Source organism: Kosakonia sp. 1610 (assembly GCF_050435845.1).
Taxonomy (GTDB): domain Bacteria; phylum Pseudomonadota; class Gammaproteobacteria; order Enterobacterales; family Enterobacteriaceae; genus Kosakonia; species Kosakonia cowanii.
In genome coordinates, this window is record NZ_JBNDKZ010000002.1 from 458,322 (window position 1) to 515,992 (window position 57,671).

Consider the following 57,671-nt stretch of genomic DNA (forward strand, 5'->3'; position numbering starts at 1 on the left):
AGGATTAAATTGTGCCGCAAACTTTCTCAATCAGCTCCGCCGGGAACTGCATTGACTGCATGATGTGTTCAATCATGCTGCATTTACGGCCCGTATTCGTGTTGGTGATGACCCAGTAAGGGGTGTTCGGCACTTGCTTCGGCTTGGTCTGGTTGCCGTTCTGCAGCAGGGTGCGCTCATCAGCGGCAAAGTATACGCGCGTGCGACCGTGCAGAGATTCAGTGGATTCCGTAAACCCTTTGTCATCGAGTGAATAGAGTGTAGACAGGATTAGCAGAAAGCGATTAACCGCTTTTTTCTGCTCGGCGTATTCGTCGGAGAGCAGAAGCTCGCGAACCGCACGAACTTTATCCCGGGTCGTGTTGGCCGGTTTCACCTCTTCGACAACGCTGGCAGCGCGTGTCTCTTTCACCGGCGCGGCGGGCGCTGCAGAGGGAGACGATGATGCGGCGGAGAACTTGAGCATACGCCGTAAAATCTCGGATGCGCTCTCGCCAATGTGCTTAGTATGGCTGGCAATGTAACTGTAGAGCTCATCATCAACTTCAATCGTTTTCATCTTAATCCAGTGCTATATAAAATCTGAATACAAGTATTGGGATTATAAAGTGAAATCCCAACAGCGGATAGGTACACCCCAGGATGGCGGCAAAACTCAGAGTAATGCTTAGCCTTGCAGCCGGGCGGCAGAATGTTCACCATAATAACCTAACCCGTTGGAGTGAAAAAAAGAACTTTGCCATGAAATTGAACACGCGCGCGCAAACTGCACAACATCCGCACAACAATTCCCCGATTGTGCTGGTTCACGGCCTTTTCGGCAGCCTCGATAACCTCGGCGTGCTCGCCCGCGACCTGGTGCAGGATCACGATGTGCTGCAGGTGGATATGCGTAATCACGGCGTGTCGCCCCGCTCACCGGAGATGAACTACCCGGCGATGGCGCAGGACCTGCTTGATACGCTGGATGCACATCAGATTGAAAAAGCGACCTTTATCGGCCACTCCATGGGCGGCAAAGCGGTGATGGCGCTAACTTCACTGGCACCCGATCGCATCGACCGTCTGGTGGCGATTGATATGGCGCCGGTGGATTATAAGGTGCGCCGTCACGATGAGATCTTTGCCGCCATCAACGCCGTAAGCGAGGCGAAGGTTTCGTCGCGCCAGCAGGCGGCGGCGCTGATGCGCGAGCAGCTTGATGAAGAGGGCGTGGTTCAGTTTTTACTCAAATCCTTCGTTGACGGTGAGTGGCGCTTTAACGTGCCGGTGCTGTGGGATCAATATGCCAATATTGTTGGCTGGGAGAAAATTCCGGCGTGGGATAAGCCTGCCATCTTTGTCTGCGGCGGTAACTCCTCTTATGTCACCGATGCCTACCGCGATGCGCTGCTGGCGCAGTTCCCCCAGGCGCGGGCGTATGTCATTGCCGGTGCCGGGCACTGGGTGCATGCAGAAAAACCTGACGCGGTGCTGCGTGCCATCCGCCGTTACCTGGCAGAATAAGGCCAACTGATTAAAAAGGCGGCGACCGGTCGTTTCAACGCGCCCGGTCGTTGGCGTGCCGATGTTGGTGATGTATGATGGCGCGCTATTCAGCCCGGGCAGCGGCCCGATTGCGTGTTTTCCCGTAGTATTCATATCATGGCTAAAGAACAAACGGACCGTACGACACTAGATCTCTTCGCGAATGAGCGTCGCCCGGGACGGCCGAAGACCAACCCGCTCTCGCGCGATGAACAGTTGCGCATTAATAAACGCAACCAGCTCAAACGCGATAAGGTTCGCGGGCTTAAGCGCGTCGAACTGAAACTGAATGCGGAAGCGGTGGAAGCCCTAAATGAGCTGGCCGAAGCGCGCGAGATAAGCCGCAGCGAACTTATCGAAGAGATGCTGCTGGCGCAGCTTAAAGCCCTGCGCGGATAGCGATTCTTCTGAATCATCATCAAATTCCCCTTTTCATGTGGCATACAGTGCAGTCCGCGGCAATAGCAGTTTCCGCGTTCTTCTCTGTTCTGCTATGATTGCCCTTATCTGTGGGCTTAGCGCTCCCCCTATACTCATTAAGATTCAAGAGGTTATTTTACTCATGGCAATTACAGGCATTTTCTTCGGCAGCGACACCGGCAACACCGAAAACATCGCCAAAATGATCCAGAGCCAGCTTGGTAAAGACGTCGCCGATGTTCATGACATTGCCAAGAGCAGTAAGGAAGATATCGAAGGGTATGACATCCTGTTGCTCGGCATTCCGACCTGGTATTACGGTGAAGCGCAGTGCGACTGGGATGACTTTTTCCCGACGCTGGAAGAGATTGATTTTAATGGTAAGTTAGTGGCGCTGTTCGGCTGCGGCGACCAGGAAGATTACGCTGAGTACTTCTGTGATGCGCTGGGCACTATTCGCGATATTATCGAACCGCGCGGCGCGACGATTGTGGGTCACTGGCCGACTGCCGGTTACCATTTCGAAGCTTCAAAAGGCCTGGCGGATGACGACCACTTTGTGGGTCTGGCGATTGATGAAGACCGCCAGCCAGAACTGACCGCCGAGCGCGTACAGAAGTGGGTGAAGCAGGTTTCTGAAGAGCTGCATCTGGATGAAATCCTGAATGCCTGATTTTTATGGCGCAATCTGCTGGTTGCGCCGTATCAATAGGTAAAAGCAATCGAAATAATTGCTACATTTTTTTAACTTTCCTATTCATCCCTGTACAATAAGCCCTGCTTAACGCGTTACGCTCGACCGGGAGTTGTCGGCGATACCACGTTTTAAAAGCTTACTTTACTTGAGGGCTTGCAGTTTTCATTTATACATGGCAGTTCTATAATGATACGCATTCGCCCGGGTGCATTCCTTATAACTTCCGAGAAGGAAGTGAATCGTATAGCAACAGGACAGATTCCGCATGACTGACAACAATACCGCATTAAAGAAGGCCGGCCTGAAAGTCACGCTTCCACGTTTAAAAATTCTGGAAGTGCTTCAGGAGCCGGATAACCATCATGTCAGTGCGGAAGATCTTTATAAGCGTCTGATCGACATGGGTGAAGAGATTGGTCTGGCAACGGTGTACCGCGTGCTGAACCAGTTTGATGACGCCGGGATTGTCACCCGTCACAACTTCGAAGGCGGCAAATCCGTTTTTGAACTGACGCAGCAGCATCACCACGATCACCTTATCTGCCTCGACTGCGGTAAAGTCATCGAATTTAGTGATGATTCCATCGAATTGCGCCAGCGCGAAATTGCCGCTAAACACGGTATCCGCCTGACGAACCACAGTCTCTACCTTTACGGCCACTGCGCCGAAGGCGACTGCCGCGAAGATGAACACGCGCACGACGCAAAATAAGTTCTTCTGAACGTTAAAAGCCAACCGTCAGGTTGGCTTTTTTTATGCCTGTCGGCTGAGCGGCGCGTTAAAAGGTTACGCCGCTCAGGGTGGAAAGCGATCAGGCTTTCAGCGTGTCGACACGGCTGACGCGCCTGCCGTCCGGGCTTACGGTGCGCACCTGAATTTCTCCTTTAATCTGTGGACGGGATTCCGCTTCGTAGCGCTGCCACGTTTTGCCGCGATCGAGGGAGTACTCTACCACCAGCCCCGGGAAGCGGATGTTGACCTCCAGCACACCGTCAACAATTCGCGCCCCTGGCACCGGCAGACGATAATGGATGCCGGCTTTATCCAGCTTCGCCAGCTCGCGATGCCCTAACAGATTGGCAAAACGCTGCCAGTCAGCCGTAAGCGCTTTCTGATCGACCCACTGCGTCTCGCCGCCTTTGTATTCGCGGCCTGCCTGATAATCCAGCTCCCAGCTTGCGCGATGCCATGCCCGCTCTGCCACGGCGACCAGACGCGGATAGATCATATACTCCATCTGCTCATCCGTGCGCACCACTTCGCTCCACAGCTCGGCGGAAAGTCCATAAGCGCCCGGCCACGGCTTGTCTGATTTAGCGCTGAACGCATTGCCATCCCGATCGACCGAGGTTTCCGCATTCTGCGGCATGTTGTCCGGCGCGAAGCTGAAGATTTTGCGCTCATCGCTGAAACGCGTCCCCCAGTAGTAGCCGCTCTCATCCGGGTGAACTTCACTCGGGAAGTCGAGATAGACGTAGTCCGGGTTGGAGACCACCACGCGGAAGCCCTTATTCGCCCAGTCGTTGACGGAATCGAAACCGCCCCAGTAGAGCGCATCCCAGAAGTTGACATTCACATGTTGGGTGGCAAACACAGAAGCGTCTTTGGCATCTTTTAGCCCATCCTGCCACGCCTGCATCACATCGATGCCGTGCGCCTTAACCAGCTTGCTTACCTCTGCACCAAAGTAGCTGGAGAGGTGTTCAACATCGCTCACTTTCCCGGCTTTGATCATCGCCTGGCAGGCCGCGGATTTCGCCCACGGCTTATCCTGCTTGCTCTGATCAATGATGCCTTTACCCGGCTGCGGATCTTTAACATCCGTATATCCGGCACCGAGGTAGATATTTTTTGCTTCATCGCCGCCAAAGTGCCAGGTGCGCAGCGGCAGACCTGCTTCTCTGTGCATCTGCAGGATTTCGCCCATCACCTTATCGACGAAGTTGCGCGAGGAGTCCAGGCACGGATTGAGATAGCCGGTGCGATCGTAGAACTGTACGCCAGCGGTAACAGAGGTATCCGTCGGATCGAGCAGGCGGTAACGGCTCGCCTCGCTCTCTTTGCCCTCTTTTATCAGGCGATCGTAACGCGCCTCCATTGAGATGACCGCCGCGCGTGCATGGGCAGGCATATCGATCTCCGGGATCACCTCAATGTGTCGCGCTTTGGCGTATTTGAGGATCTCGATGTAGTCGGCGCGGGTAAAGTATCCGCTGCCGTTGTTATCACGATCCGGTCCAGAGCCCAGCTGCGGCAGCAGGCACTGCTTCTCGCTCAGATCGTGGCAGCGCTGGCTGCCAATCGCAGTCAGCTCCGGCAGCCCCGGAATTTCAATGCGCCACCCTTCATCGTCCGTCAGATGGAAGTGGAATTTATTCAGCTTGTAAGCCGCCATTTGATCCAGCAGGCGCAGCACCGCCGCTTTGCTGTGGAAATTACGCCCGACATCCAGATGAATACCGCGATAGTCGAAGCGCGGCGCATCTTTCGCCATCAGCGTGGGGAGCGTCATCGTCCCCTGCGCGGGGAGAAGCGAAAGCAGGGATTGCAGGCCATAAAACACGCCGCTCTGATCAAAACCGGTCACTACCGCCTCTTTCTCGCTGATACGCAACTGATAGGCACCGTTGATCGCCTCGTCACCCCTGAACGCTTTACGGGCAATCTCGGTGCGTAGCGGATAACTCCCCTCTTCCACACCGAGCATGGCGAAGCGCCCTTTGATGGCGTTTTGCGCATCGGGCATCAGCGCCGAAAGGTCAAGCTTCACTCCCTGGCTGAGATCGATATCCCGACCGTAGATTTTTACCTCGCGCGGCGTCGGCACAATCTGCCCGCGCAGCGAGGCGAGGTTTATTGTTTTGATATCGCTGTTTTGCGCAAAGCGCGCTTCAGCGGTCATCAGGATATTTTTATCCTCCGGCGTTCGTTTCCAGTGCTCGCCAAGCGGCGTGACGAACTGGGCAAGATCTTCCGTATTGGTATTGGCGATGGTTTTTGGCGTCGCTTCCTCTCCTGTGACATACCAGCGCGGCAGCACGTCGGTAATAAAGAGTTGCCAGTACTCATTAATAATCGGGATCTCAACGGAGTGCTTCGCCGGAAAACCAGTAAATTGCCCGGTAGGCTCAAGCTTATGCAGGTCGCCCATAATATGGGTCACTTTGAACTGCGGGTTCGCGACTTGCAGGATGGGACGAATGCTGTGGAAGTAGATCGCCCATGCGTTATCGGTCACCGCCTCGCCTTTGTTGGTCAGCGTGATCACCGCTTTGTTGCAGGAAGCCCAGTCAGCGCCGAGCTTCGCGCAATCAACACCATGCTGGGCGGCAAAGTTATCTTTTACGGCGTAGTTCAGATTGAACTGGCTGATAGCGTCAACCGTGCTCTGGCTTGCCAGTGCCGTGCCGCTGCTGAGCAGCGCTGTGATGGCGCCCGCCAGCAGGCTTAAACGTGCTGTATGCATGCTCTGTTCCTTAAGGTTGCCAATGTCCGGCAACAAATGTCTTAGAAAAGGGTAAACGGCGCGATGACCATCAATTTCACGTCTCGCTCATCCTGGAAAATGTTGCCGTAACCACCGGCATAGCTCGGGATAGCAGAGTGGTTGTCATACTGGGTAAAGTGCAGCTTAAACATCGTCCCTTTGGCGCGCCCCTCCTGCAGGGTATAGATGGCATCGAGGCTGTAAGCGGACTCTTTCAGACGATAATCGGCGCTGTACCATGCATCCGGCACGGCCATTTCGGCAGGTTTTGCGCCCCACGCGTAGGCGTAAGAGGCGCCGATTTGCCAGCCGGGCAAGTTGCAGCTCTCCAGATCGTACATCGCCCCCAGGAAGAGCGCTTTTTCGCCGTTGGCATTGAAGTCGGAGCGGTTATCCCACCAGATATCGAGACGACCATTGGAAGAAGCGTAGGTTGGCGTCATGCGTTGCAAAAAGTAGCCCTGCTGGCCTTCTGCTTTTACCCATGTTCCTTCGAGGCGCAGCACGAGTGGCCCGACCGTGTAACCGAAGGTTAGTGCCTGTAGCCAGGCGGTGCCGTCGTAAAGATCGTTGATGCCGCGATCGCGGACTTTGTCGCGGGCACCATAAAACTGATAGCTGGTGCTGAGCGGTTGATTTGCTACATCCAGCTGGTAGCTGGCTTTTGCAAAGTACTGATCGACATAGCCCTGCGCCTGGCCAAATGCAGCTTCCAGCACCAGATTGTTTTTGAAGTCATATTTTGCGCCGAGGGAATGGAGATAATCGACCCGGTGCTCTCTGTCGTTTTGCCAAAACTTATCCATCTCGATATGCCACGGCGCTTTATATCCATTGGCCCACATATAGGAGACGCTCAGCGCACCGGCATCGCCATAATCATTATTAATGCCCGCTTCCGCGCCCTGGTAGGTGCCCGGCATAAAACTCCAGTGCGGCGCGAATAGCGTCTGCCCGGTGGGCTGAATATAACCTGCTCGCGCCCAGATAGCGCCATATTTGAATTTTGCTGCGGCTTTATAGAGGCTGACTCCGCTCTTATCACCGGACCAGCGCTCTTTATAAGCTTTATTGCTGGCGGAGAAAGCAATTTCATTTGGGTGAGCGCTATCGCCATTTTCCGCCATTTCGATTGCCGTGAAAGCAGCGATATCCAGGCCAAACATATCTGCCACAAAGCCTGACTGGAAATCCAGATTCGCATTCCACGTGGCATGAGAGAGGTTCGTTTTATATTTATTATCGAGAATATCCTTACGGTCGCGCTCACGCTGCCAGTAATAGACCCCACCGGCCAGCGTGGAGTCATCAATAAAACCGCTTGCCTGCGCCTGCGCGGGAAGCGCCAGGCCTGACATGGCGGTTACTACGGCAATAGCCAGCGAAAGCGTACTCCGTTTACCTGCAAACGCACGCATACATTGATTCCTTTTAAATGTAAAAAACCCGCCACGGCGGCGATAAAAATTAACATCAGGAAGCCGTTACGGATATTCCCTAAATAAACAACAGCACAAAGCCTATTTTTCGCCTTGGGAATTATCAATGTGTTTTTAAGCAAAAATAACGGAGTATGACGAAGTGCACAGAATTAAATGAGGATGAAAGTTCGTTTCATAAATCACGCAAATAAATAACAAAACCATATTCACTCGATATTTAATTCTTTATCGGAAAGAGCGATTTACTACTATTCTGATTCCTGCATTTGCAAAGTTTCAGGAATAAAAAAACAGCACACCAACAGGGGGCGGAATTAATTTTCAGCACGAATATGTATTAATTGTAATTCGGTGGTTAATAAATAAAAAACGCCGCGGGAAGCGGCGTTTTTAAATAGCGATCGCTGATTGAGGTAATCAGTCGCCGATTTTTGCCCAGGTATCACGCAGGCCTACCGTGCGGTTAAACACGAGTTTGTCCGCGGTGGCATAGCGGCTATCGAGGCAGAAGTAGCCTTCGCGCTCGAACTGATACGCTTTGCCCGCCTGCGCCTCTTTCAGCGATGGCTCAGCAAAACCCTGCTTAATGACCAGCGATTCCGGGTTGATAGTGGCGAGGAAATCCTCGGCGGCGCCCGGGTTTGGCACGCTGAACAGACGATCGTAAAGACGAATTTCAACCGGCTGCGCATGCTGCGCGCTAACCCAGTGGATCACGCCTTTAACCTTGCGGCCATCGGCAGGATCCTTACTCAGCGTCTCGGCGTCGTAAGAGCAGAAAATGGTGGTGATGTTGCCTTCGGCGTCTTTCTCAACGCGTTCCGCTTTGATCACATACGCATTGCGCAGACGTACCTCTTTGCCCAGCACCAGACGTTTGTACTGCTTGTTGGCTTCTTCGCGGAAATCAGCACGATCGATCCAGATCTCACCGCTAAACGGCACTTCACGAGTGCCCATTTCCGGCTTGTTCGGATGGTTCGGCATGGTGACGATTTCGCTGCTGCCCTGCGGGTAGTTTTCGATAACCAGTTTCACCGGGTCGATAACCGCCATCGCGCGCGGCGCGTTTTCGTTGAGATCTTCACGAATGCAGGATTCCAGCGACGCCATTTCAATGGTGTTGTCCTGCTTGGTCACGCCAATGCGCTTGCAGAACTCACGGATAGAAGCCGCGGTGTAGCCACGACGGCGCAGGCCAGAGATGGTCGGCATACGTGGATCGTCCCAGCCCTCGACGTGCTTGTCGGTCACCAGCAGGTTGAGCTTACGCTTGGACATCACGGTGTATTCGAGATTCAGGCGCGAGAATTCGTACTGGCGCGGATGAACCGGAATGGTGATGTTATCCAGCACCCAGTCATACAGACGGCGGTTGTCCTGGAACTCCAGCGTGCAGAGCGAGTGGGTGATCCCTTCCAGCGCATCGCTGATGCAGTGGGTGAAGTCGTACATCGGGTAGATGCACCACTTATTGCCGGTCTGATGGTGTTCAGCAAATTTAATACGGTAGATAACCGGGTCGCGCATCACGATAAACGGCGAAGCCATATCGATTTTCGCACGCAGACAGGCCTTACCCTCTTCAAAACCACCCGCACGCATCTTTTCAAACAGCGCCAGGTTCTCTTCTACGCTGCGATCGCGGTACGGGCTGTTTTTACCCGGCTGCGTCAGCGTGCCGCGATATTCGCGAATTTCGTCGCCGGTCAGCTCGTCAACGTAGGCCAGGCCTTTGTTGATCAGCTCAACTGCGTAGCTATACAGCTTATCGAAGTAGTCTGAGGAGTAGCAGATGTCGCCAGACCAGTGAAAGCCCAACCACTGCACGTCGTTTTTAATTGATTCAACGTACTCGATATCTTCTTTTGCCGGGTTGGTATCATCGAAACGCAGGTTGCACTGACCGTTATAGTCCTGTGCGATACCGAAGTTCAGGCAGATGGATTTCGCGTGGCCGATATGCAGGTAGCCGTTCGGCTCCGGCGGAAAACGGGTATGGACGGTGGTGTGTTTACCACTGGCCAGATCTTCATCAATGATCTGGCGGATAAAGTTAGTCGGGCGGGCTTCAGCCTCACTCATCACAGGTTCCTCAAGGCGTAAACAACGTATAACGGCATATGATCTAATAAGAGGACGCAGGAAACAACCTTTACTTATACAAATCACTGATGCTCAGGAGAAAGGTATTCGTCCGCATAGTGTGCCTGCCGACAGCGGAGATCCTGCGTGGTCGGCGTGAGGATCACAGGGCTGACGATCTCATCACCTCTTCCACTGCGAGGGAGATAACCGGGCGCTTCAATACACCAGCCCCACGAGTAGAAATTGGTGCCGTGAAGAAAGAAGATCATATTTTCCCACTGGGATTTTTTCTCAACATCAATATGGCCCTGCCTGTCGGCGCGGAACTCCTCCGGTGCGGGATAGTATCCCGGTGGGGAACGTCCGGTACTGACCCACATCATCGCTGTTGGCAGCGGCTCTCCGGCCGGATTGCGCACATCCACTTCATAATGCGGACGTATGGTTGCGTAACGCGGAATACAGCCGCTAAGCGCCGTCGTTATCATCAGCGCGTATAAAATCCTTTTCATTATTCACCTCTGTAAAATAGCGGCCACCAGTATGGCATTCATTAAACGGCGGGTAAAAAAAAGCGGCGGAGGAGATCCCCCGCCGCTTAAGGCTAATGTGCCGACTCAGGAGCAATCAGCCTTTAATTTCGTATAACGGCGTCTGACCCGCAACGACATGGCCTTGCGCCTTAATGACAAGACCACTGAAATCATCAATATTGCTGACGACAACCGGGCTAATCATTGAGCGGGCATTGGCATTGAGGTATGCCAGATCCATTTCGAGGATCGGTTGACCAGCAACCACTTCTGCGCCCTCTTCCACCAGACGGGTAAAGCCCTGGCCGCCCAGCGCAACCGTATCAATGCCCATATGGACAACGATCTCGGCGCCTTTTTCGGTCTCCAGGCAGAACGCATGGTTGGTGTTGAAGATTTTCACAATTGTGCCAGCTGCCGGAGATACCACGGTTTTGTCGGTCGGTTTTACCGCCACGCCATCGCCTACCGCTTTGCTGGCAAAGGCTTCGTCCGGCACCTGCTCCAGCGCCACCACTTCACCAGTAACCGGCGATAAGAGCTCAGCAATCACGACTGAATTCGGCACCGCCTGCGGTTTTGCGGCGGCTACTGGCGCGGCCTGAGCCGGCGCTGCGCTACTGCTTGCCGCTGCCGGGACATCCCCTGCCGTTTTCATCGCGTTGGCAATTTTCTCAGCCACAAAGCCGACGATAATTTGCACGCTGGTTTTATTAAGACGAATCACGCCAGTTGCGCCAAGGCGTTTCGCCATCGTTTCGTTGACCAGAGAAGAGTCATTCACGTTAAGACGCAGACGGGTAATACAGGCATCAATACCGGTCAGGTTCGCCGAGCCGCCGACGGCAGCAATATACTGACGCGCCAGGCCGCTGACATCCTGCTCACTGTTAGCGCTGATATTGACATCCTGACCATCGGTTTCATCCCCGGCGACAGCCAGTTCACGGCCCGGGGTCAACATGTTGAATCGCTTAATGGTGAAGCGGAATACCACGTAGTAGATAACAAAGAACACCAGACCCTGCGGGATCAGCATCCACCACTGGGTCGCCAGCGGGTTACGCGAGGAGAGCACCATATCCACCAGCCCGGCGCTGAAGCCGAAACCGGCAATCCAGTGCATGCTGGCTGCGATATAGACGGAGATACCGGTCAGAATGGCGTGAATGACATACAGCACCGGCGCCACGAACATAAAGGAGAATTCCAGCGGCTCGGTGATGCCGGTAAAGAAGGCGGCAAAGGCGCCAGCCATCATGATCCCCAGCACTTTGGCTTTGTTCTCAGGACGCGCGCACTGATAGATCGCCAGCGCCGCACCCGGCAAGCCGAACATCATGATCGGGAAGAAGCCCGCCTGATAACGCCCGGTGATCCCCACCGTCGCTTTACCGGCTTCGATAGACTGCGCGCCGCCGAGGAAGTTAGGGATATCGTTAATACCCGCAACGTCGAACCAGAAGACCGAGTTCAGGGCGTGATGCAGACCGACCGGGATCAGCAGACGGTTGAAGAAGGCGTAAACACCCGCGCCGATGGAGCCGAGTTTCTGAATATGTTCACCGAAGCTAACCAGGCCACTAAAGACCACCGGCCAGATAAACATCATGATAAAGGCCACAGCAATCATCACAAACGAGGTGATGATCGGCACCAGACGGCGGCCGCTAAAGAAGGAGAGCGCTTTCGGCAGTTCGACGGTGCTGAAGCGGTTGTAAAGCTCAGCGGCGATGATCCCGACCAGAATACCGACAAACTGGTTTTCAATTTTGCCAAAGGCCGCAGGTACCTGATCCAGCGGAATTTTTTGAATCATCGACACCGCGGCAGGCGAGCAGAGGGTCGTTAACACCAGGAAGCCGACGAAACCGGCCAGCGCCGCAGCGCCATCTTTATCTTTGGACATCCCATAAGCGACGCCGACCGCGAACAACACGCCCATATGGTCGATGATCGCCGAACCGGATTTGATAAACAGCGCGGCCAGGGCGTTTTGGCTCCCCCAACCAACAGGGTCGATCCAGTAGCCGACCCCCATCAAAATCGCTGCCGCAGGCAGCGTGGCGACCGGCACCATCAGCGCGCGGCCAACCTTCTGTAAATAGCCTAAAATACTCACTTTATTCCCCCTATGAGCTCAACGTGAGCCCACTGAAACAGTTGTTTTTTATTGTGTAACGAACCCTGAACTGATGCCTGTTTTTCCACTACCTGACGAAGTGTCTGCAAAATTAATTCGCCTCGCAAATTAAACACGCATTTTCTGTGATTAAAATCACTAACTATCGTTATCACCACTCCTCAATACTGGCAAACAACAAAAACTTATTTTAAGATCAAAAATATCAAAGCGGATCGCTCCCTTCTTATGACGAAACCAGGTTACGCTTAACGCTGAGCCAGAAGGCGCACCGCCAATGCTTTTCATTAAACTTTGAGGTGAACAATGAGACTGATTCCCCTGGCGACAGCTGAACAGGTCGGTAAATGGGCCGCCCGCCATATCGTCAACCGCATTAACGCATTCAACCCCACCGCCGATCGTCCTTTTGTACTTGGCCTGCCAACGGGCGGAACGCCGCTTACGGCCTACAAAGCATTAGTTGAAATGCACAAAGCGGGCCAGGTCAGCTTTAAGCATGTCGTCACCTTTAACATGGACGAATATGTTGGCCTGCCGAAGGATCACCCGGAGAGTTACCACAGCTTTATGCACCGTAATTTCTTCGATCACGTTGATATTCCTGCTGAAAACATTAACCTGCTCGATGGAAACGCGCCCGATATTGACGCAGAATGCCGTCGTTACGAAGAAAAAATTCGCGCTTACGGCAAAATTCACCTGTTTATGGGCGGTGTGGGCAACGATGGTCATATCGCTTTTAACGAACCGGCATCGTCGCTGGCATCGCGTACCCGTATTAAAACGTTGACCCACGATACCCGTATAGCGAACTCGCGCTTCTTCGACGGCGATGTTAATCAGGTGCCAAAATATGCCCTGACCGTAGGCGTCGGCACGCTGCTCGATGCCGAAGAGGTGATGATTCTGGTGCTGGGCAACGTTAAGGCGCAGGCACTGCAGGCGGCCGTTGAGGGTAACGTCAACCATATGTGGACCATCAGTTGCCTGCAGCTGCATCCGAAAGCGGTCATCGTCTGCGACGAGCCGTCCACGATGGAGCTAAAAGTCAAAACGCTGAAATACTTCAACGAGTTAGAAGCGGAAAATATTAAAGGTCTGTAAGTCTGTTTCCGCTTCGCAGGCCACTGCGGAGCGGCACTCATCGTTAACCGGGGGTTGTTATGTATGCTTTAACTCATTGCCGAATCTTCACCGGCCATGAAATTTTGGATGACCATGCGCTCGTTGTAGCCGATGGCCTGATTGAACGCCTTTGCCCACAGGCTGAGCTACCAGCGGATATTGAACAACGATCGCTGAATGGTGCCCTCCTCGCCCCTGGTTTTATTGATGTGCAGCTCAACGGCTGCGGCGGCGTGCAGTTTAACGATACCGCCGAGGCCGTCAGTGTTGAGACGCTGGAGATCATGCAGCGCGCTAACGAGAAATCCGGCTGCACCAGCTACCTGCCGACGCTGATTACCACCAGCGATGACCTGATGAAGCAGGGCGTGCAGGTGATGCGCGACTACCTCGCAAAATACCCGAACCAGGCGCTGGGCCTGCATCTGGAAGGGCCGTGGCTCAATATCATCAAGAAAGGCACCCACAATCCGGACTTCGTGCGTAAACCGGATGCGGCGCTGGTCGATTTCTTATGTCAAAACGCGGATGTGATCACAAAAATCACCTTAGCCCCGGAAGTAGCGGGATGCGAGGTGATCCGCAAGCTTGCCGACGCGGGGATTGTCGTTTCCGCCGGTCACTCCAACGCCACGCTGAACGAGGCGAAAGCCGGTTTCCGCGCCGGTATCACCTTCGCCACTCATCTCTATAATGCCATGCCATACATCACCGGGCGCGAGCCGGGGCTGGCGGGCGCCGTGCTTGATGACACAGATGTTTACTGTGGCGTGATTGCCGATGGATTGCATGTCGACTACGTTAATATTCGCAATGCGAAGCGGCTGAAGGGAGACAAGCTCTGTCTGGTTACCGATGCAACCGCGCCCGCAGGTGCACATATTGATCAGTTCATTTTTGCTGGCAAAACAATATACTACCGGAATGGATTGTGCGTAGATGAAAACGGAACGCTGAGCGGCTCGGCCCTGACGATGATCGAAGGGGTGCGTAACCTGGTCGAGCATGTCGGTATTGCGCTCGATGAAGCGCTGCGTATGGCCACGCTCTACCCGGCTCGCGCCATTGGCGTTGACAAAAAGCTGGGCACTCTCGCCGCAGGCAAGGTGGCGAACCTGACCGCATTTACGCGTGATTATGAAATTATCAAGACCATCGTTAATGGTAACGAGGTCGCCACTGCATAAAGAGACGGTATGACATCAGGCGGACAAGCTCAAATTGGTAACGTTGACCTCGTAAAACAGCTTAACAGTGCGGCGGTTTACCGCCTGATTGACCAACACGGCCCCATCTCACGCATACAGATTGCCGAGCAGAGCCAGCTTGCACCCGCCAGCGTGACAAAAATCACGCGTCAGCTGATTGAACGCGGGCTGATCAAAGAAGTCGATCAGCAGGCCTCCACCGGGGGCCGCCGCGCCATCTCCATCATTACCGAAACCCGCAATTTTCAGGCCATCGGCGTGCGCCTCGGGCGCAACGACACCACCCTCACGCTCTACGATCTGAGCAGCAAGGTGCTGGCCGAAGAGCACTATCCGCTGCCGGAGCGCACCCAGGAGACGCTGGAGCACGCGCTGCTCAACACCATCAGCCAGTTTATCGACGCCAGCCAGCGTAAAATCCGCGAGCTGATTGCCATTTCGGTGATCCTGCCGGGGCTGGTCGATCCGGAGAGCGGCGTAATCCGCTATATGCCGCATATTCAGGTGGAGAACTGGGCGCTGGTTGAGGCGCTGGAAAAGCGCTTCAAATTGACCTGTTTCGTTGGGCACGATATTCGCAGCCTGGCGCTGGCCGAGCACTATTTTGGCGCAAGCCAGGATTGCGAAGACTCCATTCTGGTGCGCGTGCACCGCGGCACCGGTGCCGGGATCATCTCCAGCGGCCGCATCTTTATCGGTCGCAACGGTAACGTCGGCGAAATTGGTCACGTGCAGGTAGAACCCCTCGGCGAACGATGCCACTGCGGTAACTTCGGTTGCCTGGAGACGATTGCCGCCAATGCCGCCATTGAGCAGCGAGTCCGCCATCTGTTACAGCAGGGTTATCAGAGCCGCCTGAAAGAGGAGGATTGCTCAATCAAGGCTATCTGCAAAGCCGCTAACAAAGGCGATGCGCTGGCCTGCGAAGTGATTGAGTACGTCGGGCGTCATCTCGGCAAAACTATCGCTATCGCCATTAACCTCTTCAACCCGCAAAAAGTGGTGATTGCCGGTGAGATTGTTGAAGCGGAAAAGATCCTGCTGCCCGCCATTGAAGCCTGTATCAACACGCAGTCACTGAAGGCGTTTCGCAAAAATCTGCCGGTTGTGCCCTCCACCCTCGATCACCGCTCTGCGATTGGCGCCTTCGCGCTGGTGAAACGGGCGATGCTGAACGGTCTGCTGCTCCAGCGGTTGCTGGAAAACTGACAGGGTTTATAGTTAACACTTATTTTTTTATCCGGACACTCCATGACCATTCAGAATGTAATCTGCGATATTGATGGCGTGCTGATGCACGATAACGTTGCCGTTCCCGGCGCTGCCGAGTTTGTTACCCGCATCCTTGAAAAAGAGATGCCGCTGGTATTGCTGACTAACTACCCTTCTCAGACCGGTCAGGATCTGGCTAACCGTTTTGCCTCGGCGGGAATTGATGTGCCCGCCAGCGTCTTTTACACCTCGGCGATGGCAACGGCAGACTTCCTCAAGCGACAGGAGGGGAAAAAAGCCTATGTCGTCGGCGAAGGCGCACTGATTCATGAGCTTTATAAAGCTGGCTTTACCATTACCGACATCAACCCGGATTTTGTCATCGTCGGCGAAACCCGCTCCTATAACTGGGAGATGATGCACCGTGCGGCCTTCTTCGTCGCCAACGGCGCGCGCTTTATCGCGACCAACCCGGACACGCACGGCCGCGGCTTCTATCCTGCCTGCGGCGCGCTCTGCGCGGGTATTGAGAAGATCTCCGGCCGCAAGCCCTTCTACGTTGGCAAACCGAGCCCGTGGATCATTCGCGCCGCGCTGAACACCATGCAGGCACACTCGGAGCAGACGGTCATTGTCGGCGATAACCTGCGCACCGACATTCTGGCTGGCTTCCAGGCCGGTCTGGAGACCATCCTGGTGCTCTCCGGCGTCTCGCGGCTCGACGATATCGACAGCATGCCGTTCAGGCCATCGTGGATTTACCCCTCGGTCGCCGAAATTGATGTTATCTGAACGTAACCACGCCGTTGGGCGTGGTTTTTTATTTTTGCCGCCACAAAAAACCGCTTCGTTTAATAAACACCGCTTAATTTTGAAGAATCATCAATAAACCAGCGCAATACATACGCAATTTTCAGCATTCATTAATCACCGTTGCACTTTTTCATTTCCTGCCGCTAAAAGGCTTGCGCCCTGCCCGCCTTTTGCGGCATTTTGGCTACAAGCACACAACATTACAGCAATGCCCTCAAGGTTAACGGAGAAGTCTATGTGTTCAATTTTTGGCGTACTGGATATCAAAACCGACGCAGGCGAATTACGTAAAAAAGCGCTCGAATTATCCCGTCTGATGCGCCACCGCGGCCCGGACTGGTCCGGCGTTTATGCCAGTGACAAAGCGATTCTCTCCCACGAGCGTCTGTCGATTGTCGACGTCAACGCCGGTGCACAGCCACTCTATAACCAACAAAAAACACATGCGCTGGCCGTTAACGGTGAAATTTATAACCACCAGGCGCTGCGCGCAGAGTACGGCGACCGCTACGCCTTCCAGACCGGCTCCGACTGCGAAGTGATCCTCGCGCTCTATCAGGAAAAAGGACCGGCCTTCCTCGACGAATTGCAGGGCATGTTTGCCTTCGTGCTTTACGACAGTGAACAGGATGCTTACCTGATTGGCCGCGACCATATCGGCATCATCCCGCTCTATATGGGCCATGACGAACACGGCAACCTCTATGTTGCTTCTGAAATGAAGGCGCTGGTGCCGGTTTGCCGCACCATTAAAGAGTTCCCGGCAGGCAGCTATCTGTGGAGCAAAGAGGGCGAAATCCGCTCCTACTATCAGCGCGACTGGTTCTCTTATGACGCCGTAAAAGATAACGTTACTGACAAAGAGGCACTGCGCCAGGCGCTGGAAGATGCGGTGAAGAGCCACCTGATGTCCGACGTGCCCTACGGCGTGCTGCTCTCCGGCGGGCTGGACTCCTCGGTTATCTCTGCGATCACCAAAAAATTCGCCGCCCGCCGCGTGGAAGACCAGGAGAAATCAGAAGCCTGGTGGCCGCAACTGCACTCTTTCGCCGTCGGCCTGAAGGGCGCGCCGGATCTGAAAGCGGCGCAGGAAGTGGCGAACCATCTCGGCACCGTACACCATGAAATTCACTTCACCGTGCAGGAAGGTCTGGATGCGATCCGCGATGTGATCTATCACATTGAAACCTATGACGTAACCACCATTCGCGCCTCGACGCCGATGTATCTGATGTCGCGCAAAATCAAAGCGATGGGCATCAAAATGGTGCTCTCCGGCGAAGGTTCTGACGAAGTGTTTGGCGGCTACCTCTATTTCCATAAAGCGCCGGATGCCAAAGAGCTGCACGAAGAGACGGTGCGTAAACTGCAGGCGCTGCATATGTTTGACTGCGCCCGCGCCAACAAAGCGATGTCTGCCTGGGGCGTGGAAGCGCGCGTGCCGTTCCTCGATAAAAACTTCCTCGACGTGGCGATGCGTATTAACCCGCAGGATAAGATGTGCGGCAGCAACGGTAAGATGGAAAAACATATCCTTCGCGAATGTTTTGAATCCTACCTTCCGGCGAGCGTGGCGTGGCGTCAGAAAGAGCAGTTCTCCGATGGCGTGGGCTACAGCTGGATCGACACCCTGAAAGAGGTGGCGGCGCAGCAGGTGACGGATCAGCAACTGGCGACCGCCAGCTACCGCTTCCCGTATAACACCCCTTCGTCGAAAGAGGCTTATCTGTACCGTGAAATCTTTGAAGAGCTGTTCCCGGTCGCCAGTGCCGCCGAGTGTGTGCCGGGCGGTCCGTCCGTAGCCTGTTCATCGGCTAAAGCATTCGAATGGGACGAAGCGTTCAAAACCATGAACGATCCATCGGGCCGCGCTATTGGTGTTCACCAGTCAGCCTACTGATGAGCGATGGTTATGCATACAGGCCCTGCGGGGCCTGTTGTTTTTGTGTCGCTGATTTCACGCAGAAAATCGTTTTTTGCTGAATAAAGCGACATGCTGTTCGCAACCTAACCAAACAGTCACATTCCGGCAATTTTCGATGAAAAAGGTGTTGACGCTCTCAGGCTCAATACGCATAATGCGCCCCGCAACGCCGATAAGGTAACGCGAAAAAAAGATGGCTACGTAGCTCAGCTGGTTAGAGCACAGCACTCATAATGCTGGGGTCACAGGTTCGATTCCCGTCGTAGCCACCATCTTTTTTTGCGGGAGTGGCGAAATTGGTAGACGCACCAGATTTAGGTTCTGGCGCCGCAAGGTGTGCGAGTTCAAGTCTCGCCTCCCGCACCATTCCCAAAGAAGCGTTGCACGGATGGGGTATCGCCAAGCGGTAAGGCACCGGTTTTTGATACCGGCATTCCCTGGTTCGAATCCAGGTACCCCAGCCATCTCTTCTTCGACTCCTGCGTGATAACGCGTTAGTCGTTGGGGTATCGCCAAGCGGTAAGGCACCGGTTTTTGATACCGGCATTCCCTGGTTCGAATCCAGGTACCCCAGCCAGTCGATGACTGGGTAAGCAGTAAAATTTGGCTACGTAGCTCAGCTGGTTAGAGCACAGCACTCATAATGCTGGGGTCACAGGTTCGATTCCCGTCGTAGCCACCATATTCAAGGCGTAATGCTCAGGCATTAAACCGAAAAAGATTTGTTGGGGTATCGCCAAGCGGTAAGGCAGTGGATTCTGATTCCACCATTCCGAGGTTCGAATCCTCGTACCCCAGCCAACTTCAAAGACGTTTGTTCCGGCAAGCGCACTTTTGGGGTATCGCCAAGCGGTAAGGCAGTGGATTCTGATTCCACCATTCCGAGGTTCGAATCCTCGTACCCCAGCCAATCAAAACAAAAAAGCTCGCTTCGGCGGGCTTTTTTGTTTTCTGCCTCCTGACAATCAGTAGCTGTTAAGCGCCTGAACGGCATGCTAATTTGAGCCATCTTTCCCCCGTCGGGTGCGCACCATGAATTACCAAACTACGGCTCTGTGGTTTTACTCTCCCTATCACCTGCTGCTGGTGTTCGCGGTTATTGCTGCAACATTTCTCGGCCTGACCGCGCCAATCCTCTATTTTCTGGTTATCGGGCTGCTGTTTCCGGTGCTGGTCTCCATGCGCCTGCATATCCTGAGCGAGAACGGCAAAGCAACGTTGATAAAAGAGCGCGAGGAGTGGATGGTCTACGTGCAGGGGATCCCGGTGCATGAGAAGCGCGCCTCGCTGAAAAACCCCTGTTTCGCCACGCCTGAGCGGCTGCGCCAGTTTTTTATGCGAGGTTTTATGGCAAGAGCGCTGATGCAACTCGCAGCCATCGCGATGTTGATCGACCAGGCGCGCGCCAATCCGCTGATGAGTTATGAAGGGCTGGCGGCAGGCACCATGCTGGTTCTGCTGCTGATACCGCTCTACCGCACAGCGCGTGCCATCAGCGACGTGCACGCAGGGAAATGGGCGTTGCAGGAGATTGATGCGACAACAGGCTATCAGGCCTATTTCGTTGACAACAAACAGGTGAAGACGGCACTCGACAGGGTGCTTGCGGTGCCGTAACGGTATGCGCGAGCGCCCTGTCGCTCGCACTTTCTTACAGGCCTAAGGCGTATTTCAGCGCCTGGCGTTTCAACCCTCCGGCGCGCTCTGCCGCCATCAGGCCAATATTGCGTAACACGCGCAGCGGGCCAAGATCGTTACTGAACCCGGCATAAAAGAGATCCATCCCGCTCTGCATAATGAAATTATCCGCCCTGCGCCGCGTCTGATAGCGTTGCAGCACCTCGCGGCTGGCCCAGGCTTCGCCGTGGCTGCGGGCGCGCGACAGCACATCCAGCAGCGCATCAACATCACGATAACCAAGATTGACACCCTGCCCTGCCAGCGGATGAATGGTGTGCGCCGCATCGCCCACCAGCGCCAGCCCCGGCTGCACATATTTCAGCGCATGACGACGCACCAGCGGGAACGACGCCGCAGAGACCGCTTTAACGCGCCCCAGCCGCGGCGGAAAGTTGCGGGCGATCTCCTGCTCCAGCTGCGTCATGGAGAGGGTCTGTAACTGGCGAATGCGCGCAGGCGTGTCGTACCAAACCAGCGACGCCCAGCGATCATAAAGCGGTAAAAAGGCGTGCGGCCCGTTCGGCGTAAAGTGCTGCCAGGTTGACTCGCCCGCCTCCTGCTCACACTCGACGCTTATCAGCATGCAGGCTTGATCGTACTGCCAGGCGTGAATACCTATGCCCGCAGACTGACGCACCCAGGAGTTGGCGCCATCCGCGCCAATCAGCAGTTGTGCCGTTAACGTATCGCCATTTTCAAAACTTAGGGTTTGGCTGCCCTCACTGGCTTCACGCCCGCTCAGCGTCCCGGTACTCAGCGTCACCTGCGGATGCGCCTGCAACGCTTGCCATAGGGCGTACTGCAGAACGCTGTTTTCCACCATATAGCCGAGCAGCGGCAGCTTCAGCTCGCTGGCGTCAAACAGCACATGCGCGTTTTCCCACTCCCACGTCTCCAGCTGTCGGTAGGGGTGGCAACGCATCGCCTCGATGCTCTCCCAGACGCCCAATCCGCGCAGCAGCTCGACCGAAGCGGCGCTGATCGCCGAGATGCGCACATCCGGCGGCGCGCTGGCATCAAAGGGGGCGGGGATCTGTTTATCAATTACCGTGACGGCAAAACCCTGTTGCGCCAGCCCTAACGCCAGCGCCCCGCCGACCATACCGCCGCCAACAATAGCGACCTCTGTGGAGTGATTTGTCATGGCGAAGTGTCCTTTTAGATGAATGGCCTAAGTCTACCGGATTTTTGCGCTCTTGCCGCCCCGCCAACCGTCATACTGGTCAGGGCGCAACCAAAGCATTACAATACGCGGCCTGCAATCCTGGCTTATACCCGTCATACTCCGGGTATACGAACTTACGCAAGAGCAAGTCGATGACAAAAAAACTCCATATTAAAACCTGGGGCTGTCAGATGAACGAATATGATTCATCAAAGATGGCCGATCTGCTGGATGCCACCCACGGCTATCAACTGACCGAGGTTGCGGAAGAAGCGGATGTGCTGCTGCTCAATACCTGCTCAATCCGCGAAAAAGCCCAGGAGAAGGTTTTCCATCAGCTGGGTCGCTGGAAGCTGCTGAAAGAGAAAAACCCGGAGCTGATTATTGGCGTCGGCGGTTGCGTGGCCTCGCAGGAGGGCGATCACATTCGCCAGCGCGCCCACTATGTCGACATCATTTTCGGGCCGCAAACCCTGCACCGTCTGCCGGAGATGATCAACTCCGTGCGCGGCAACCGCAGCCCGGTCGTCGATATCAGCTTCCCGGAAATTGAAAAATTCGACCGCCTGCCGGAGCCGCGCGCCGAAGGCCCGACCGCCTTTGTCTCGATCATGGAAGGGTGCAACAAATATTGCACCTACTGCGTGGTGCCTTACACCCGCGGTGAAGAGGTGAGCCGTCCTTCCGACGACATCCTGTTTGAGATCGCCCAACTGGCGGCGCAGGGCGTGCGTGAAGTGAACCTGCTTGGCCAGAACGTTAACGCCTGGCGCGGGGAAAACTATGATGGCACAACCGGCACTTTTGCCGATCTGCTGCGCCTGGTCGCCGCGATTGACGGCATCGACCGTATTCGCTTTACCACCAGCCACCCGATTGAGTTCACCGACGATATCGTTGATGTCTATCGCGATACGCCGGAGCTGGTGAGCTTCCTGCACCTGCCGGTGCAGAGCGGTTCCGACCGCGTACTGAACCTGATGGGACGTACCCACACCGCGCTGGAGTATAAAGCGATCATTCGTAAGCTGCGCGAGGCGCGCCCCGATATTCAGATCAGCTCTGACTTTATCGTCGGCTTCCCGGGCGAAACCACCGACGACTTTGAGAAGACCATGAAGCTGATTGCCGACGTCAATTTTGACATGAGCTACAGCTTTATCTTCTCTGCGCGTCCGGGCACCCCGGCTGCCGATATGGTTGACGACGTGCCGGATGAAGAGAAGAAGCAGCGTCTCTATATCCTGCAAGACCGTATTAACCAGCAGGCGATGGCCTGGAGCCGCCGCATGCTGGGCACCACGCAGCGTATTCTGGTGGAGGGTACTTCGCGTAAGAGCATCATGGAGTTGTCCGGGCGTACCGAGAACAACCGCGTGGTGAACTTCGAAGGCACGCCGGAGATGATCGGCAAGTTTGTCGACGTCGAGATCGTGGATGTTTATACCAACTCCCTGCGCGGCATGCTGGTGCGTACCGAAGAGGAGATGGGGCTGCGCGTTGCAGAATCTCCGGCTTCGGTGATCGCCCGTACCCGTAAAGAGAACGAGCTTGGCGTAGGTACTTATCAGCCGTAAAACCTCAGGCCTGCCATTTCTGGCAGGCCTTGCTTTTCCCCGCGATCACCCCAACATGCTGTCTGATGCTTGCGACTTCTGGCTATGCCGTAAATACTTGCCAGAGAGACGCTATGGCGACACATATCAAAGAGGAACAGTTTGAACATAGATACGCGTGAAATCACCCTTGAGCCAGCGGACAACGCACGTCTGCTAAGTCTGTGCGGCCCGTTTGACGACAACATCAAACAACTGGAGCGGCGACTGGGCATCGAAATCAACCGCCGCGATAATCACTTCAAACTCACCGGACGCGAAATTTGCGTCAATGCGGCTGCCGATATTCTGCACACGCTTTATGTCGACACTGCGCCGATGCGCGGTCAGACCCAGGATATCGAGCCGAACCAGATCCATCTCGCGATCAAAGAAGCGCGCGTGCTGGAGCAGAGCGCCGAGAGCGTGCCGGAGTACGGTAAAGCGGTCAACATCAAGACCAAGCGCGGCGTTATCAAGCCACGCACGCCGAACCAGGCGCAGTACATCGCTAACGTGCTCGATCATGACATCACCTTCGGCGTTGGCCCGGCGGGTACGGGTAAAACCTACCTCGCGGTCGCAGCCGCAGTGGATGCGCTTGAGCGCCAGGAAGTGCGTCGCATTCTGCTGACCCGCCCGGCGGTGGAAGCGGGTGAAAAGCTCGGCTTCCTGCCCGGCGATCTCAGCCAGAAGGTTGATCCTTACCTGCGCCCGCTCTATGACGCGCTGTTCGAGATGCTCGGCTTTGAGCGCGTTGAGAAGCTGATGGAGCGCAACGTCATTGAGGTTGCCCCCCTCGCCTATATGCGCGGTCGCACCCTGAATGATGCCTTTATCATTCTCGATGAGAGCCAGAACACCACCATCGAACAGATGAAGATGTTCCTGACGCGTATCGGCTTCAACTCGAAAGCGGTGATCACCGGCGACGTCACACAGATTGACCTGCCGCGCAGCACCAAATCGGGCCTGCGCCACGCTATCGAAGTGTTGGCGAATGTCGATGAGATCAGCTTTAACTTCTTCCACAGCGAAGACGTGGTGCGCCACCCGGTGGTAGCACGCATTGTTATCGCTTATGAAGCCTGGGAAGAAGCGGAGCAGAAACGGAAAGCAGAACTGGCCGCCGAGCGTAAGCGCGAAGCCCAGGATCAGGAGCAGAAATGAGTCAGGTGATCCTCGATTTACAGCTGGCCTGCGAAGATAACAACGGTCTGCCGGATGAAGCACAGTTTCAGGCGTGGCTGGATGCGGTGATCCCGCAGTTTCAGCCGGAAGCGGAAGTGACCATCCGTCTGGTCGACAGCGCAGAGAGTCACGAGCTGAACCTGACCTATCGCGGGAAAGATAAGCCGACCAACGTGCTCTCTTTCCCGTTCGAAGCGCCGCCCGGCATCGAAATGCCGCTGCTGGGCGACCTGATCATCTGCCGCCAGGTGGTTGAGCAGGAGGCGCGCGAACAGGTTAAACCCCTCGAAGCCCACTGGGCGCATATGGTGATCCACGGCAGCTTACACCTGCTGGGGTATGACCATATCGAGGATGAGGAAGCGGAAGAGATGGAAGGGATCGAGACAGAGATAATGCTTGCTCTGGGCTATGAGGATCCGTACATTTCCGAGAAGGAGTAGTCTGTGCGCCAGTTCGCTGGCGCATTGGCACAAAATGCCGTCCGGCGCTGAGTTTACGCGTGACGAGCGACAATTCAACCAACATGAGAACCCACACGACGCCATGAGCGACGATAACTCACACAGTAGCGACAACACCACCAGCAAAAAGGGATTCTTCTCCCTTTTACTCAGCCAGCTCTTTCACGGCGAACCGAAAAACCGTGATGAATTACTGGCTCTGATCCGAGACTCCGGGCAGAACGAGCTTATCGATGAAGATACGCGCGACATGCTCGAAGGGGTGATGGATATTGCGGACCAGCGCGTACGCGACATCATGATCCCCCGTTCACAAATGATCACCCTGAAACGCAACCAGACGCTGGACGAGTGTCTCGATGTCATTATCGAGTCTGCCCACTCGCGTTTCCCGGTCATTAGCGAAGACAAAGATCATATCGAAGGGATTCTGATGGCCAAGGATCTGCTGCCGTTTATGCGCAGCGATGCCGAAGCATTCAGCATGGAAAAAGTGTTACGCCCGGCAGTGGTGGTACCGGAGAGCAAACGCGTTGACCGCATGCTCAAAGAGTTCCGTTCCCAGCGCTACCACATGGCTATCGTTATTGATGAGTTTGGTGGTGTCTCCGGTCTGGTCACTATCGAAGATATTCTTGAGCTGATCGTCGGCGAAATCGAAGATGAGTATGACGAAGAAGAGGATATCGATTTCCGCCAGCTGAGCCGTCACACCTGGACGGTGCGCGCGCTGGCGCCGATTGAAGACTTTAACGACACCTTCGGTACCCACTTCAGCGATGAAGAGGTCGATACCATTGGCGGTCTGGTGATGCAGGCGTTTGGTCACCTCCCCGCGCGCGGCGAATCTATCGACATTGATGGTTACCAATTCAAAGTCGCTATGGCAGACAGTCGACGTATTATTCAGGTCCATGTCAGAATGCCGGATGATTCTCCGCAACCGAAACTGGATGAGTAATGTAAATGGTATTTGCCGCCTTGTTTGAGCGCCAGCGCGTCCGTCTGCTGCTGGCGTTACTGTTCGGAGCCAGCGGAACGCTGGCTTTTTCACCTTATGACCTCTGGCCCGCCGCGCTTCTCTCCCTGATGGGCCTGCAGGGCTTAACCCTTAACCGCCGTCCGTTACAGGCCGCCTGGATTGGCTACGCCTGGGGGCTGGGCCTGTTTGGCAGCGGCGTGCACTGGGTCTATGTCAGCATCGCGCAATTTGGCGGCATGCCTGGCCCCATCAATGTCTTTATCGTCGCGCTGCTGGCGGCTTATCTCTCGCTCTATACCGGCCTGTTTGCCGGCCTGCTCGCGCGCCTGTGGCCAAAAACCAGCTGGCTGCGCGTGGCGGTTGCCGCGCCGGTGGTGTGGCAGATCACCGAGTTCCTGCGCGGCTGGGTACTGACCGGCTTCCCGTGGCTGCAGTTTGGCTACAGCCAGATTGATGGCCCGCTGAAAGGCATGGCACCGGTGCTCGGCGTCGAGTCGATTAACATCCTGCTGATGGTGGTGAGCGGCCTGCTGGTGCTGGCGCTGGCAACCCGTAACTGGCGTCCGCTGGCGACGGCGGTTGTGCTCTTCGCCCTCCCCTTCCCGCTGCGTTTTATTCAGTGGTATCAGCTGCTGCCGGATCGCACCACCCAGGTGACGATGGTGCAGGGCAATATTCCGCAGTCGATGAAGTGGGATGCGGGTGAGTTGCTCAATACGCTGAAGATTTATGCCGGAGCGACTGAACAGGTGCTGGGCAAATCGCAGCTGATTATCTGGCCGGAGTCGGCAATCCCGGATCTGGAGATTAACCAGCAGGGTTTTCTCAACCAGATGGATAAAACCCTGCGGGCGAACAATGCCACGCTGATTACCGGTATTGTTGATGCGCGTCTCAATCAACAGAATCGCTACGACACCTACAACGCGGCGATTACGCTGGGGACCGGCAGCCCGTACAGCTATCGCTCAACGGATCGCTACAACAAAAACCACCTGGTGCCGTTTGGCGAGTTTGTGCCGCTGGAGTCGATTCTGCGACCACTCGCGCCCTTCTTCGATCTGCCGATGTCCTCCTTTAGCCGCGGGCCTTATGTGCAGGCACCGCTTTCGGCTCATGGGTTAAAGCTGACAGCGGCGATCTGCTACGAGATTATCCTCGGCGAGCAGGTGCAGGATAATTTCCGTCCGGACACCGACTTCCTGCTGACCATCTCCAACGATGCCTGGTTTGGTAAGTCAATTGGGCCATGGCAGCACTTCCAGATGGCGCGTATGCGTTCTCTGGAGCTGGCGCGACCGCTGCTGCGCAGCACCAATAACGGCATTACCGCCGTGATTGGGCCGCAGGGGGAGATCCAGGCGATGCTGCCGCAGTTCACCCGCGAGGTGCTGACGGCGAAAGTCACCCCCACCAGCGGGTTAACGCCGTATGCGCGAATGGGTAACTGGCCGGTGTGGATTATCACGGTTCTGCTGGGCTTTGCCGCGCTGGTGTTGGGCCTGCGTCAACGTCGTCGTTAATTTCTGCCTTAGATTGCCGGATGGCGCTGCGCTTATCCGGCCTACAAATTTCGCACTTCCCCGTAGGCCGAATAAGGCGTACGCCGCCATCCGGCAGTGGTCTCATATCTTTGCCGGATGGCGCTGCGCTTATCCGGCCTACAAAATTTTGTACTTCCCCGTAGGCCGGATAAGGCGTACGCCGCCATCCGGCAATTTCTTCTGCATCCACCAAACTGGCATGCCGCTTGCTTATATCTACCCTGTAACGACCAAATCTGCCCGTGCGTAAACGGGTCGCACCGGCAGGGAACGGTCGCAGCACTATTCTGGTGCAATGTGAGATTTTTGCCTCTAAACGGTGCGGCGCGCCTCGCAAAAATAAACAATACCGCAGCAAATTCTTTACATTAAGCCAGACTAAATGTAACAAACACACACGACACTGCACGAATATGTAGCAGCACATAACAACAACACAACGGGTATCACTGTGCTTTACGCACTGACGATAAAGGAGTCTGGATATGCAATTACGTAAACTGGCCGCCGCCATGCTGGTGATGGGACTGTCCGCCGGTCTGGCACACGCCGAAGAGGCGAAGCCTGCCGACGCAGCGGCTCAGCAATCGACGCTGGATAAAATTGCCAAAAACGGCGTTATCGTCGTCGGTCACCGTGAATCTTCCGTACCGTTCTCCTATTACGACAACGCACAGAAAGTTGTCGGTTATTCACAAGACTACTCCAACGCTATCGTTGAAGCGGTGAAGAAGAAGCTCAACAAGCCGGATCTGGCCGTTAAGCTGATCCCTGTCACCTCGCAGAACCGCATTCCGCTGCTGCAAAACGGCACCTTCGATTTTGAGTGCGGCTCCACCACTAACAACGTCGAGCGCCAGAAACAGGCAGCCTTCTCTGACACCATTTTCGTGGTTGGCACCCGTCTGCTGACCAAAAAAGGCGGCCCGATCAAAGATTTCGCCGACCTGAAAGGCAAAGCCGTGGTTGTGACCTCCGGCACCACCTCCGAGATCCTGCTTAACAAGCTGAACGACGAGAAGAAGATGGATATGCGCATCATCAGCGCGAAAGATCACGGCGACTCCTTCCGTACGCTGGAGAGCGGTCGCGCGGTGGCCTTTATGATGGATGATGCCCTGCTGGCCGGCGAGCGCGCGAAGGCGAAGAAACCGGATAACTGGGAGATCGTCGGCACGCCGCAGTCGAAAGAGGCTTACGGCTGTATGCTGCGTAAAAACGACCCGGAATTTAAAAAGTTGATGGATGAAACCATCGCGCAGTACCAGACCTCAGGCGCGGCGGAAAAATCGTTCACTAAGTGGTTTAAAAACCCGATTCCACCGAAAAACATGAACCTGAACTTCGATCTTTCTGACGATATGAAAGCGCTGTTCAAAGAACCGAATGACAAAGCTCTGAACTAATTACAACCATTAGGGGCGGGTTTACCTGCCCTCTCGATTGTCGAAGCTGCACGGACAGACTATGCGTTGAGTGGCCGTTCCCCACTCAGCGTGAACATTCGCACTTCACACAATCTTCGAGGGTAGCGCTGCTACCCTTTTTTTTCTGGAGTAGATTTATGTCCATAGACTGGAACTGGGGAATATTCCTGCAACAGGCCCCGTTCGGCAACACCACCTATCTTGGCTGGTTATGGAGCGGTTTTCAGGTCACCATCGCCCTGTCGGTGACGGCCTGGATTATCGCCTTCCTGGTCGGCTCTCTGTTTGGCATCCTGCGCACCGTTCCCAACCGCTTCCTCTCCGGGATCGGCACCTTATATGTGGAACTGTTCCGTAACGTGCCGCTGATTGTGCAGTTCTTTACCTGGTATCTCGTGGTACCGGAGCTGCTGCCGGAAGATATCGGCATGTGGTTTAAGGCGGAGCTGGATCCCAACATCCAGTTCTTCCTCTCGTCAATGGTCTGCCTTGGGCTGTTTACTGCCGCTCGCGTCTGCGAGCAGGTGCGCGCCGCAATCCAGTCGCTGCCGCGCGGGCAGAAAAATGCCGGGCTGGCGATGGGCCTGACGCTGCCGCAAACCTACCGTTACGTGCTGCTGCCGAATGCCTACCGCGTGATCGTTCCGCCGATGACCTCCGAGATGATGAACCTGGTGAAAAACTCGGCCATCGCCTCGACCATTGGTCTGGTGGATATGGCGGCGCAGGCGGGCAAGCTGCTCGATTATTCCGCCCACGCATGGGAATCTTTTACCGCCATTACCCTCGCTTACGTGGTGATTAACGCCGTGATTATGCTGGTGATGAACCTGGTTGAACGCAAAATCCGCCTGCCGGGCAATATGGGAGGCAAATAACGATGTATGAGTTTGACTGGAGTTCAATCGTCCCTTCCCTCCCCTATCTGTGGGCGGGATTGCTGGTGACGCTGAAAATCACCGCCATCGCCATTGTGTTCGGTATCGTCTGGGGCACGCTGCTGGCAGTGATGCGTCTGTCGACCTTCGCGCCGCTGCGCTGGTTCGCCAAAAGCTACGTTAACGTCTTCCGCTCGATTCCACTGGTGATGGTGCTGCTGTGGTTTTATCTGATCGTGCCGGGTTTCCTGCAAAACGTGCTGGGCCTGTCGCCGAAAACCGATATCCGGCTTATCTCCGCGATGGTCGCCTTCTCGATGTTTGAGGCGGCGTACTACTCGGAGATTATCCGCGCCGGGATCCAGAGTATCTCCCGCGGGCAGTCGAGCGCGGCGCTGGCGCTCGGCATGACGCACTGGCAGTCGATGAAGCTGATTATTCTGCCGCAGGCGTTTCGCGCCATGGTGCCGCTGCTGCTTACCCAGGGCATCGTCTTATTCCAGGACACCTCGTTAGTGTATGTCCTGAGCCTGGCGGATTTCTTCCGCACGGCCTCCACGATTGGCGAGCGTGACGGTACGCAGGTCGAGATGATCCTGTTTGCCGGCGCTGTCTATTTTGTTATCAGTTTGAGTGCTTCGCTGTTGGTCAGCTGGCTGAAGAAAAGGACCGTCTAATGATTTCCCTGAAAAATGTTTCGAAATGGTATGGCCACTTTCAGGTGTTGACCGACTGCTCCACCGAAGTGAAAAAGGGCGAGGTGGTAGTAGTTTGCGGCCCGTCGGGTTCCGGTAAATCGACGCTGATCAAAACCGTCAATGGCCTTGAGCCGGTGCAGAAAGGCGAGATCCTGGTCAACGGCACCAAAGTGAATGATAAGAAGACCAACCTAGCAGAGCTGCGCTCCCACGTCGGGATGGTGTTCCAGCACTTTGAGCTCTTCCCGCACCTGTCGATTATCGAAAACCTGACGCTGGCGCAGGTGAAAGTACTGAAACGCGATAAAGCGGCGGCGCGTGACAAAGGGCTGAAGCTGCTGGAGCGCGTTGGTCTGACGGCGCACGCCAATAAGTTCCCGGCGCAGCTTTCAGGTGGTCAGCAGCAGCGCGTGGCGATTGCCCGTGCGCTCTGCATGGATCCGGTAGCGATGCTGTTTGATGAACCGACATCGGCACTCGATCCGGAGATGATCAACGAAGTGCTCGACGTGATGGTCGAACTGGCAAACGAAGGGATGACGATGATGGTGGTAACCCACGAAATGGGCTTCGCCCGTAAAGTGGCGAACCGCGTGATCTTTATGGATGAAGGGAAAATCGTCGAAGACTCAGAGAAGGACGCCTTCTTTAACGATCCGAAATCGGATCGTGCAAAAGACTTCCTCGCCAAGATCCTGCATTAATCTCCTTACGCCTGCCCGCGCGATGTGGGCAGGCGCTGGCTGTTAAGGTTCGAACGGACGGCGCTGGAACTGATCGTGGCCGCATTTCGGGCATAACGGCAGCACATCCGGCGTGTAGACCGCCAGATGGAAATGGCACTTCTCGCAAACCAGGTTCCCCAGCCCGACCACCTCCCCGCTGTGATAGACGCCGTGGTGATTGAGATCCTGAAATACCTCGCGCCACTCCAGCTGGGTTTTATCGGTAATATCCGCCAGCTCCTGCCAGATGCTCTCTTTAATCACCCGCATAAAAACGCCGTCGGTGACCTCACTCTGGCTTTCGTTGTAGCTGCGGGCGAACTCTTCCAAATCGCGACGAATGGCGCGCATTAACTCATCCGTCTCGGTTCGCGTTAACTCACCGGTCTGTGTGACCCTCAGGCGAGCCTGTTCAACCAATGCGTCAATATCGCGATCGCCATTACGCAGGCGCTCGGTCAGTGAAGCGACCAGTTCACGGTAAAATTGCGCAACCTTGTTCATCGTTTCGCCTCCGGTTAAGTGATTCATTTTAATGATAGACGTTAATTTCCCCCGCCTCTGCCGAGCCGTCTGTTGCGTGATGAAAAAGTGATGTGGCGCAGAGAAGGGCTATTTCACCAGCGCTTTTCGGAAAGGCTGTTTTGAGGCTGGCGTTTGGGCTATGCTATGCCGACTAAAAACCACCTATTAACGCTACATTTGTAGCTGTAGCAAAAACAGGACTACTGGCTGCCATGCAAGAGCAATACCGCCCGGAAGAGATAGAATCCACCGTACAGCGTCACTGGGAAGAAAAGCGCACATTCGAGGTCACCGAAGACGAGAGCAAAGAGAAATACTATTGCCTGTCGATGCTTCCCTATCCTTCTGGCCGACTACACATGGGCCACGTCCGTAACTACACCATTGGCGATGTGATCGCCCGCTACCAGCGCATGCTGGGTAAAAACGTGCTGCAGCCGATTGGCTGGGATGCGTTTGGCCTGCCGGCTGAAGGCGCCGCGGTGAAAAACAAAACCGCCCCTGCGCCGTGGACCTACGACAATATCGCCTACATGAAAAACCAGCTCAAAATGCTGGGCTTCGGCTACGACTGGAGCCGTGAAGTGGCGACCTGCACCCCGGAATATTACCGCTGGGAGCAAAAATTCTTCACCGAGCTCTATAAAAAAGGGCTGGTCTACAAAAAAACCTCTGCGGTGAACTGGTGCCCGAATGACCAGACCGTACTCGCTAACGAACAGGTTATCGACGGCTGCTGCTGGCGCTGTGATACCAAAGTTGAGCGTAAAGAGATCCCGCAGTGGTTTATCAAAATCACCGCCTATGCCGACGAGCTGCTGAACGATCTGGATAAACTGGATCACTGGCCGGATACCGTGAAAACGATGCAGCGTAACTGGATCGGCCGTTCTGAAGGGGTGGAGATCACCTTTGATGTGCAGAACAGCGACGAGAAGCTGACCGTTTACACCACCCGCCCGGACACCTTTATGGGCGTGACCTATCTGGCCGTTGCCGCTGGTCACCCGCTGGCGCAGCAGGCTGCCCAGAGCAACCCGGAGCTGGCGAGCTTTATCGATGAATGCCGCAACACCAAAGTCGCGGAAGCCGAAATGGCGACGATGGAGAAAAAAGGCGTCGATACCGGCCTGAAAGCGATTCATCCGCTGACCGGCGAAGCGATTCCGGTCTGGACGGCAAACTTTGTGCTGATGGAGTACGGCACCGGCGCGGTGATGGCCGTACCGGGTCACGACCAGCGCGACTACGAGTTTGCCAGCAAATATCAGCTGAATATCAAACCGGTCATCCTGAATGCCGACGGCAGCGAGCCGGATCTCAGCGCCCAGGCGCTGACCGAAAAAGGCGTGCTGTTTAACTCCGGCGAGTTCGACGGTCTCGATTTCAACGCCGCCTTCAACGCCATTGCTGACAAGCTGGCAGAGAAAGGCGTCGGTGAGCGTAAGGTGAACTTCCGTCTGCGCGACTGGGGCGTTTCCCGTCAGCGTTACTGGGGCGCGCCAATCCCGATGGTGACCCTTGAAGATGGCACCGTGATGCCGACGCCGGAAGACCAGCTGCCGGTGATCCTGCCGGAAGATGTGGTAATGGACGGCATTACCAGCCCGATCAAAGCCGATCCGGAGTGGGCGAAAACCACCGTTAACGGCCAGCCTGCGCTGCGCGAAACGGATACTTTCGACACCTTTATGGAGTCCTCCTGGTACTATGCGCGCTACACTTGCCCGCAGTACAACGAAGGGATGCTGGACCCGAACGCGGCGAACTACTGGCTGCCGGTTGATATCTATATCGGCGGTATCGAACACGCCATCATGCACCTGCTCTACTTCCGCTTCTTCCACAAGCTGATGCGCGATGCGGGCATGGTCAACTCTGATGAACCGGCCAAACAACTGCTGTGTCAGGGCATGGTGCTGGCAGATGCCTTCTACTACCTCGGCGAAAGCGGCGAGCGTAACTGGGTGTCACCGAAAGAAGCTACCGTCGAGCGTGACGAGAAAGGCCGTATCGTGAAAGCCACCGATGCCGCAGGCCATGAGCTGGTCTACACCGGTATGAGCAAGATGTCGAAGTCGAAAAACAACGGCATCGACCCGCAGGAGATGGTAGAGCGTTACGGCGCGGATACCGTGCGCCTGTTTATGATGTTCGCCTCCCCGGCAGATATGACGCTGGAGTGGCAGGAGTCCGGCGTTGAGGGGGCAAACCGCTTCCTGAAACGCGTCTGGAAACTGGTCTACGAACACACCGCCCAGGGTGCCGTTGCGCCGCTGGATCTGGCTGCGCTGAATGACGATCAGCAGGCGCTGCGCCGCGATGTGCATAAAACCATCGCCAAAGTCTCCGATGATATCGGCCGTCGTCAGACCTTCAACACCGCCATCGCGGCGATCATGGAGCTGATGAACAAGCTGGCGAAAGCGCCGCAGGAGAGCGAGCAGGATCGCGCTCTGATGCAGGAAGCGCTGCTGGCCGTGGTGCGTATGCTCAACCCGTTCACCCCGCACGCCAGCTTCACGCTGTGGCAGGAGCTGGGTGGCGAAGGCGACATCGATAACGCGCCGTGGCCGGTTGCCGACGAGAAAGCGATGGTTGAAAACACCACGCTGGTGGTGGTTCAGGTCAACGGCAAAGTGCGCGGTAAAATTACCGTCGCCGTCGATGCGACAGAAGAACAGGTTCGTGAACGCGCAGGCCAGGAGCACCTGGTGGCGAAATATCTTGAGGGCGTTACCGTACGTAAAGTGATTTATGTACCGGGCAAACTGCTCAATCTGGTCGTTGGTTAAGCGCGGGAGGAAGCGTGCGATATCTGGCAACACTGTTCGTAACCCTGGCGGTGCTAGTCACCGCTGGATGTGGCTGGCATCTGCGCAACACAACTCAGGTGCCGCCGGAAATGAAAACGATGATCTTTAACTCCGGCGATCCAAATGGACCGCTGAGCCGCGCTATCCGTAGCCAGCTGCGCCTCAATGGCGTCACGCTGCTGGATGAGAGCACAACGCGACAGGATGTGCCGTCGCTGCGTCTGGGCTCGGTGTTTATGGGGAATGATACTGCATCCGTGTTCCAGAATGGTCAGGCTGCAGAGTATCAGATGGTGCTGACTGTTACCGCATCGGTGCTGATCCCGGGTCACGATATCTATCCGATCAGCACCAAAGTGTACCGGTCATTCTTCGATAACCCGCAGAAGGCGTTGGCAAAAGCGGCCGAGCAGGAAATTATCGTTCAGGAGATGTACAACAAAGCCGCAGAGCAGCTTATTCGCCAGTTGCCGAGCGTGCGCACGGCGGACGAAAAAAACACGCAAAATGAGATATCTTCATCCTCACGCGTAAAGCCCGCCCCGGCAACGCCAGGTAGCTAATGCTCAGGCTTTATCCGGAACAACTCCGCGCACAGCTCAATGAAGGGCTGCGCGCGGCCTATCTGCTGCTCGGTAACGACCCGTTACTGCTGCAAGAGAGCCAGGATGCAGTGCGGCAGGTTGCCGCTACGCAAGGCTTCACGGAACACCACACCTTTTCGCTTGATGCCAGCACCGACTGGGATGCCATCTTCTCTATTTGCCAGGCGCTGAGCCTGTTCGCCAGCCGACAAACCCTGCTGTTACAGCTGCCGGATAACGGCCCGAACGCCGCGATGAACGAACAGCTGGCAAAGCTGGTTGGCCTGCTGCATGAGGATCTGATCCTGATTGTGCGCGGCAATAAGCTTACCAAAGCGCAGGAGAACGCCGCCTGGCTTAGCCAGCTTAATACGCAGGTGGTGCAGGTCAGTTGCCAGACGCCCGAACAGGCGAACCTGCCACGCTGGGTGGCAGCACGGGCAAAACAGAACAAACTGGAACTGGACGACGCCGCCAATCAACTCCTCTGCTACTGCTACGAGGGGAATTTGCTGGCGCTGGCGCAGGCGCTCGAACGCCTGGCGCTGCTGTGGCCCGACGGTAAGCTCACCCTGCCCCGCGTCGAGCAGGCGGTTAACGATGCCGCGCACTTCACACCGTTTCACTGGGTCGATGCCCTGCTGGCCGGTAAGAGCAAGCGCGCGTTACATATTCTGACCCAGCTGCGGCTGGAGGCGTGCGAGCCGGTGATCCTGCTGCGTACCGTGCAGCGCGAGCTGCTGCTGCTGGTCACGCTGAAACGCCAGATGACGCAGATGCCGCTGCGCGCGCTGTTTGATAAGCACCGGGTGTGGCAAAACCGCCGCGGCGCGACCACTGAGGCGCTGAACCGGCTGAGTGCCGATCAGCTTCGCCAGGCAGTGCATCTGCTGAGCCGTATTGAGCTGATCGTCAAGCAGGATTACGGTCAGTCGGTTTGGGCGGAGCTGGAGGGGCTCTCTCTGCTACTCTGTCACAAAGCCCTCGCTGACATCTTTATTGATGGTTGATATGAAACAGTTACAAGCGCTGTTTGGCGGCACCTTCGATCCTGTCCATTACGGTCACCTGAAACCGGTGGAAGCGCTGGCAAATCTTATTGGCCTGTCAAAAGTGACGATCATGCCCAATAATGTGCCGCCCCATCGCCCGCAGCCGGAGGCGAACAGCCAGCAGCGCAAAACCATGGTCGAGCTGGCAATCGCTGATAAACCGCTCTTCACCCTTGATGAGCGTGAACTGATGCGCAATGAGCCATCCTACAGCGCGGATACGCTGCAGGCGTGGCGGCAGGAGTCTGGCGAGCAGGCACCGCTGGCATTTATCATTGGCCAGGACTCGCTGCTCACCTTTCACAGCTGGCATCACTACGACACCATTCTTGATAACTGCCACCTGATTGTCTGCCGCCGCCCGGGTTATGCCCTGACGATGCGCGAAGAGGCGCATCAGCGCTGGCTGGACGCACACCTTACAACCCGCGTAGAGGATCTGCACACTCTGCCCGCCGGTAAAATCTATCTTGCCGAAACGCCGTGGTTTGATATCTCCGCCACGCGTATTCGCCAGCGGCTGGCGCACGATGAGCCGTGCGACGATCTGCTGCCTGCTGCCGTGCTCGAGTACATCCATCAGCAGGGCCTCTACCGCTAAACCGCGCGATAAACAGGAGAAGTGCATGCGACTCTGGTTAATACGCCACGGCGAGACCGAAGCGAACGTGGCCGGGCTCTACAGCGGACATGCCCCGACGCCCTTAACGCCAAAAGGATTAGCCCAGGCGCAAACCCTTCATGACCTGCTCTACGCCGTGCCGTTCGATTATGTGCTCTGCAGCGAACTGGATCGCGCCCAACAGACGGCTGCGCGCGTGCTGGCATCGCGCAATATCGAAACTCACACCACGCCCCTGCTCAATGAGATGTTTTTTGGCGACTGGGAGATGCGCCACCACCGCGATTTAACGCACGACGATCCCGAGCGCTACGCCGCCTGGTGTACCGACTGGCAGCATGCGGTTCCGACTAATGGTGAAGGTTTTCAGGATTTCTCGGCCAGGGTCGAGCGCGTGGTGACGCTGTTGCAGGAGCTAAAACAGACGCAGAAAAATGTGCTCATTGCCAGCCACCAGGGGGTTATCAGCCTACTGATTGCCCGTTTATTGAGTATGCCCGCCTCGTCGCTGTGGCATTTCCATATCGACCAGGGCTGCTGGAGCCGGGTGGATCTGCGCGACGATTTTGCCACGCTGCGGGTGCTAAACAGCCGCGCGGTCTGGCATCCTGACGATAAGTAGCCGCTTTTTCATCCATCTTTTAAGCTGTAGTGATTCGGTGATTGACAGGACCCCGCAGGCTGCTATTCTCCGCGCGCAGAAATTGTTTTACAAAATTGGCGATGCAATCGCGCGGCCAGGATGGGATGATAGCCCACTTTTCATGTCGCGAAGCCTGGACTTTTGTCCCGACATTCGCCGTCTTTCAGGTATAATGTCAGGCTGTTTATGACCAGTACATTTTTTACTCACCCAGGGGGAACACTTGCAGGGTAAAGCACTCCAGGATTTTGTTATCGACAAAATTGACGACCTGAAAGGTCAGGACATCGTCGCCATTGACGTTCAGGGCAAATCGAGCATCACCGATTGCATGATCGTCTGTACCGGCACTTCAAGCCGCCATGTTGCTTCTATCGCGGATCACGTGGTTCAGGAGTCCCGCGCAGCGGGCATGCTGCCACTGGGCGTAGAGGGTGAAAGCGCCGCCGATTGGGTGGTCGTTGATCTGGGCGACGTCATGGTCCATGTCATGCAGGAAGAGAGCCGTCGTCTGTACGAGCTGGAAAAACTCTGGGGTTAATGCGTGAAGCTGCAACTCGTCGCCGTCGGCACAAAAATGCCGGACTGGGTACAGACAGGTTTTACCGAGTATCTGCGCCGTTTTCCGAAAGATATGCCGTTTGAGCTGGTGGAAATTCCCGCCGGCAAACGCGGCAAGAACGCGGATATTAAGCGCATCCTCGATAAAGAGGGTGAACTGATGCTGGCCGCCGCCGGCAAAAACCGCATCGTCACCCTTGATATCCCCGGCAAACCGTGGGATACGCCGCAGCTGGCACATGAGCTGGAGCGCTGGAAGCAGGACGGACGCGATGTCAGCCTGCTGATCGGCGGCCCGGAAGGGTTGTCTCCCGCCTGCAAAGCGGCAGCTGAACAAAGTTGGTCGCTCTCTGCGTTGACACTTCCTCACCCGCTGGTGCGTGTGCTGGTTGCCGAAAGCCTGTATCGCGCATGGAGTATCACGACCAACCATCCTTATCACCGTGAGTAACGAGTCTTAGGCGGATTTAGCAGCGGATGAAATTACAGAACTCTTTTCGCGACTATACGGCTGAGTCCGCGCTGTTTGTGCGCCGGGCAGTAGTCGCTTTTACGGGGATATTGCTGCTTTCCGGCGTGCTGATCGCCAACCTTTATAACCTGCAAATCGTCCGCTTTGCGGACTATCAAACCCGCTCCAACGAAAACCGCATCAAACTGGTGCCCATCGCGCCCAGTCGCGGCATTATTTACGATCGCAACGGCACGCCGCTGGCGCTGAACCGCACCATCTACCAGGTGGAGATGATGCCGGAGAAGGTCGATAACGTGCAGCAAACCCTCGACGCGCTGCGCGATGTGGTCGATCTGAACGATGACGATATCGCCAACTTCAAAAAGGAGCGCGCGCGCTCGCACCGCTTTACCTCGATTCCGGTGAAAACCAACCTCACGGAAGTGCAGGTGGCGCGCTTCGCCGTCAACCAGTACCGCTTTCCCGGCGTGGAAGTAAAAGGCTATAAACGCCGCTACTACCCCTTCGGCTCTGCGTTGACCCACGTGATCGGCTACGTGTCGAAAATCAACGATAAAGACGTCGAGCGGCTGGATAAAGATGGCAAGCTTGCCAACTATGCCGCAACCCACGATATCGGCAAGCTCGGCATCGAGCGCTACTACGAAGATGTGCTGCACGGCCAGACCGGTTATGAAGAAGTGGAAGTGAACAACCGGGGCCGCGTGATCCGCCAGTTGAAAGAGGTGCCGCCGCAGGCGGGACACGATATCTACCTGACGCTCGATCTTAAGCTACAGCAGTATATTGAAACCCTGCTCGCCGGCAGCCGCGCGGCGGTCGTGGTGACCGATCCGCGCACCGGCAGTATCCTGGCGCTGGTCTCAACGCCGAGTTACGACCCGAACCTGTTTGTGGATGGTATCTCCAGCAAGGATTACTCCGGGCTGCTCAATGACCCGAACACGCCGCTGATTAACCGCGCCACCCAGGGCGTCTACCCGCCAGCGTCAACGGTTAAGCCTTATGTCGCGGTCTCCGCGCTCAGCGCCGGGGTGATCACCCGCAATACCAGCCTGTTCGATCCCGGCTGGTGGCAGCTTCCGGGTTCCGAAAAACGGTATCGCGACTGGAAAAAATGGGGACACGGGCATCTGAATGTCACCAAATCCCTGGAAGAGTCCGCCGATACCTTCTTCTACCAGGTCGCTTACGACATGGGCATCGATCGGCTCTCCGAGTGGATGAGCAAGTTCGGTTACGGTCATTACACCGGCATCGACCTTTCGGAAGAGCGCTCCGGCAACATGCCAACCCGCGAATGGAAACTGAAGCGCTTTAAGAAACCCTGGTATCAGGGCGATACCATCCCGGTCGGCATCGGCCAGGGGTACTGGACCGCGACGCCGATCCAGATGAACAAAGCGATGATGACGCTGATTAATGACGGCATCGTAAAAGTGCCGCACCTGTTAATGAGCACCGTCGAGGATGGCAAAAAAGTGCCGTGGAAGCAGCCCACGCAGCCGCCGGTGGGTGATATTCACTCCGGCTACTGGGAGATTGCCAAAGATGGCATGTATGGCGTCGCGAACCGCCCTAACGGTACCGGTCACAAATACTTTGCCAACGCGCCTTACAAAGCGGCGGCGAAATCGGGTACCGCGCAGGTCTTCGGCCTGAAGGCGAACGAAACCTATAACGCCCACCGTATTGCCGAGCGTCTGCGTGACCATAAATTGATGACCGCTTTCGCCCCGTACGATAACCCGCAGGTCGCCGTCGCCATGATTCTGGAAAACGGCGGCGCAGGTCCGGCCGTGGGAACCATCATGCGGCAGATCCTCGACCACATTATGCTTGGCGACAACAACACCGAATTGCCGGCGGAAAACCCCTCCACGGCCGCGGCAGAGGACCAATAATCATGACGGATAATCCGAACAAAAAATCGTTCTGGGATAAGATCCATCTCGACCCAGCGCTGCTGCTGATCATTCTCGCGCTGCTGTTTTACAGCGCGATCGTTATCTGGAGCGCCAGCGGCCAGGATATCGGCATGACCGAACGTAAAATCGGCCAAATAGCTATGGGGCTGGTGGTCATGGTCGTGCTGGCGCAGGTGCCGCCGCGCGTCTATGAAGGCTGGGCACCCTATCTCTATGTCTTCTGCGTTATCCTGCTGATTGCGGTTGACGCCTTCGGCGCTATCTCCAAAGGCGCGCAGCGCTGGCTCGATCTCGGCGTGGTGCGTTTTCAGCCCTCGGAGATTGCCAAAATCGCCGTACCGCTGATGGTGGCGCGCTTTATCAACCGCGATGTCTGCCCGCCATCGCTGAAAAATACCGGCATTGCGCTGGTGCTGATCTTCGTCCCTACCCTGCTGGTGGCGGCGCAGCCGGATCTCGGCACCTCGATTCTGGTGGTGCTCTCCGGGCTGTTTGTGCTGTTCCTCTCCGGCCTGAGCTGGCGGCTAATCGGCATTGCCGCGCTGCTTGTCGCCGCCTTTATTCCGATAATGTGGTTCTTCCTGATGCATGATTATCAGCGCCAGCGCGTGATGATGCTGCTCGATCCGGAAACCGATCCGCTCGGCGCGGGCTACCATATTATTCAGTCGAAAATCGCCATTGGTTCCGGCGGCCTCAGCGGCAAAGGCTGGCTGCACGGTACCCAGTCACAGCTGGAGTTTCTGCCGGAGCGCCACACGGACTTTATCTTCGCCGTACTGGCGGAGGAGCTGGGTCTGGTAGGAATATTGATCCTGCTGGCGCTCTACCTGCTGTTGATTATGCGCGGGCTGTGGATCGCCGCGCGGGCGCAAACCACCTTTGGCCGGGTGATGGCTGGCGGTTTGATGCTGATTCTGTTCGTATATGTGTTCGTAAATATTGGTATGGTAAGCGGTATCTTGCCGGTGGTAGGCGTTCCGCTGCCGCTGATCAGTTACGGGGGTTCCGCCCTCATCGTACTCATGGCCGGGTTTGGTATCGTGATGTCGATCCATACCCACAGAAAAATGTTGTCCAAGAACGTTTAAGAGGTGCGCAATGCATAAGCTTTGGCCTGGGATCTGTATAGCAGCAGGGTTACTGGCGGCCTGTACGAGTAATGATAATCAGCAGCAGACGATGGTTGCGCCACAGCCTGCGGTCTGCAACGGCCCGGTGGTGGAGATCAGCGGCGCTGAGCCGCGCTATGAAACACCTAACGCCACGGCGAATCAGGATTATGAGCGCGACGGTAAACGCTACACCATCGTGCAGGATCCCTCCCGCTTCAGCCAGGCGGGCTTTGCCGCCATCTATGACACCGAGCCGGGCAGCAACCTGACCGCCTCCGGTGAAGCGTTCGATCCGATGCAGCTTACTGCCGCGCACCCGACGCTGCCAATTCCGAGCTATGCGCGTATCACCAACCTGGCGAACGGCCGCATGATTGTGGTGCGCATTAATGACCGTGGTCCTTACGGCAGCGATCGCGTTATCTCGCTGTCGCGCGCCTCTGCCGATCGCCTGAATACCTCGAATAACACCAAAGTGCGCATCGATCCAATTATCGTCGCGCAGGATGGCTCGCTCTCTGGCCCGGGGATGGCCTGTACCAAAGTGGCGCAGCAGACCTACGCCCTGCCCGCGCGCCCGGATTTGAGCGGGGGCGGCATGAGCGCTGCGCCGCAGCCGAACGAAGCCCAGCCGATGCAGCCGATTGCCGCACAGCCAGCGGAAACGCAGGCTAACGTGCAGCCGATCAGTAACGATACGCTGAAAAGCGATGATGCGACCGGTGCCCCGGTGCGCAGCGGCGGTTTCCTCGGCGCGCAAACGCCGCTCGCCTCTGGCGTGCTGGAGAGCAGCGAGGCCGCGCAGCCCGCAATGAACACCACCACCCAGCCTGCTACCGCTACGCCGGTGAACCAGACAGAGCCGGTTACACAGACGGCTGCGCCTGCCACGCGTAACTCCCCGGTGACGGCACCTGGTTCGGTGCAGGGCACCGTTCACAGCGCGGCACCGGCTGCCAGTGCGCCTGCTGCCGCCGCAGCGGCCAGCGGAAGCTATGTGGTGCAGGTTGGCGCAGTAAGCGATCAGACTCGCGCGCAGCAGTATCAGCAGCGCCTGGCGCAGCAGTTCTCCGTGCCGGGTCGCGTGACGCAGAATGGCGCGGTGTGGCGTATTCAGTTAGGGCCGTTCAGCAATAAGTCTGAGGCCAGCGCTCTGCAGCAGCGTCTGCAGAGCGAAGCGCAGTTACAATCTTTTGTAACCCGCGCCCAGTAGTCAGGAAAGGTGTCTGAGTTTGTCAATTTGTGTAAGTATGATTCACACTCTCACGCGCAAAGTCAGATGCCTGCCGGTATAGCTTTTGCTATAGTAAGGCACTTTTTTTAACTCCATCACGGATGTCGTTGTTCGACCATGAAGACCACTTTTTCCGCTCGTTTCGTGCAGCGCCTGGCGCTCACCACGGCGCTGACCGCAGCTGCCCTCTCCGCTGCGCATGCCGATGACCTGAACATTAAAACCATGATCCCAGGCGTTCCGCAGATCGATGCGGAGTCCTATATCCTGATCGATTACAACTCCGGCAAAGTGCTGGCGGAACAGAACGCCGATGCGCGTCGCGATCCGGCAAGCCTGACCAAAATGATGACCAGCTACGTTATCGGCCAGGCAATGAAAGCGGGTAAGTTCAAAGAGAGCGATGTGGTGACCATCGGTAATGACGCCTGGGCAACCGGCAACCCGGTGTTCCGCGGCTCCTCGCTGATGTTCCTGAAGCCTGGCATGCAGGTGCCGGTTTCCCAGCTTATCCGTGGTATCAACCTGCAATCGGGCAATGACGCCTGCGTGGCAATGGCCGACTACGTCGCCGGCAGCCAGGACGCGTTTGTTGGCCTGATGAACAGCTACGTCAACGCGCTGGGCCTGAAAAACAGCCACTTCCAGACCGTGCACGGCCTGGACGCTGAAGGTCAGTACAGCTCCGCCCGTGATATGGCGCTGATTGGCCAGGCGCTGATCCGCGATGTGCCGAATGAATACTCCATCTACAAAGAGAAAGAGTTCACCTTCAACGGCATCCGCCAGACCAACCGTAATGGTCTGCTGTGGGATAACAGCCTGAACGTTGACGGCATTAAAACCGGTCACACCGATCGCGCCGGGTACAACCTGGTGGCCTCAGCAACCGAAGGCCAGATGCGTTTGATCTCCGCCGTGATGGGTGGACGTACCTTTAAAGGGCGTGAAACCGAGAGCAAGAAACTGCTCACCTGGGGCTTCCGCTTCTTCGAAACCGTCAGCCCGCTGAAAGCCGGGAAAGAGTTCGCCTCTGAGCCAGCCTGGTTTGGTGACAGCGATCGCGCCTCGCTGGGCGTGGATAAAGATGTCTACCTGACCATTCCGCGCGGTCGTATGAAAGACCTGAAAGCGAGCTATGTGCTGAACAGCAGCGAGCTACACGCGCCGCTGCAGAAAAACCAGGTGGTCGGCAGCATCAACTTCCAGCTGGATGGCAAAACTATCGAACAGCGTCCGCTGGTGGTGCTGCAGGAGATCCCGGAAGGTAACTTCTTCGGCAAAATCATTGATTACATTAAATTGATGTTCCACCACTGGTTTGGCTAAAGATTGCGCACTTGAAAGTGTGATCTCTGCCCCCATATACTGAACATCTCAAAAAACTCCTGCCCCTTCGGCAGGAGTTGTTATTTTTTACGCCGGAGCTGACATGAAAACCAATCTTAAAGAACTGCTTGAATTCCCGACACCTTTTACTTACAAAGTGATGGGTCTGGCGAAGCCTGAGCTGGTTGATCTGGTGGTTGAAGTGGTACAGCGCCATGCGCCAGGTGATTACTCTCCGCAGGTAAAACCGAGTAGCAAAGGCAACTACCACTCGGTCTCAATTACCATCAACGCGACGCATATTGAACAAGTTGAAACGCTGTACGAAGAGCTTGGCAATATCGAAATTGTTCGTATGGTGCTGTAAAAGTTAGTGACGTTACCCGGAGCCATTCGGGTAACGTTTTCGCTGTGATATACTCCCCGCACTCTTTTCTCCGCCGGAGATGCCGTTTTGTCTCAGGACACCATTCTTATCCGCAATCTTGGTTTACAGCCTTACGCGCCTGTTTCTCAGGAGATGCACGACTTCACCGATCGCCGCGATGACGACACCCCCGATGAGATCTGGCTGGTGGAACACCCGCCTGTTTTTACCCAGGGCCAGGCCGGTAAAGCCGAACACGTGCTCGCCGCGGGCGATATTCCGGTCATTCAGAGCGATCGCGGCGGCCAGGTGACCTACCACGGGCCGGGTCAGCAGGTTATGTATGTGTTGATTAACCTCAAGCGCCGGAAAATTGGCGTGCGTGAGCTGGTCACGCTGCTGGAAAACACGGTGATCAATACCCTGGCGCAGCTCGATATTGTGGCGAATGCACGGCCGGATGCGCCGGGCGTCTATGTCGATGGCAAGAAGATCTGCTCGCTCGGTTTACGCATCCGCAAAGGCTGCTCATTCCATGGCCTGGCGCTGAATATTGATATGGACCTCGCACCGTTTATGCGCATCAACCCGTGCGGTTATGCCGGGATGGAAATGACCCAGGTCAGCAAACTTGTTGAAAACGCGAGCATGGATAAAATAAGGACGATTCTTATCCAGCACTTTATAGCGTTACTAAACAATCCGCCTCATCAATATATGAGCGCTTAATGTATGATGTATGATGGCCCGCAATTTGTGCGGGTCGTTATTTATTTGCCCTGTTAACGCTTTACAATAGAAGCCATATTCTCTATTTTCAACCTGCCTGCCCTCTCTGGCTAATATGCGTTACCATGCTTCGCCAGACTTCTTACATATGCTTCAGGCCAATTGTTTTCCGACTGCATTGCCCGGCATCGTGATGAAAAAATCTACGTAATGATGAGACGAGACAGGACGTTAACTCAGTTTGCTGATGAACAAAAAAAACAAATTCAACTATCATTAATATTGCGAATGAAAACGGAGCACAAGCGTGGATAATAAGAGCCTGCCGGAAAAGCGAATAACAGTGCGTCCCCAGGATGATAAGCCGCAAGTCTTCCGAACCCTGCGCAATATTGATCTCAATTTATTGACCATTTTTGAGGCGGTATATGTGCATAAAGGGATCGTTAACGCCGCGAAAGTGCTAAACCTGACGCCATCCGCTATTAGCCAGTCAATCCAAAAATTGCGTTCAATATTTCCCGATCCGCTTTTCATTCGCAAAGGTCAGGGCGTGACCCCAACCGCTTATGCAGCCCATCTGCATGAATATATCAGCCAGGGGCTGGAGTCAATTCTCGGCGCGCTCGATTTAACCGGCAGCTACGATAAGCAGCGCACGATAACGGTGGGTACCACGCCCTCTATCGGCGCGCTGGTGATCCCGGTGGTCTTTCAGGCGATCAAAGAGAGCGCCCCGCATCTGATGATGCGCAACATCCCGATAAGCGATGCTGAAAGTCAGCTCAGCCAGTTCCAGACCGATCTGATTATCGATACCCATATCGCCAGTTCGCGCACCATCAATAACCACGTACTCTTTTCTGACCGCCTGATGCTGGTGTGCCGCAAAGATCACCCTTGCCTGAACGAACCGATTAATGAGCTGGCGTTGCAGAAGTATGAGCACACGCTGTTGATGCTTGAGGGGCAAAACCTGAGCGCGCTGCGCCAGCGGATGCAGGATCTCTTCCCTGAACGCCAGGTCTCGTTTAGCAGTTACAATATGTTCACAATCGCTGCACTGATTGGTAACAGCGATCTACTCGGTCTGATGCCGTACCGTTTATATGAACTTTTCCGCCACTGCTGGCCGCTGGTCGAGATCCCCTTCCCGCCAGTCAACAATGAGCGCCTGGATATTTCGCTTTACTACAATAAGTTAAGCCTGCGCGACCCGGTGCTGGAGAGCGTGGTAGATGTGATCAGACGGGCGTTTTAACGCCAGCTGGTACCAGGAAAAGTGATAAATGGCCTGCGGGCCTTTAGCACAAAACAACAACTATTTCACAATTTGGCAGTCCGTCAGGCTGCTTTATCCCCGCTATAGATGGTATACTGCGCCTACGTTAATTCAAAAATAGTTGATAAATACAACTTCTCCTTGAATTGAAATGCCTTCTTCGTCACCCGCAACTGGAACACGCACGCTATGAGTAAACCCATTGTGATGGAACGCGGTGTAAAGTATCGCGACGCCGATAAAATGGCGCTTATCCCGGTAAAAAACGTGGCAACAGAGCGTGAAGCCCTGTTAAGAAAACCGGAATGGATGAAAATCAAACTCCCGGCCGACTCCTCCCGTATCCAGGGTATCAAAGCTGCCATGCGCAAAAACGGGCTGCACTCTGTTTGCGAAGAGGCTTCCTGCCCGAACCTCGCTGAGTGTTTCAACCACGGTACCGCCACGTTTATGATCCTTGGCGCCATCTGTACGCGTCGCTGCCCGTTCTGCGATGTGGCGCATGGCCGTCCTGTTGCGCCGGATGCCAACGAACCGCTGAAACTGGCGCAGACTATCGCCGATATGGCGCTGCGTTATGTGGTGATTACCTCCGTTGACCGCGACGATCTGCGCGACGGTGGCGCCCAGCACTTTGCTGACTGCATTACTGCGATCCGTGAGAAGAGCCCGACGATCAAAATCGAAACCCTGGTGCCGGATTTCCGCGGCCGTATGGATCGCGCGCTTGATATCCTCACCGCCACGCCGCCGGACGTTTTCAACCACAACCTGGAAAACGTGCCGCGTATCTACCGCCAGGTGCGTCCTGGGGCGGATTACAACTGGTCGCTGAAACTGCTGGAGCGTTTTAAAGAAGCGCACCCGGAGATCCCGACGAAATCGGGCCTGATGGTCGGTTTAGGTGAAACCAATGCGGAAATCATTGAAGTGATGCGCGATCTGCGTCGTCATGGCGTAACCATGCTGACGCTGGGCCAGTATCTGCAACCGAGCCGTCACCACCTGCCGGTGCAGCGCTACGTCAGCCCGGATGAGTTTGAAGAGATGAAAGAGGAAGCGCTGGCGATGGGCTTTACCCATGCCGCTTGCGGTCCGTTCGTCCGCTCCTCCTACCATGCAGATTTGCAGGCCAAAGGGATGGAAGTGAAGTAACACTTACTTACACTCAAAACAGAAAAACCGGCTAATAGCCGGTTTTTTTTCGCCTGTCGTGGCACGATTACTCTTTGTGAGAGAGTTTCTCTGCTGTGACAACGTCTGCGTCTTTCTTCGCGGCGTCATCATCGTTCATGGCTTTTTTGAAGCCCTTGATCGCTGCACCAAGATCGCCGCCCAGTGTACGCAGTTTCTTGGTCCCAAACAGCAGAACCACTAACGCGGCCACGACCAGCAGTTTAGTAATACTAATCTCACCCATAGATACCTTCTTTCATAAAACAGGCTGTAAAAAGCACCGTTGATAACCTGACACCATTAACGGTCATTCAGTGCGCGCACACAATAGCAATCTGTAACGAGATGAATCAAGCACTGATTAAAAAAACATCACAACAATTGAGGATGCGCAAAACGGCGGTTGCGCAAAACGGGAAGTTTTTCCCGCGTTTGCGCCACGCGCTCAGCCGTCACATCGGCAAAAATCAACTGCGCCTCCTCGGCTGCTGCCGCAACCGTAACACCTTGCGGATCGACGATCCGGCTTTGGCCAATATTCTTGTTGCCGCACTCGCCGGCAGCCACCACATAACAGGTGGTATCCAGCGCCCGCGCGGCAAGCAGCGTCGCCCAGTGCATCTCTTTTAGCGGCCCGCGCACCCACGCACCGGGCAGCACCAGCAGTTCAGCACCCTGTAACGCCAGCGATAATGCCAGCTCCGGGAAACGCAGATCGTAACAGGTCATCAAACCCACCTGCATGCCCTCCACCTCAATCAGCGGTGGCAATGTGTTTCCGGCGTCGACCCGCGCGGACTCCTGCATGCTGAACGCATCATAAAGATGCAGCTTGGCATACTGCGCGATGATCTCCCCGCCGCGCAATACCACCAGCGTATTAACCGCCCTGTCCGCTGTCGACGGAACGTGGATGGTCAGCACAGTGGTCATGGTATTACGTCGGCTCTCTTCGCAAAGCAGGCTCAGAAAGCCCTCATCAAGCCGCTGTGCGGATTTCACCGACATATGCGGGTCATTATCATCCCGCGCCAGTAATGCCTCTGGCAGCACCAGCAGCGAGACCTGTTGACGCGCGGCCTGTGCCATTAAGGATACACACGTACGGGCGTTAGTTTGCCACACGGGTGTGACAGCAAATTGTCCGGCAGCAACAATCATCACGTTTCTCCTTACAGTATTGCCATAGCCAGTTTCCGGCCACGACGGTAAACTCGGCACATTCACTTATCAGATAGCAGGATAGCTCAGTGTTACAACTCCTTTTAGCGGTATTTATTGGCGGCGGCACGGGCAGCGTGGCGCGCTGGATGTTAAGTATGAAGCTTAACCCGGTACATCAAATCATTCCGCTTGGTACGCTGACGGCGAACTTAATTGGCGCATTTATTATTGGCGCCGGGCTGGCGTGGTTTAACCGTATGACGCATATCGATCCGGTATGGAAAGTGCTGATAACCACCGGGTTTTGCGGCGGGTTGACGACCTTCTCCACCTTTTCGGCGGAAGTGGTGTTTTTACTGCAGGAGGGGCGTGCAGGCTGGGCACTGCTGAATGTCGCCGTTAACCTGTTGGGATCGTTTGCCATGACCGCACTGGCGTTCTGGCTCCTCTCAACCGCTAACGCAAACTGAAGGCAATAAAAAACCCGCCTTTCGGCGGGTTTTGGAATTCTTGCTGTACGCGCTGATTAAACAGGCATTACGTTAGCAGCAGATGGGCCTTTGGCACCGTTAGTGATTTCAAACTCAACGCGCTGACCTTCGGCCAGGGTTTTGAAACCATTGCTCTGGATTGCAGAGAAGTGTACGAACACATCTTTGCTGCCATCTTCCGGAGTAATGAAACCGAATCCTTTGGATTCATTAAACCACTTAACGTTACCTTTAATCTTAGACATCAAAATTACCTTTACATGAAAAAACGACACAAATGCTGTGTCGGGTATCAGTACAACAATTGTCGCGAGTTTTGTCCAGTCGTTATTCGCGAAAAAGTGATAAATGTCGCGAACTTTTTTTCCAGCGCCGCATTATTCCGCGTTTTTCGCGCTGTTTACTCTTTGTCCACTATAACCACTGATACGGCGATCAAAACTGAAAGCGCATCCACGCGAAGTAAACGTTACCGTTGTTATAGGTGCCGGGAATGTAGGTCATCTGGAAGGTCGCTGGTCCATAGCCAATGGAGGCCAGCGGCAGCAGCACCGGAATCGGGATGTATTTCCAGTTATCGCGCGCGGTGACACCCGCGGTGTAACCAAGCCCCAGATGGAAATTCTCATCCGCCAGTGGGCGCCAGGTCTTTTCCCAGCCGTAGCCGCCAATTGGCTCCCACTTGTTAAAGGAGTCTTTGAACGCCATCAGGTAAAGCCCGTGCCAGTTCCCTTTCTCATCCCAGCGATCCTGACCAAAGCCTGCGCCCCACGGACGCTCGTTATAGCGATCGGTTTTGTCCTTGTCATAGGCGAAACGCGCATGCCAGGTGATGGCAGGCACATAGAGATCGTAGTTATCCGGCTGCTGCCACGTTTGCTTAACGTTGTCAGCGAAAACGGTGTACCAGGGTTTGTCTGCTGCGTGAAGTGTTGGAATCAGTAAAATCTGTAAACACAAAAAGACAGCGAAATATTTAAATTTTTTATAAACAGCCACAACAAATTTTCCATATAACAAATCAACTTCTATTTTCCGACACCTTACCTTAATAGTTCCTTAACGAAATTAGTGTTGTTCTTAAAGCTGCCAGGAAGAGTCCCATTTCCTCGCTGGTTACAAAACTTAATAAAGTATCAAGCGCCACGTTGCCGGGGCGCATATTAAGGTCAACGCTTTCGATGCAGCAGATAATAGAGCGCCGGAATCACCAGCATTGAGAGCAGCGGAGCGGTGACCATCCCGCCGATCATCGGTGCCGCGATACGGCTCATCACCTCTGCGCCGCTGCCGCCGCCCCACATGATAGGCAGCAGCCCGGCCATAATGGTCGCTACCGTCATCACTTTCGGGCGCACGCGTAAAACCGCCCCCTCATGTATCGCGAGAAGCAGTCGTTTATTAGGTTCATCGGATTCAGAGATGCGATATTTCTCAAAGGCATGATTGAGATAGAGCACCATAATAACCCCGAACTCTGCGGCCACACCGGCCAGCGCAATAAAGCCGACAGCGCCCGCCACCGATAAGTTATATCCCAGCAGCCAGAGCAACCAGACGCCGCCTATTAATGCGAAGGGCAATGTCCCCATAATTAATAAGACATCACTCACCCGTTTGAAGGTAATAAACAGCAGGACAAAGATAATCATCAGCGTCACCGGCAGGACAATTTTCAACTTCGCCGTCGCGCGTTCGAGATACTCAAACTGCCCGGACCAGCTGAGCGTAACGCCCTGCGGTAGTGCCACCTGCTGCGCCACCCGCTGCTGCATCTCCTCCACCGCCGACTTCAAATCACGCCCACGCAGATCGACGTAGATCCAGTTCGACAAGCGCGCATTTTCGCTCTTCAGCATCGGCGGCCCTTCGGTAATGACCACTTCTGCCAGATCGCCGAGCGCAATCTGGCTGCCGCTGGCGGTGATCACCGGTAGTGCGCGCAGATCGTCGACGTTTGCCCGAAGATCCCGCGGGTAACGCACGTTGATGGGGAAACGCTCGCGCCCCTGTAACACCTCGCCAATCTTCTCGCCGCCCACTAAGGTTGCAACCAGCGACTGTAACTCCTGCACCGAGACGCCATAACGCGCGGCCTGCTGGCGATTAATGTTGATATCAACATAGCGCCCGCCCGCCAGCCGCTCCGCCAGCGCGGAGGTGACGCCCGGCACGCTTTTCACTACCTGCTCAATCTGCTGCGCCACGCGCTCAATATCGGCAATGTTATTGCCGTTCACCTTAATCCCAACCGGGCTCTTAATGCCGGTCGCCAGCATGTCGAGGCGGTTACGGATTGGCGGCACCCAGACATTGGCGATGCCCGGCACGCTGACGGTTTTATCCAGCTCATCGATCAGTTTTTCCAGCGTCATGCCTTGCCGCCACTGCGCGCGCGGTTTAAAGCGAATGGTGGTCTCCAGCATGGTCAACGGTGCAGGATCGGTCGCACTCTCCGCCCTGCCCGCCTTACCAAACACGCTCTCCACCTCCGGCACGCTTTTGATCAAACGGTCCGTTTGTTGCAGCAAACGCCCCGCTTCCCGGGCGGAAATGCCCGGCAGCGTCGAGGGCATATAGAGCAGATCGCCCTCATCCAGCGGCGGCATAAATTCACTGCCAAGGCGGCTGAGCGGCCAGGCGGTCGCCACTAACAGCAACAGGGCGATGGCGAGCGTCGCTTTCGGCCACGCCAGCACCTTATCGAGCAGCGGTTCATACAGGCGGATCAGTACGCGGTTAATCGGGTTGGCCTTCTCATCAGGGATCTTGCCGCGAATAAACAGCGCCATCAGCACCGGCACCAGCGTAATGCCAAGCCCGGCGGCGACAGCCATCGCCCAGCTTTTGGTAAACGCCAGCGGCGAGAACATCCGCCCCTCCTGCGCCTCCAGCGAGAAGACAGGAATAAACGACAGGGTGATGATAAGCAGGCTGCAAAAGAGCGCCGGGCCGACCTCCACCGCCGCCTGCTCGGAGAAGCGCCAGTAATCGCCCCGCTCCGGCAGGCGACCAGGGTTATCGTGCCGCCACTGCTCCATCACTTTGTGCATGTTCTCAATCATCACAATCGCCGCATCGACCATCGCGCCGATGGCAATCGCGATGCCGCCCAGCGACATGATATTGGCGTTAATCCCCTGATAGTGCATGACGATAAACGCGCCGAGAATGCCTAGCGGCAGTGATACAATCGCCACCAGCGCCGAGCGAAAGTGAAACAGGAACAGCGTGCAGACCAGCGCGACAACAATAAACTCTTCAATCAATTTATGGGTCAGCGTGCCGACGGCGCTCTCAATCAGCGTTGAGCGGTCGTAAACCGGCACAATCTCCACTCCGACGGGCAGCGTTTTTTGTATCTCAGCAAGCTTCACTTTGACCGCATGAATGGTTTCCAGCGCATTCTTGCCATAGCGCATCACAATCACGCCGCCCGCTACTTCGCCTTCGCCGTTATACTCCGCTACGCCCCGGCGCAGCTCCGGCCCGAGGCGCACGGTCGCGATATCGGAAAGCATCACCGGCACGCCGTCGCGGCTGGCGATCACCGTCTGGCGAAAATCCTCCGGCTGGCGTAAGTACCCGCTGGTGCGCAGCATAAACTCCGCTTCGCCCATCTCCAGCAGCGCGCCGCCGCTCTCCTGATTTGCTGCCTGCACCGCGCTTACTAACTGCTGATGGGTGATGTTGAGCGCGCGCATCTTTTGCGGATCCGGCATAATCTGGTACTGGCGCACCATGCCACCGACGCTGGCGACCTCGGCAACGTTGTGCACAGTTTTCAGCTCAAATTTCAGCGTCCAGTCCTGCAAGGCGCGCAGATCGGCGAGGTTATGCTGCCCGCTGCGATCCACCAGCGCATACTCATAGATCCAGCCGACGCCGGTGGCATCCGGCCCAAGACCCACCTCCACCCCAGCGGGCAGCGATGCCTGAATCTGGCTCAGGCTCTCCAGCACTCGCGAGCGCGCCCAGTAGAGATCGGTGTCGTCGTCAAACAGCACATAGATATAAGCATCGCCAAACATCGAGTAGCCGCGCACAGTTTTCGCCCCCGGCACCGAGAGCATGGCGGTGGTCAGCGGATAGGTCACCTGATCCTCAATCAGCTGCGGCGCTTTTCCCGCATAGCTGGCGCGAATAATCACCTGCACATCCGAGAGATCGGGCAGCGCATCAAGCGGTGCCCGTTGCAACGACCAGGTGCCCCAGCCGGTGAGGACAAGCGCCGCCAGCAAAACCAGCAGGCGGTTGCGTAATGAGGCGCGAATCACGGCAGCAATCATTTCGTCGCCTCCGGCATCAGATGGGTAATAACCGCGCCCGCTTCGTCATCCAGCGTGAAGCTGAACATCACCTTATCGCCCACTTTCACCTGCGGATCGGGTTCTTTGAGCACAAAGTCCATCGTCATCGCTCCCCAGTTCAGTTCGGGGATCGGTTGATGGCTGAGGGTGATGGTACCGTTATCTACCGCCTGCACCACGCCGCTGGCGCGATATTCCGCTGTTTTTTTGACGACAGGCGATGGCTCTGGCAAAGCACTGCGCAGGCTCGCTTCGGAGTCGATCAGGAACTGGCCGGAAGTGACCACCTCATCGCCCTCCTGCAACCCGGAGAGGATCTCCCGCCAGCCCTGCGCCTGCCGTCCGGGCGTCACATTCACCGCACGGAAATGGCCCTCGCCGGTTGCCAGCAGCACGCGGCTGGTGCGCCCGCTTTCGATTAACGCCTCTTCCGGGATGGCCAGCACCGCGGGCTGCTGTTCTCCTTCCGGCTGGGTGACGGTAAGAAACATGCCGGGTTTCAGCTTTTGCTGCGGATTATTCAGCACAATGCGCGCTTGCAGCGTGCGCGTGGCGCTGGCGAGCTGCGGTAACAGTTCGCTGACGCGACCGTGGAATCGCTCGCCCGGCCAGCTTTCGCTGGTCGCTTCCACCTCGCTGCCAACCGTCAGCGCCTGCGCCTGGCTTTGCGGATAATCGACCAGCAGCCAGACCGGATCGAGGCTCGCCAGTTCAAACAGCGTTTGCGTGGCGGCGACCTGCGCCCCTTCGCGGGTATCAAGTTTGGTGACATAGCCGTCGCGCGCGGCGCGAATAATCAGCCGGGTCTGCGCTTTGGCACTGCGCTCCACCGCGCGAATCACCTCTTGCGGCATAAACTGCAACGCCAACCGTTCGCGAGCGGCGCGCGTCAGTTCGCTGTCGCCGAGTTGGCGCACCGCCAGATACTCCTGCTGCGCGCTGGTCCACTGCGGGATCCAGAGCTGCGCCAGCGCCTCGCCCTTTTTCACCCACTGCTGCGGCGCGCGGACAAAGAGTTTCTCCACCACGCCCGCCGCCGGTGAGGGTACGATCTGCATCGCACGCTCATCGGTAGTCACCGTGGCAAACGCAGAAAAAGCACTGCCGAGCGGCCGTCTCTCCACCTTCGCGGTGGTCATGCCAAGGTTTTGCTGCTGTTGGGCGCTGATGCGCACGCCGCCGTCAACAGGTGCGTCATCGGCATATTTCGCCACCAGCGGCATATCCATAAAAGGCGATTTGCCCGGTTTATCGAAGCGCTGATCCGGCACCATCGGGTCGTACCAGTAGAGCACTTTACGCGCCTGCGGCGGCTGGCTGCTTTCAGCGGGTACGCTCTGGTGGCGACCCGCAAGGTAACCGGCGCTGGCAGCTACGCAAGCGGCAACCGCCACGGCTAACAGAGTTCGTTTCATCACATCACCTCCTGCGGGATAAGCCAGCGGATCGCTGCCCACTGCTGCGCCATCGTTTTTTCGGCCTGATTGAGCGCCAGTTCACCGTCGAGCACGCTGCGGCGCGCCTCAAGCAGCACCGGGAGATCGGACTGCCCGGCGCGATACTGGGCCGCTAACAGCGCGGCACGGCTGCGCAAAAGCGGCAGCACGTCATCCCGCTGGCGCTGCCAGAGGGCTTGCGCGGCGTTGTACTGGGCAATCAGGGTGTGAAGTTCGGCGAGATGCTCACGCTCGGCGAGTGCCAGTTGGTCATTGGCCTGCATGGTACGGGAGATGTCGGCGGCGTGATCTTTATCCTGGCGGCGGGACTGAAACAGCGGCAGGTCGACGGTAAACATCACCCCGGCCATATCTTCATACCCCTCGGCACGCCGCCCATACCACACCTCCACCTCGACATCGGGCAGTGCGGCAATCGCCGACTCCGCCGAGCGGGCTTTGGCGCTGTTGGCAACACTTGCGGCAGCCAGGATGTCGGGATGCTGGCGAATCGCCTCTTCCAGCGTTTTCTCATGGGCGGGCAGGCGCTGATAGCGGGGAAGTTCGCCGCTGGCGGCGGTGACTGGCTGCCCGGTAAGCTGTATCAGCCGGGTTTGCGCCAGCTGCACATCCCGCTCGGCAAGAGTGACTTTATCGCGCATCGCGCTCAGGCCGATTTGAAAGGCGAGCATGCTGTCCGGCAGGGCATTACCCGTGCCAACGCTGGCGCGTTGCGCGCCCTGCTGACGCGCGGTTTCCGCCACTAATTGCCGGGCGGTGTGCAGCGCCCGCTGCGAGAGCGCCAGCTCAAGCCACGCCTGGGCGGTATCGCGCTGGAGCGCCGCGCGCACCACGTGGGATTTGGCCTCGACGCTGCGCGCTTCGGCCAGCAAGGTGTCAGCCTTACGATCGCGTTTTTCCGCGCTGACATACTGCTGCATCACGCCAATGCGCTGCATAGTCATGCCTTCGCGGGTCAAACGGCGGTCGTTATTGCCCTGTACCGGCACATTCTCAATACCGAATTTGAGTTTGGGGTCGGGCAACTGGCGGGCGGAATCGGCCATCGCATCCAGCGCCCGGGCTTCGTTACGGTTAGCAGAAAGTTCAGCAGAGTAGCGCTCTGCGGCGGCCAAGGTTTGCGTCAGGGTCAGCGGCTCTGCCTGCGCGGCGGAGCAGATAAGCGCAAGGCAAACCCCGCCGAGCCGCAGGCTCAGCGAGTATCGTTTCATGGTTACTCCCGCTTACGGTAACGGCGTTACAGAGATAAGGGTGTAACCCCGATCGCTCTGGCTGAAGCTGAAGCGAACGTTATCGCCCACCTTCACCTGCGCCAGCGGATGCTCCGGCGCAACCGTAAACTGCATGGTCATCGGTGGCCAGTGCAGCGCGGGAATAGCCTGATGGGCGATAGAGATCGCCTGCGGGGTGATTTTTTTGACACTGCCCTGGCTTTGATAAACCTGAGCCGGCATTGCGTGATGGTGCGCCATGTCGTGCGTTTGCGCGTAAGCGCTGAGATGCGGGAAAAGCAGGATGCCTGAGAGCAGGCAGAGTAAATAGCTACGCATAGAAAATCTCCTGTTAAACATTAATGAAATTAAAATCAATGTGTTAACAGGTCTCTATTCGCGAAAACGGCAGAAGCGGATGGTTGCCGGAGGGCCAGCGGCAGGCGGGGTTAATACCCAGCTGCGCGAAGTGATAGCAGAACAAACGGGTTCGGCAATCGCCAGCGTCAGCGTGGCGGGCAGCGCCGCCAGTGAAGGGTAATGGCTCTCTTTTTGCACCTGATCGGGCACGCAGTGCTTCTCGCAGAGCGGCGCTTTCATCGCGTGGGCTTTGGGCGCGTCATCACCCATTGCCAGATGGTGCAGATGCTGCTGCGCCATCGCTTCACCCGGTACCGGAAGTGCGCAGCCGTGGGAGGCAATCGCCATCTGGCTCTGGATCAGCAGCCAACCCAGTGCGATAAGCAGCATTAATAAATGCCGCTTAATAAAGCGCAATCGGTAGAGCCAGGCTGCGTGCATAACATCGCCATGGGTGAGTGAAGGTAACGGCGAGTATAAGCAGCCCGCTTTCTATTTTTAAAGGCTTTTTTAGTGAATTTTGCTGTCAAATCAAAATGAAACGAAAAACGCCAAAACAATTAACCAGCTGTTATCACGAATAAAACATAACTGCCGAAATTCATTAGCCTGAATTATCGTTTCGCCCGTATTTATTTTTCTGATTTATAGCAATTCACGTAATATTGCGCGCAATGCAGCGCTTTGTTGATTTCAATCAGCTATCACGCCGCCGTTATTCGGCACATTGCGATGCAGTTTTGATTACTTTACTTTTTTTTGTCCAACCTCCGGGACCCAATATGATTTCAACCCTGATTGAGCTGTTGATCGGCGTCGTGGTAATTGTCGGCGTCGCCCGCTACATCATTAAAGGCTACTCCGCCACCGGCGTACTGTTTGTCGGCGGTCTGGCGTTATTGATCGTTAGCGCGCTGATGGGCCACTCAATATTACCCTCCAGCGCCACCAGCACCGGGTATCGCGCTACTGACATTGTCGAATATATAAAAATCCTGCTGATGAGCCGCGGCGGCGATCTCGGCATGATGATCATGGTGCTGTGCGGTTTTGCAGCCTACATGACGCACATTGGCGCTAACGATATGGTGGTTAAGCTGGCGTCGCGCCCGCTGCGCTTTATCAACTCGCCCTATATCCTGATGATTGCCGCCTACTTTGTCGCCTGCCTGATGTCGCTGGCGGTCTCTTCGGCAACCGGCCTCGGCGTGCTGCTGATGGCAACTCTCTTCCCGGTGATGGTTAACGTCGGCATCAGCCGCGGCGCG

Annotated in this window: 53 protein-coding genes and 7 tRNA genes (1 of these 60 only partly in view); 43 read left to right on the forward strand and 17 right to left on the reverse strand. The window is 55.9% G+C overall.

Annotated features, from left to right (window positions below):
• Positions 1–4 precede the first annotated feature (4 nt).
• On the reverse strand, positions 5–559 hold the full coding sequence (gene seqA, locus ABIC80_RS10125; RefSeq protein WP_076769558.1) for a replication initiation negative regulator SeqA: 555 nt from the start codon (positions 557–559) through the stop codon (positions 5–7).
• Positions 560–741: 182 nt separating this feature from the next.
• Here seqA and ybfF point away from each other — a divergent pair, with 182 nt between their 5' ends.
• The 4 genes from ybfF to fur all read left to right on the forward strand — a co-directional run bounded on the left by ybfF (position 742) and on the right by fur (position 3,356).
• Positions 742–1,506, forward strand: a complete 765-nt coding sequence (gene ybfF / locus ABIC80_RS10130; protein WP_429176921.1) for an esterase — start codon at positions 742–744, stop codon at positions 1,504–1,506.
• A gap of 138 nt (positions 1,507–1,644) precedes the next feature.
• Positions 1,645–1,926, forward strand: coding sequence for a LexA regulated protein (gene ybfE, locus ABIC80_RS10135; RefSeq protein WP_023479957.1), 282 nt, complete (start codon positions 1,645–1,647; stop codon positions 1,924–1,926).
• 163 nt (positions 1,927–2,089) lie between these two features.
• On the forward strand, positions 2,090–2,620 hold the full coding sequence (gene fldA, locus ABIC80_RS10140; RefSeq protein ID WP_023480004.1) for a flavodoxin FldA: 531 nt from the start codon (positions 2,090–2,092) through the stop codon (positions 2,618–2,620).
• Between the two features lie 289 nt (positions 2,621–2,909).
• Entirely contained in the window at positions 2,910–3,356 is a 447-nt protein-coding gene (fur, locus tag ABIC80_RS10145) for a ferric iron uptake transcriptional regulator (protein WP_023479956.1), read from the forward strand.
• Between the two features lie 100 nt (positions 3,357–3,456).
• On the opposite strand, the gene ABIC80_RS10150 is transcribed toward fur, so the two are convergent.
• The 5 genes from ABIC80_RS10150 to nagE form a co-directional block, all read right to left on the reverse strand.
• Complete coding sequence (locus tag ABIC80_RS10150) at positions 3,457–6,111, reverse strand: beta-N-acetylhexosaminidase (RefSeq protein WP_429176923.1); 2,655 nt, start codon at positions 6,109–6,111, stop codon at positions 3,457–3,459.
• A gap of 41 nt (positions 6,112–6,152) precedes the next feature.
• Positions 6,153–7,550: a chitoporin ChiP gene (gene chiP / locus ABIC80_RS10155; protein ID WP_429176926.1), complete on the reverse strand. Its 1,398-nt coding sequence runs from the start codon at positions 7,548–7,550 to the stop codon at positions 6,153–6,155.
• A 441-nt stretch (positions 7,551–7,991) separates the two neighbouring features.
• Complete coding sequence (glnS, locus tag ABIC80_RS10160; protein ID WP_076769555.1) at positions 7,992–9,659, reverse strand: glutamine--tRNA ligase; 1,668 nt, start codon at positions 9,657–9,659, stop codon at positions 7,992–7,994.
• Between the two features lie 83 nt (positions 9,660–9,742).
• Positions 9,743–10,174 (reverse strand): hypothetical protein, encoded by a 432-nt coding sequence (locus tag ABIC80_RS10165; RefSeq protein WP_346440824.1) that lies wholly within the window; start codon positions 10,172–10,174, stop codon positions 9,743–9,745.
• Positions 10,175–10,289: 115 nt separating this feature from the next.
• Entirely contained in the window at positions 10,290–12,317 is a 2,028-nt protein-coding gene (nagE, locus tag ABIC80_RS10170) for an N-acetylglucosamine-specific PTS transporter subunit IIBC (RefSeq protein ID WP_429176928.1), read from the reverse strand.
• 327 nt (positions 12,318–12,644) lie between these two features.
• On the opposite strand from nagE, the gene nagB reads away from it, so the two are divergent.
• From nagB to ABIC80_RS10235, 13 genes are all read left to right on the forward strand, one after another.
• On the forward strand, positions 12,645–13,445 hold the full coding sequence (gene nagB / locus ABIC80_RS10175; protein WP_042713656.1) for a glucosamine-6-phosphate deaminase: 801 nt from the start codon (positions 12,645–12,647) through the stop codon (positions 13,443–13,445).
• Between the two features lie 59 nt (positions 13,446–13,504).
• Entirely contained in the window at positions 13,505–14,653 is a 1,149-nt protein-coding gene (nagA, locus tag ABIC80_RS10180; protein WP_094420475.1) for an N-acetylglucosamine-6-phosphate deacetylase, read from the forward strand.
• Between the two features lie 9 nt (positions 14,654–14,662).
• Positions 14,663–15,883: a DNA-binding transcriptional regulator NagC gene (gene nagC / locus ABIC80_RS10185; RefSeq protein ID WP_042713659.1), complete on the forward strand. Its 1,221-nt coding sequence runs from the start codon at positions 14,663–14,665 to the stop codon at positions 15,881–15,883.
• 42 nt (positions 15,884–15,925) lie between these two features.
• Complete coding sequence (locus ABIC80_RS10190) at positions 15,926–16,678, forward strand: HAD-IIA family hydrolase (RefSeq protein ID WP_023479994.1); 753 nt, start codon at positions 15,926–15,928, stop codon at positions 16,676–16,678.
• 256 nt (positions 16,679–16,934) lie between these two features.
• Complete coding sequence (gene asnB / locus ABIC80_RS10195; RefSeq protein WP_128483390.1) at positions 16,935–18,599, forward strand: asparagine synthase B; 1,665 nt, start codon at positions 16,935–16,937, stop codon at positions 18,597–18,599.
• A 219-nt stretch (positions 18,600–18,818) separates the two neighbouring features.
• A tRNA-Met gene (locus ABIC80_RS10200) sits at positions 18,819–18,895 on the forward strand.
• A 9-nt stretch (positions 18,896–18,904) separates the two neighbouring features.
• A tRNA-Leu gene (locus ABIC80_RS10205) sits at positions 18,905–18,989 on the forward strand.
• Between the two features lie 23 nt (positions 18,990–19,012).
• Positions 19,013–19,087, forward strand: a tRNA-Gln gene (locus tag ABIC80_RS10210).
• Between the two features lie 38 nt (positions 19,088–19,125).
• Positions 19,126–19,200: transfer RNA gene (locus tag ABIC80_RS10215), tRNA-Gln, on the forward strand.
• Between the two features lie 28 nt (positions 19,201–19,228).
• Positions 19,229–19,305: transfer RNA gene (locus ABIC80_RS10220), tRNA-Met, on the forward strand.
• Positions 19,306–19,349: 44 nt separating this feature from the next.
• Positions 19,350–19,424: transfer RNA gene (locus ABIC80_RS10225), tRNA-Gln, on the forward strand.
• 34 nt (positions 19,425–19,458) lie between these two features.
• Positions 19,459–19,533: transfer RNA gene (locus tag ABIC80_RS10230), tRNA-Gln, on the forward strand.
• 122 nt (positions 19,534–19,655) lie between these two features.
• Positions 19,656–20,240: a hypothetical protein gene (locus ABIC80_RS10235; protein WP_429176931.1), complete on the forward strand. Its 585-nt coding sequence runs from the start codon at positions 19,656–19,658 to the stop codon at positions 20,238–20,240.
• Positions 20,241–20,274: 34 nt separating this feature from the next.
• Here ABIC80_RS10235 and ubiF read toward each other — a convergent pair whose 3' ends face one another.
• Positions 20,275–21,447, reverse strand: coding sequence for a 3-demethoxyubiquinol 3-hydroxylase (gene ubiF / locus ABIC80_RS10240; protein WP_367163375.1), 1,173 nt, complete (start codon positions 21,445–21,447; stop codon positions 20,275–20,277).
• A gap of 173 nt (positions 21,448–21,620) precedes the next feature.
• On the opposite strand from ubiF, the gene miaB reads away from it, so the two are divergent.
• The 9 genes from miaB (at position 21,621) to ABIC80_RS10285 (ending at position 30,951) form a co-directional block, all read left to right on the forward strand.
• Positions 21,621–23,045, forward strand: coding sequence for a tRNA (N6-isopentenyl adenosine(37)-C2)-methylthiotransferase MiaB (miaB, locus tag ABIC80_RS10245; protein ID WP_429176934.1), 1,425 nt, complete (start codon positions 21,621–21,623; stop codon positions 23,043–23,045).
• A 141-nt stretch (positions 23,046–23,186) separates the two neighbouring features.
• The gene (locus ABIC80_RS10250) at positions 23,187–24,233 is read left to right on the forward strand and encodes a PhoH family protein (protein WP_023479981.1); all 1,047 of its coding nucleotides are present in this window, start codon (positions 23,187–23,189) and stop codon (positions 24,231–24,233) included.
• A complete protein-coding gene (ybeY, locus tag ABIC80_RS10255) occupies positions 24,230–24,697 on the forward strand; it encodes an rRNA maturation RNase YbeY (protein ID WP_429176936.1) in 468 nt (155 codons plus the stop codon). Before ABIC80_RS10250 ends, ybeY begins: the two co-directional genes overlap by 4 nt.
• 103 nt (positions 24,698–24,800) lie before the next feature.
• Positions 24,801–25,679, forward strand: coding sequence for a CNNM family magnesium/cobalt transport protein CorC (corC, locus tag ABIC80_RS10260; protein ID WP_124971495.1), 879 nt, complete (start codon positions 24,801–24,803; stop codon positions 25,677–25,679).
• Positions 25,680–25,684: 5 nt separating this feature from the next.
• Positions 25,685–27,223: an apolipoprotein N-acyltransferase gene (gene lnt / locus ABIC80_RS10265; RefSeq protein ID WP_429176939.1), complete on the forward strand. Its 1,539-nt coding sequence runs from the start codon at positions 25,685–25,687 to the stop codon at positions 27,221–27,223.
• A gap of 506 nt (positions 27,224–27,729) precedes the next feature.
• Positions 27,730–28,650 (forward strand): amino acid ABC transporter substrate-binding protein, encoded by a 921-nt coding sequence (locus tag ABIC80_RS10270; protein ID WP_023479987.1) that lies wholly within the window; start codon positions 27,730–27,732, stop codon positions 28,648–28,650.
• Positions 28,651–28,808: 158 nt separating this feature from the next.
• Positions 28,809–29,549 (forward strand): glutamate/aspartate ABC transporter permease GltJ, encoded by a 741-nt coding sequence (gene gltJ / locus ABIC80_RS10275; protein ID WP_023480005.1) that lies wholly within the window; start codon positions 28,809–28,811, stop codon positions 29,547–29,549.
• 2 nt (positions 29,550–29,551) lie between these two features.
• The gene (gene gltK / locus ABIC80_RS10280) at positions 29,552–30,226 is read left to right on the forward strand and encodes a glutamate/aspartate ABC transporter permease GltK (RefSeq protein ID WP_023479932.1); all 675 of its coding nucleotides are present in this window, start codon (positions 29,552–29,554) and stop codon (positions 30,224–30,226) included.
• Positions 30,226–30,951, forward strand: coding sequence for an amino acid ABC transporter ATP-binding protein (locus ABIC80_RS10285; RefSeq protein ID WP_023479949.1), 726 nt, complete (start codon positions 30,226–30,228; stop codon positions 30,949–30,951). The genes gltK and ABIC80_RS10285 overlap by 1 nt, the downstream gene beginning before the upstream one ends.
• 42 nt (positions 30,952–30,993) lie before the next feature.
• Here the strand turns inward: ABIC80_RS10285 and ABIC80_RS10290 are convergent, their stop codons facing one another.
• Positions 30,994–31,476 (reverse strand): zinc ribbon-containing protein, encoded by a 483-nt coding sequence (locus ABIC80_RS10290; protein WP_054804213.1) that lies wholly within the window; start codon positions 31,474–31,476, stop codon positions 30,994–30,996.
• A gap of 233 nt (positions 31,477–31,709) precedes the next feature.
• Here ABIC80_RS10290 and leuS point away from each other — a divergent pair, with 233 nt between their 5' ends.
• The 15 genes from leuS to lipA all read left to right on the forward strand — a co-directional run bounded on the left by leuS (position 31,710) and on the right by lipA (position 47,389).
• The gene (leuS, locus tag ABIC80_RS10295) at positions 31,710–34,292 is read left to right on the forward strand and encodes a leucine--tRNA ligase (RefSeq protein WP_429176942.1); all 2,583 of its coding nucleotides are present in this window, start codon (positions 31,710–31,712) and stop codon (positions 34,290–34,292) included.
• A 14-nt stretch (positions 34,293–34,306) separates the two neighbouring features.
• Positions 34,307–34,876, forward strand: a complete 570-nt coding sequence (gene lptE, locus ABIC80_RS10300; RefSeq protein ID WP_200135154.1) for an LPS assembly lipoprotein LptE — start codon at positions 34,307–34,309, stop codon at positions 34,874–34,876.
• Positions 34,876–35,907, forward strand: a complete 1,032-nt coding sequence (gene holA, locus ABIC80_RS10305; protein ID WP_042715225.1) for a DNA polymerase III subunit delta — start codon at positions 34,876–34,878, stop codon at positions 35,905–35,907. The genes lptE and holA overlap by 1 nt, the downstream gene beginning before the upstream one ends.
• Position 35,908: 1 nt before the next feature.
• A complete protein-coding gene (gene nadD, locus ABIC80_RS10310) occupies positions 35,909–36,550 on the forward strand; it encodes a nicotinate-nucleotide adenylyltransferase (RefSeq protein WP_305206636.1) in 642 nt (213 codons plus the stop codon).
• Positions 36,551–36,575: 25 nt separating this feature from the next.
• Positions 36,576–37,193 carry an adenosylcobalamin/alpha-ribazole phosphatase gene (locus ABIC80_RS10315; protein ID WP_305206637.1) on the forward strand — a complete coding sequence of 206 codons (618 nt, stop codon included), beginning with the start codon at positions 36,576–36,578 and terminating at the stop codon, positions 37,191–37,193.
• A gap of 244 nt (positions 37,194–37,437) precedes the next feature.
• Positions 37,438–37,755 carry a ribosome silencing factor gene (gene rsfS / locus ABIC80_RS10320; RefSeq protein ID WP_023479923.1) on the forward strand — a complete coding sequence of 106 codons (318 nt, stop codon included), beginning with the start codon at positions 37,438–37,440 and terminating at the stop codon, positions 37,753–37,755.
• A 3-nt stretch (positions 37,756–37,758) separates the two neighbouring features.
• On the forward strand, positions 37,759–38,226 hold the full coding sequence (rlmH, locus tag ABIC80_RS10325) for a 23S rRNA (pseudouridine(1915)-N(3))-methyltransferase RlmH (protein WP_003858701.1): 468 nt from the start codon (positions 37,759–37,761) through the stop codon (positions 38,224–38,226).
• A gap of 26 nt (positions 38,227–38,252) precedes the next feature.
• The gene (mrdA, locus tag ABIC80_RS10330; RefSeq protein ID WP_042715218.1) at positions 38,253–40,154 is read left to right on the forward strand and encodes a peptidoglycan DD-transpeptidase MrdA; all 1,902 of its coding nucleotides are present in this window, start codon (positions 38,253–38,255) and stop codon (positions 40,152–40,154) included.
• A gap of 2 nt (positions 40,155–40,156) precedes the next feature.
• On the forward strand, positions 40,157–41,269 hold the full coding sequence (gene mrdB / locus ABIC80_RS10335) for a peptidoglycan glycosyltransferase MrdB (RefSeq protein WP_023479966.1): 1,113 nt from the start codon (positions 40,157–40,159) through the stop codon (positions 41,267–41,269).
• Between the two features lie 10 nt (positions 41,270–41,279).
• Complete coding sequence (gene rlpA, locus ABIC80_RS10340; protein WP_429176945.1) at positions 41,280–42,506, forward strand: endolytic peptidoglycan transglycosylase RlpA; 1,227 nt, start codon at positions 41,280–41,282, stop codon at positions 42,504–42,506.
• A 138-nt stretch (positions 42,507–42,644) separates the two neighbouring features.
• The gene (gene dacA, locus ABIC80_RS10345; protein WP_023479926.1) at positions 42,645–43,856 is read left to right on the forward strand and encodes a D-alanyl-D-alanine carboxypeptidase DacA; all 1,212 of its coding nucleotides are present in this window, start codon (positions 42,645–42,647) and stop codon (positions 43,854–43,856) included.
• Positions 43,857–43,959: 103 nt separating this feature from the next.
• On the forward strand, positions 43,960–44,223 hold the full coding sequence (ybeD, locus tag ABIC80_RS10350) for a DUF493 family protein YbeD (RefSeq protein ID WP_017455881.1): 264 nt from the start codon (positions 43,960–43,962) through the stop codon (positions 44,221–44,223).
• Between the two features lie 87 nt (positions 44,224–44,310).
• Positions 44,311–44,952, forward strand: a complete 642-nt coding sequence (gene lipB, locus ABIC80_RS10355; protein WP_429176947.1) for a lipoyl(octanoyl) transferase LipB — start codon at positions 44,311–44,313, stop codon at positions 44,950–44,952.
• Positions 44,953–45,259: 307 nt separating this feature from the next.
• Positions 45,260–46,213: a YbeF family transcriptional regulator gene (locus ABIC80_RS10360; RefSeq protein ID WP_429176949.1), complete on the forward strand. Its 954-nt coding sequence runs from the start codon at positions 45,260–45,262 to the stop codon at positions 46,211–46,213.
• A gap of 210 nt (positions 46,214–46,423) precedes the next feature.
• The gene (gene lipA, locus ABIC80_RS10365) at positions 46,424–47,389 is read left to right on the forward strand and encodes a lipoyl synthase (protein ID WP_034813118.1); all 966 of its coding nucleotides are present in this window, start codon (positions 46,424–46,426) and stop codon (positions 47,387–47,389) included.
• Positions 47,390–47,456: 67 nt separating this feature from the next.
• Here lipA and tatE read toward each other — a convergent pair whose 3' ends face one another.
• Together tatE and ABIC80_RS10375 are read right to left on the reverse strand one after the other, a co-directional pair.
• The gene (tatE, locus tag ABIC80_RS10370; RefSeq protein ID WP_023479962.1) at positions 47,457–47,654 is read right to left on the reverse strand and encodes a twin-arginine translocase subunit TatE; all 198 of its coding nucleotides are present in this window, start codon (positions 47,652–47,654) and stop codon (positions 47,457–47,459) included.
• Positions 47,655–47,782: 128 nt separating this feature from the next.
• Positions 47,783–48,571, reverse strand: a complete 789-nt coding sequence (locus ABIC80_RS10375; protein WP_429177018.1) for a deaminated glutathione amidase — start codon at positions 48,569–48,571, stop codon at positions 47,783–47,785.
• A gap of 89 nt (positions 48,572–48,660) precedes the next feature.
• Here ABIC80_RS10375 and crcB point away from each other — a divergent pair, with 89 nt between their 5' ends.
• A complete protein-coding gene (gene crcB, locus ABIC80_RS10380) occupies positions 48,661–49,044 on the forward strand; it encodes a fluoride efflux transporter CrcB (RefSeq protein WP_054804124.1) in 384 nt (127 codons plus the stop codon).
• A gap of 56 nt (positions 49,045–49,100) precedes the next feature.
• Here the strand turns inward: crcB and cspE are convergent, their stop codons facing one another.
• The 7 genes from cspE to ABIC80_RS10415 all read right to left on the reverse strand — a co-directional run bounded on the left by cspE (position 49,101) and on the right by ABIC80_RS10415 (position 56,844).
• Entirely contained in the window at positions 49,101–49,310 is a 210-nt protein-coding gene (gene cspE, locus ABIC80_RS10385) for a transcription antiterminator/RNA stability regulator CspE (protein WP_007373839.1), read from the reverse strand.
• A 190-nt stretch (positions 49,311–49,500) separates the two neighbouring features.
• A complete protein-coding gene (pagP, locus tag ABIC80_RS10390; protein ID WP_076769543.1) occupies positions 49,501–50,064 on the reverse strand; it encodes a lipid IV(A) palmitoyltransferase PagP in 564 nt (187 codons plus the stop codon).
• A gap of 170 nt (positions 50,065–50,234) precedes the next feature.
• Positions 50,235–53,354, reverse strand: a complete 3,120-nt coding sequence (locus tag ABIC80_RS10395; protein ID WP_429176951.1) for an efflux RND transporter permease subunit — start codon at positions 53,352–53,354, stop codon at positions 50,235–50,237.
• On the reverse strand, positions 53,351–54,790 hold the full coding sequence (locus tag ABIC80_RS10400; RefSeq protein WP_429177021.1) for an efflux RND transporter periplasmic adaptor subunit: 1,440 nt from the start codon (positions 54,788–54,790) through the stop codon (positions 53,351–53,353). Before ABIC80_RS10400 ends, ABIC80_RS10395 begins: the two co-directional genes overlap by 4 nt.
• Positions 54,790–56,043 carry a TolC family protein gene (locus ABIC80_RS10405; protein WP_429176954.1) on the reverse strand — a complete coding sequence of 418 codons (1,254 nt, stop codon included), beginning with the start codon at positions 56,041–56,043 and terminating at the stop codon, positions 54,790–54,792. The genes ABIC80_RS10400 and ABIC80_RS10405 overlap by 1 nt, the downstream gene beginning before the upstream one ends.
• A 12-nt stretch (positions 56,044–56,055) precedes the next feature.
• The gene (locus ABIC80_RS10410) at positions 56,056–56,382 is read right to left on the reverse strand and encodes a copper-binding protein (protein WP_429176957.1); all 327 of its coding nucleotides are present in this window, start codon (positions 56,380–56,382) and stop codon (positions 56,056–56,058) included.
• A 54-nt stretch (positions 56,383–56,436) separates the two neighbouring features.
• Positions 56,437–56,844: a DUF2946 domain-containing protein gene (locus tag ABIC80_RS10415; RefSeq protein ID WP_429176959.1), complete on the reverse strand. Its 408-nt coding sequence runs from the start codon at positions 56,842–56,844 to the stop codon at positions 56,437–56,439.
• Positions 56,845–57,188: 344 nt separating this feature from the next.
• On the opposite strand from ABIC80_RS10415, the gene dcuC reads away from it, so the two are divergent.
• On the forward strand, positions 57,189–57,671 hold the start of the coding sequence (gene dcuC, locus ABIC80_RS10420; RefSeq protein ID WP_429177024.1) for an anaerobic C4-dicarboxylate transporter DcuC. The gene runs 891 nt beyond the window's last position; 483 of the gene's 1,374 nt are visible here — the first part of the coding sequence; the start codon lies at positions 57,189–57,191; its stop codon lies off the right edge, out of view.

What these genes read in the sequence shown, in the direction of transcription:
- seqA (WP_076769558.1), bottom strand. Translation starts at nt 559, where the DNA reads ATGAAAACGATTGAAGTTGATGATGAGCTCTACAGTTACATTGCCAGC.
- ybfF (WP_429176921.1), top strand. Translation starts at nt 742, where the DNA reads ATGAAATTGAACACGCGCGCGCAAACTGCACAACATCCGCACAACAAT.
- ybfE (WP_023479957.1), top strand. Translation starts at nt 1,645, where the DNA reads ATGGCTAAAGAACAAACGGACCGTACGACACTAGATCTCTTCGCGAAT.
- fldA (WP_023480004.1), top strand. Translation starts at nt 2,090, where the DNA reads ATGGCAATTACAGGCATTTTCTTCGGCAGCGACACCGGCAACACCGAA.
- fur (WP_023479956.1), top strand. Translation starts at nt 2,910, where the DNA reads ATGACTGACAACAATACCGCATTAAAGAAGGCCGGCCTGAAAGTCACG.
- ABIC80_RS10150 (WP_429176923.1), bottom strand. Translation starts at nt 6,111, where the DNA reads ATGCATACAGCACGTTTAAGCCTGCTGGCGGGCGCCATCACAGCGCTG.
- chiP (WP_429176926.1), bottom strand. Translation starts at nt 7,550, where the DNA reads ATGCGTGCGTTTGCAGGTAAACGGAGTACGCTTTCGCTGGCTATTGCC.
- glnS (WP_076769555.1), bottom strand. Translation starts at nt 9,659, where the DNA reads ATGAGTGAGGCTGAAGCCCGCCCGACTAACTTTATCCGCCAGATCATT.
- ABIC80_RS10165 (WP_346440824.1), bottom strand. Translation starts at nt 10,174, where the DNA reads ATGAAAAGGATTTTATACGCGCTGATGATAACGACGGCGCTTAGCGGC.
- nagB (WP_042713656.1), top strand. Translation starts at nt 12,645, where the DNA reads ATGAGACTGATTCCCCTGGCGACAGCTGAACAGGTCGGTAAATGGGCC.
- nagA (WP_094420475.1), top strand. Translation starts at nt 13,505, where the DNA reads ATGTATGCTTTAACTCATTGCCGAATCTTCACCGGCCATGAAATTTTG.
- nagC (WP_042713659.1), top strand. Translation starts at nt 14,663, where the DNA reads ATGACATCAGGCGGACAAGCTCAAATTGGTAACGTTGACCTCGTAAAA.
- ABIC80_RS10190 (WP_023479994.1), top strand. Translation starts at nt 15,926, where the DNA reads ATGACCATTCAGAATGTAATCTGCGATATTGATGGCGTGCTGATGCAC.
- asnB (WP_128483390.1), top strand. Translation starts at nt 16,935, where the DNA reads ATGTGTTCAATTTTTGGCGTACTGGATATCAAAACCGACGCAGGCGAA.
- ABIC80_RS10235 (WP_429176931.1), top strand. Translation starts at nt 19,656, where the DNA reads ATGAATTACCAAACTACGGCTCTGTGGTTTTACTCTCCCTATCACCTG.
- ubiF (WP_367163375.1), bottom strand. Translation starts at nt 21,447, where the DNA reads ATGACAAATCACTCCACAGAGGTCGCTATTGTTGGCGGCGGTATGGTC.
- miaB (WP_429176934.1), top strand. Translation starts at nt 21,621, where the DNA reads ATGACAAAAAAACTCCATATTAAAACCTGGGGCTGTCAGATGAACGAA.
- ybeY (WP_429176936.1), top strand. Translation starts at nt 24,230, where the DNA reads ATGAGTCAGGTGATCCTCGATTTACAGCTGGCCTGCGAAGATAACAAC.
- corC (WP_124971495.1), top strand. Translation starts at nt 24,801, where the DNA reads ATGAGCGACGATAACTCACACAGTAGCGACAACACCACCAGCAAAAAG.
- lnt (WP_429176939.1), top strand. Translation starts at nt 25,685, where the DNA reads ATGGTATTTGCCGCCTTGTTTGAGCGCCAGCGCGTCCGTCTGCTGCTG.
- ABIC80_RS10270 (WP_023479987.1), top strand. Translation starts at nt 27,730, where the DNA reads ATGCAATTACGTAAACTGGCCGCCGCCATGCTGGTGATGGGACTGTCC.
- gltJ (WP_023480005.1), top strand. Translation starts at nt 28,809, where the DNA reads ATGTCCATAGACTGGAACTGGGGAATATTCCTGCAACAGGCCCCGTTC.
- gltK (WP_023479932.1), top strand. Translation starts at nt 29,552, where the DNA reads ATGTATGAGTTTGACTGGAGTTCAATCGTCCCTTCCCTCCCCTATCTG.
- ABIC80_RS10285 (WP_023479949.1), top strand. Translation starts at nt 30,226, where the DNA reads ATGATTTCCCTGAAAAATGTTTCGAAATGGTATGGCCACTTTCAGGTG.
- ABIC80_RS10290 (WP_054804213.1), bottom strand. Translation starts at nt 31,476, where the DNA reads ATGAACAAGGTTGCGCAATTTTACCGTGAACTGGTCGCTTCACTGACC.
- leuS (WP_429176942.1), top strand. Translation starts at nt 31,710, where the DNA reads ATGCAAGAGCAATACCGCCCGGAAGAGATAGAATCCACCGTACAGCGT.
- holA (WP_042715225.1), top strand. Translation starts at nt 34,876, where the DNA reads ATGCTCAGGCTTTATCCGGAACAACTCCGCGCACAGCTCAATGAAGGG.
- nadD (WP_305206636.1), top strand. Translation starts at nt 35,909, where the DNA reads ATGAAACAGTTACAAGCGCTGTTTGGCGGCACCTTCGATCCTGTCCAT.
- ABIC80_RS10315 (WP_305206637.1), top strand. Translation starts at nt 36,576, where the DNA reads ATGCGACTCTGGTTAATACGCCACGGCGAGACCGAAGCGAACGTGGCC.
- mrdA (WP_042715218.1), top strand. Translation starts at nt 38,253, where the DNA reads ATGAAATTACAGAACTCTTTTCGCGACTATACGGCTGAGTCCGCGCTG.
- mrdB (WP_023479966.1), top strand. Translation starts at nt 40,157, where the DNA reads ATGACGGATAATCCGAACAAAAAATCGTTCTGGGATAAGATCCATCTC.
- rlpA (WP_429176945.1), top strand. Translation starts at nt 41,280, where the DNA reads ATGCATAAGCTTTGGCCTGGGATCTGTATAGCAGCAGGGTTACTGGCG.
- dacA (WP_023479926.1), top strand. Translation starts at nt 42,645, where the DNA reads ATGAAGACCACTTTTTCCGCTCGTTTCGTGCAGCGCCTGGCGCTCACC.
- ybeD (WP_017455881.1), top strand. Translation starts at nt 43,960, where the DNA reads ATGAAAACCAATCTTAAAGAACTGCTTGAATTCCCGACACCTTTTACT.
- lipA (WP_034813118.1), top strand. Translation starts at nt 46,424, where the DNA reads ATGAGTAAACCCATTGTGATGGAACGCGGTGTAAAGTATCGCGACGCC.
- tatE (WP_023479962.1), bottom strand. Translation starts at nt 47,654, where the DNA reads ATGGGTGAGATTAGTATTACTAAACTGCTGGTCGTGGCCGCGTTAGTG.
- ABIC80_RS10375 (WP_429177018.1), bottom strand. Translation starts at nt 48,571, where the DNA reads ATGATTGTTGCTGCCGGACAATTTGCTGTCACACCCGTGTGGCAAACT.
- cspE (WP_007373839.1), bottom strand. Translation starts at nt 49,310, where the DNA reads ATGTCTAAGATTAAAGGTAACGTTAAGTGGTTTAATGAATCCAAAGGA.
- ABIC80_RS10395 (WP_429176951.1), bottom strand. Translation starts at nt 53,354, where the DNA reads ATGATTGCTGCCGTGATTCGCGCCTCATTACGCAACCGCCTGCTGGTT.
- ABIC80_RS10400 (WP_429177021.1), bottom strand. Translation starts at nt 54,790, where the DNA reads ATGAAACGAACTCTGTTAGCCGTGGCGGTTGCCGCTTGCGTAGCTGCC.
- ABIC80_RS10405 (WP_429176954.1), bottom strand. Translation starts at nt 56,043, where the DNA reads ATGAAACGATACTCGCTGAGCCTGCGGCTCGGCGGGGTTTGCCTTGCG.
- ABIC80_RS10410 (WP_429176957.1), bottom strand. Translation starts at nt 56,382, where the DNA reads ATGCGTAGCTATTTACTCTGCCTGCTCTCAGGCATCCTGCTTTTCCCG.
- ABIC80_RS10415 (WP_429176959.1), bottom strand. Translation starts at nt 56,844, where the DNA reads ATGCACGCAGCCTGGCTCTACCGATTGCGCTTTATTAAGCGGCATTTA.